Here is a 57,671-nt window from a genome sequence, read left to right as displayed (position 1 = left end):
CACTTCGGGGTGCTCGGGCACGGCACCGACCTGGCCCAGGAGGCCCGTCAGGAAGGCAGCACCACTTTGCTGGGACTGCTTGATCGAGTCCTCGACGGTACGGCCGGCGATCAGGTCCTGAGTGAGGCGGTTCTCCTCCTCCTGGGCCCGGTACAGGCCAGTGACTGCCTCGGCTGATCCTTCGATCTTGTGTGCTTGCTCCTCGCGCTTCAGGAGCTTCTCGCCGACCAGACGGTCATCCAGCGTGCGCGGCTGGCCGGTGACTTCGTCGGTGCGCCACGGGACGTCGTTGGTGAGGATCAGCGCCCGGAACTGGGGCTGGTGTTCCTGTCCGTAGCGGTCGATACGGCCGTTGCGCTGCTCGATGCGGATCAGGGACCACGGAAGGTCGTAATGGATCAGCAGGTGGCACTGCTGGTGCAGGTTGACGCCTTCCGAGGCGACGTCACCGGTGAACAGGATGCGCACCGGGTCATCGCGCAGCCCGAACTTCTCGACGATGTCGGTCTGTTCCTCGTCGGTGGTGGCATCGCCGTGCATGACCTGCACTGCTCCCCCGAAGTCCAGCCAGGGCTTGCTCGGGTCCGCAGTGGTGCCGCGGGGAAAGCCCAGAGCCGCCGGCACCGTCTCTGCCAGCCACTTAAGGGTCGGGATGCGTTCGGAGAACACCACGACCCGGGTGTCCGAGCCGGGTCCGACACCCAGCGCGCGCAGTTCCTTCAGCAGCGCGGCGAGTTTCGCCGAGTCGTCGTCCCGGATCTGCTCGGCGAGGGCCTGCAGCTCGACCAGAGCGGCTCGCTCCGCCTTGCGGGCTGCTTCGCGGGCTGCGGGGTCGACCGGGCGCGTCTTGCGCTTGGTGTTGGTGGTCGGCTTCTCGGCCGGCGGCTTGTCCAGGTTCGTCAGGCGGGTCTTGATCGTTTCCAGCAGGGCCCGGTGCGAGGACAGGAACGATTTCAGCAGTTGGTAGGGGACGAGTGGATACGTACTCGCGGACGGCACCGAAGGGTCGGCGGGGATCCAGCGTGAAGCCAGCTCCTTGAAGACCGCGAGCTCCTTCTCCCCGGCCGGCACGTGCAGGGGCTGCGAGGGGCCACGGTCCGCCCACGCGCCCTTAAGCCCGTCGCGTACCTCAGCAGTCGTCTTCGTACGCCGGATGTAAAGGTGCTCGAGATCCTTCACCTCGTACTTGGACGGATCGGCGATCGCGGCCTCGTCCAGCATCTTGATCAGCTCGGCGAACGAGGCAGCGTCACCGTTGTGCGGCGTGGCTGAGGCGAGGACGAGGGCGTCGGTCTTCTGCGCCAGCAGCCGGGCCAGCGCATTGTTCTTTGTGCCTCGATTGACCAGGTTGTGTGATTCGTCGATGACGACCGCATCCCAGTCGGTGTGTTCTAGATGATGGGCGTAGACATCACTTTTCAGCGTGTCCACGGAGATGATCGCGCGCTTGAAATAGGCGAACGGATTGCGCCCGGCCGGGATCTCCTGCTGCACCCGCTGGATGCCGGTCGAATCCAGTCGCACGAGGGGGATCGCGAACCGGGTCCACAGCTCACGCTGGAACTGTTCCAGCACATGTTGCGGGGTGACCACCAGGATCCGCTCACCGCGCCCGCGCCGGATGAGCTCGGCCAGCAGCACCCCGATCTCCAGGGTCTTACCGAGACCCACCACGTCCGCGATCAGGATGCGGGGCTGCGGGTTCTTCATGGACAGCGCCAACTCCGCCGGCCGCAGCTGATGGACCTGCTGGTCCATCAGAAAGCCGTCGGACAGGGCCAGGCCGTGTTCGGTCTGCGGCAGATACGTCTTGCGCATCACCGCTTCGAGGAACAAGCGGGCGCGTCGATGGTTGGACGAGTCGTCGGCCACCAGCTGCGTCTCGCGGGGATCGAGTACCTGGATGTCGTCCAGCCGGTCATAGAACACGGCGTCGGTGCCGCGGACGAATGAAGAGACGCCGGTGACTTCGACCATCCACCCGTCATGCCGGGTGTTGGTGACCTTGCGTACCAGCCACAGTTCGTCGCGGATCAGTACCTGAGCCCCTGGTGCGTAGCCGGCCGACAACCGGCCTTGCCCGCCCACTGGCGGCTCGTCGGGCTCCCAGGCGTCCCACGCTGCATCGCCTTGGCCGCCCGTGGCCCCAGTCTCGACGCTCAACGTCCGCTCCGTTCCCTCACCAGCAGCACCGGATGCCGCTCATCGTCCACCAGATACATACGCCGCCGATCCTGGCGGGGTACACACCCGTCGCATCAGCTTCCCACCGGGCACCGACAGCGCCCGTGGTCAGAGGGCTGCGGCCGCTGCGTACGCCGCTCGAAGCTCCCCGGCCACCCGCTCAGACGCCGGTGGCCGGCTGGGGCGCGACGGACTCGCAGCCTTCTTGTGTGGACTCGCGGGCGGTTCGGACGGCGTACCCTGCTGGTCCTCCTGTTCTTCCGCCACGGCGGCTGCATCTGCTCCCGGTGGTACATCGAGCGGACTGGCCGGGGTCTCGAAGAGCGCAGCCTGTTCTGCGAGGACCTTCTCGACCGCAGGGGACAAGGGCTCGACGGACGGCCCCGATGCCTGCTCCGCTGTGGAGCGCGCGATCAGGGCGAGCCGCGCGTCCGCCGGCGCCATCCCCGAAGCCGCCATGAGGTCGCCGCACGCATCAGCGACGCTATCGAGCGTCGGCCGGTCCTCCGGAGCGTAGGCGAGCATCGACGTCAGCAACGGCACCAGTCCAGAGGGCGCACCGCTGAGATCTGGGGCGATCCCGGCGTTGGCAATCTGAGCCACGATGGCCTCCCACCGCGACCCGTCGTACGGGTAGTGGCGGGCCGCCGCGTACAGCAGAACCGTCCCAAGCGCGTACACGTCAGCGGCCGGCGTCACCTGCGGATGGCCGCTCGCCTGCTCGGGAGGCATGCAACGCACAGTGCCGACGATCATGCCGCTGTGTGACAAGGACTCCTGAGTAGCATCCATGAACGCACTCAGTCCGAAGTCGATGATCATCGGGCCGTCGCCCCCCATGATGACGTTCTTCGGCGTCAGGTCCCGGTGCAGCAGTTCGGCGCGGTGTACGGCATCCAGGCCCTCTGCCAGCAGCGCGCCAAGGCTGGCCACCAGAGGGAGCGGAAGGACGCCGTCGCTGTCCACACAGGCCAGCAGCGTGTGTCCGGCCACGTACTCCATGGCCAGCCAGGGCCGGTCCGCGTATGGGTCGGCGTCCAGGAACCGCGCCACCCGGTTGGTGCCCACCACCGTCCGGGCGATCAATGCTTCCTTCTCGAAGCGCGCCCGTGTCATGGGGTCGAGCTTGTCGCTCCGGATCACCTTCACCGCTACCGGAGACCCTGCGGGGGAGTACGCAAGGTAGACCTCACCCATGCCGCCCGAGCCGAGCTCCCTCGCCACCGTGTAGCGGCCGATCAGAGTGGGGCTCTTGGTCATGAGCTCAGTCCACGCCCTTCCACGTACGCACTCCCAGATTCACGTCGTCCATCAGTTTGCCTGTTATCCGAACACTCCTGAAAACCAGCCCCGCTCCCGAAAGCCACGCAGGATATGACCATGATCCGCCGCTCCACGCGGCTGGGCGGACCGCGGACCGACATTGGCTTGAAAAAGGTGATTGAGTGATGCGCGTCACTGGGCACGCGCCGCCATCTCTTGCGGGAGGCAGTGCCGTGGCCCATGCGCTTGCCCATCGCCCTCTTTCCTTGCCGGTCCCTTCCAATCCGCCAGGAGGACGTCAGCGACGGCCTCTTCGTAGACCGCGCGGTTCTCCCGCTTCATGGCCTCAGCGAGCCCCGGCTCCCAGGCGGTGTCCTGTGCCTTGCCGCTCAGGGGGACGTGATCGCTGTCGGCGCGAACAGCGCTGAGATAGTCCGCGGCGCTCATCCGCCAGGGTTCGGCCTGGTAGCGGGCGCGGAGCTGGTTGGTCATGTCGATGCCGGGCCAGTCGAAGTCCCCGTGATAGCGCAAGGTGCCGCCAGTTTCGATGATCAGTCGCGCCAGCCGGTGAAAGGCGGTCGAGGGACGACCCTCGGCGCAGATCAGCGGCGGACTGCCGGCACCGAGCTCACCGGCGGCGCGGCGGAGCACAGCCGGGTTTTCGCAGACGTACACCGTTGGCAGGTCCACGGCGATCGGGAGGGTGACGAGCTGGTGGAGGGTGACGTGGAAGGGAGTGCCGTAGCGGGCGGCGTCGGTGAGCCACTGGCCCAGCCCCTGGCCGGTCGCGGGGAGGTTGAGGACGAGGACACGGCTGGCGAGGTCGTCGACGATGACGTCGAAGGCGTCCCACAGCTCGCGCCGAGCCTCGGCTCCTGATTCGAGCGGCTTTCCACGTGCCATGGCCAGGGCCCGCAGGACCAGAGTCGGCAGCGAGCCGCGGCCGGGGTTGAGGGCTTTGGTGTCTCCAGTGGTGGCGTCGGCCAAGGCAGGGAGCATGATCGGTGGAGCGTCACTGGGCCGGTTGTAGAGGTGTTCCAGGACGCGGACGGCCTGGCTGAAGAGGTGGGTGTCCTCTTTATTGATCAGTGCTGTGATCGTGCCGTCGGATGATGCGAGGCTGGCCAGCCACTGCCGGTACCAGGAGTGCGCGGCGTGCAGCGGGCTGGCTTCGCCTTCAGCGAGGATCGCCTGCCGTGCCTGATCGACCGCTGTCCGCTCATCGGCGCGAAAGCGAAGCTCGGGGCCGATCTCTTCCAGGACATCGAGGAGCGACATGCCCGTGACGTTGCGGACGCTCTGCTCCAGCACTGAAAGAGGGATGGTGATGCGGCGGACGTCGGCTGGCCGGTATGTGCCGGTGATGCCGATGATGGCGTTGCGTTCTGCAGTGGTCGGGTTGGCCAGGCCGATGGAGCCTTTGACCTCGCCACCGTGACGCTCGAGCGAGCGCCGGGCAGCGGCCAGGAGCCGGCGAAACTCGGGGGCCCGGTAGCGCTCGTATGCCGCTGCTGATCCGGTCATTCTGCTTCCTCGGTATCGTCGTTCGTCGGCTCGTCATCGGGGATGTCTGCGAGCAGTCCTGCTTGGGCGGGAACGTGCCGACGGGGCGTGAAGCCGAGGAGTTCGGCGGCCAGATCGTCGGATCCGGGGTATTCGAGGTCATCGAGGATCTGTTCGCCGTCCCAGACGAGCAGCATGGCGGAGACGGTGTGAGACGCCTCGTCGTGCTTCATGTCGTAGTGCGAGATCTGAGGCACGTCGGGGTAGGTGATCCACAGGTCGTAGCCCGTCATGAACAGGTCGAGGTCGAACTTGGCCGTGAGGGCAAGCAGATCGGGACGGTACTTCTCGTCGATGCCAGCGAAAGCCTCGTCAAGGGCGATCAGCCGCGGGCAGGTCGGGTACGCGGAGGTGTACTGGGCGTGGGCGGCTGCGAAGAGCGGCAGGTGGATGGAGGCGGACTTCTCGCCGCCGGACATCACGCTGTGCTTGGCCTTGGTGAGCAGTTCTCCCTTCTTCCGCTCCTCCTCGCTCATGCCCGGCCGGAACAGACGGAGCTCGAACTTGCGCCAGGTGCGGTAGTCCAGGACTTCCGCGATCACTTGCTGGTAGCTCCTCTTCTTGTCGGCAGCGGCCTTGGTGCGGATCTGGCTGCGCAGGTGGGAGCGGAGATCGGCCAGTCCGGCTGGGCCGAGACCGGAGGCGTTCTTGTCGAGCAGTTTGTTGACAGCCTGCTGGGAGTCGGTGAGCGCGTCGGAGATCACCCAGTTGATGCCCACCGTCTGACCGGAGGACATCGGCTTGGAGCGGGTGTCGGCGTCCATGCTCCTGACCAGGTCGCGGGCGGCGACGGTGCGATCGTGGATCTGCTCGGCCAGCCCGGTCAGGAGGCCGTCCTCCAGAACGGTCCGTTCCTTGTCTTCCAGCAGCACGCTCTGATCAGCCAGCTGTTCGGCCAGGCGGCGGGCGAAGTCCGCTACGGGAGCTGGCCCTTCGCTGTCGGTGACCCGGGCCAGGATGATGTCTCCGGCCGGCTCCCACTCGAAGAGGTAACCCTGATCGGACTCCAGCAGGGCTGCCTCCAGCGCGGTGATAGCGGTAGAGATCTTGGTTGTCACGGTCTTCAGGAGGCTCGCGGTGATCGGCCGGCCCCGGGTCGCCTCGTCGAGCGCGTTGATCAAGGAGGCGACGGATGCGGGGACGACGTTCTGGGCGGCCTGGATGCCCGTGAGGGAGGTGCCGGGCGAGGTCAGGCTGTCCATGAGGGTCTGGACTGCCTGCTCGGGGCTCGGCCACACGTCCTGCGGCAACCAGACGGTCTCGGCGTTCGCTTCGAGGAGGCCGAGGAGGTCGGGCCGGGCATACGGCTCCAGCGTGAGCGTGGTGCGCACCTGCTCAGCCACGGCCGTGGCCAGTGCTGTACTGCCGAACTCCAGGGCATGGTCAGCCTTCAGAAGCCGGTCTCGCTGATCTTCCGCTTCCTTCCTCGCACGGCCGTACGTCTTCCGCGCTGCGGTGAGCTGCACTTCCGCGTCCGCGATCTGTTGCAGAATCTCCTGCAGAGGGGCTTCGAGCGTTGCTTCCTGGGTGCGCAGACGTTCCTCCTGAACGGCGAACGCGTCCTTACGCGCCTGCAGCGCCTCAGCCTGTTCTGTGCACGACTCGGTCTGCGTTGCGATGATGTCCCGGCGGCCGGCGATGTCGCGCTCGGCGGCATCGGCCTGCTCACGGCAGGTGGAGAGCGCCTTGCCGGCGCCGGCGAAGTCGTCGAGCGCCTGGGCTACCTTGTCCAGTTCCTCACGGACGGTGGGCAGTCGTGCAGCCGTGGCCGCATGCCGAAGCTGCCGGTTCTTCTCATGGGCGCGCGCGATCGTCCCGTCGAGCCGCTTGCGGGCTTCGGCGAGGCGGCGGCGGGCACCGGTGACCTTCTCCGCCACCACGGCCACCTCGCCTACCGCCTCGGTGATCGGCCGGGTGCGGGGGAGCTCGCGCCTGGCGCGGTCGAAGTCGTCGAATGCCTCTTGCGCGTACCGCTGCTGCTCTTCGATGCCGGCGAGCTGAGCTTCCAGGGCGGCGATGGATTCGTCGAGCACGCGCAGCCGTTCGCGCCGACGGGCGGCTCGCGCGGTGGCTCCGATGTACTCCGGCTGCTCCTTGGGATGCGCACCGACCTGGACGCCGAGGCTGAAATGCGAGCCGGTCGTGACCGCAGGAGCGGGCAGTGCGTCGTCCGTTGCGGGGATGTCGTCCGTTACGGCGATGGATGCCAGGACAGCCTGTACGGTCGCGGCGGCGACGAGCTGCTGATCTTCGACGACCAGCAGGTCGGCCAGGGTGGGTCCGGTGGGCCGCTGTGCGGGAGGCAGCGGGCGCAGATAGGCGTCGGCGACCTTGTCGTGCAGTGCCTGGTCGGTGAGCACGGGGTCGGGGTGCAGCCAGGCGGTGAGCAGGCCGGCCCCGTACAGGGCGCCCTCCACAGCGGCTGCATGGTCCTCCGGGACGTGATCGGCGAACTGTACGAGCTGCCACAGCGGCGCGCCGAGCCGCTCGTCGCGGCTGGCAGGACGCAGGTCACTGGGCGGGGGCGCGTCATCAGCCTCGGCGGCCACGGTGTCGCGTTCACCCTGTCTGCTGCGCAGAGCATCCGCAGCGCCGCTGTGCTCCCGCTCCAAGGTATCGACGCGGGCCGCGGCCCTGGTACGGCGCTGGTCGGTGAGGGAACGAAACACCTCCAAGAGCGGGGCCGCTTCGGGTTCCCCCACTGCGTCGACGGCCGCGCGTAGCGCGTCACCGTCGCTGGCGGCCAAGACCGTGATGTCGTTGCCGCTGCTCCAGCGGCTGATGAATTCGTCCAGCTCCTGGCTGGCCGTGGTGCGGGCGATCTCGAGCCGCTCAGCTGCTGCGGTGGACTGTCGTTCGGCCTCGGTCAGCTCACCGCTGGCCGTGTCGCAGTGATCCTGCTCGCGTTCCTGGGCTTTCCTGGCGTCCTCAAATGCGCCGAGGTGGGCGTGTACGTCCTTCAGTTCGCTGCGCCGCGCGGCTACGCGACCTGCCACGTCTGTGTCGAGCTCGGCACCAAGATCTAGCGTGGCGTCGTCGTGCAGGATGCCGCAGCTGCGCGCGGCGTCCATCAGGTTGTCGGTGTGCCGGGAGGCCGCTTTGCGCAGCTCACCGTGCCGCTGGACAGCGCGCTCTGCCTCCCCTTTGAGGGTAGCCAAGCTCTTCTGGGCCTGGCTGAGGTGGCGTTCGCTCTCGGCGAGGCCCTGGCGTTCCGCGTGTACGCGATCGCGTAGTTCCTTGAGGCCGTCCCGCTGCTTGATGGCGTCGTGGTCCTTGTACTCGGCCAGGCGGGCGCCGAGCTCATTGCACTGGCGCTCAGCGGCATCCCGCTCCTGCTGTGCGGAAGCCAGCTGCCGCTCCGAGGCACGGCGGTCCTCCGCCGCTTCCATGATCTTCTCGCACTGGGCGGCCGTGTCCTGGATGCGACCGGTGACGTGGTCGATGCGGTCACGGGCATGGGCGCGCAGGTAAGTGGTGTAGTCACGTAGGAAGTTACGGACTGCGGTATCCGCCCCCGTCAGGGCGTTGAGGAGCGCTTGGATCTCGGCGAGGTTCTCGAAGTCGCGGGCGGCCTGCAGGATGAGGTCATCGTCGACGGGGCGCAGGCCGGCGGTAAGGGTCTCGGACAGCTTGACCGGGTCAAGATCCTTGGCCAACAGCGGGCGCCGCAGCTGGAGCAGAAGGCTGACCAGCTGGCTGTAGCGCTCACGGCCCAGCCCGAACAGCCGGTCATCGATCTTCTCCCGATACGCCTCCGCCGTATCGAAGATGGCTTTCTTGCCCAGCAGCGCCTCCAGGGCCTTCTCCCGCAGCGGGCGCGAGGCCCCGTCCAGCAGGCCGAAGTCGATGCCGACTCGGCCGTCGGTAACGAAGAAGAATCGGGCGGGAGTGGACATCGCCTTGGTCACCCGCATGCCGATCCCCACGGTGACGGCTTCGAGGACCTCCCCGTCCGGGTCGGTGCGGGCAAATTCCATCCACACATAACCGTAGGCGGACTCCTGCCCTTTGTAGAGCAGGTTCGACTTCATGGTCCGTTCCTCGCCGCTGAACGGATCGAGACGCCTTGCGTCGAGGACACCGTCCAGCACGAGGGGGAACAGCACTTCGAGGGCCTTGGTCTTGCCGGAGCCGTTGTGTCCGCGCAGGACCAGTCGGCCATCGGCGAAGACAAATTCTTCGTCGGTGTAGTCCCACAGGCCGATCACTCCGGCGCGGGTGGGCTTGAAGCGAACCTCCGACTCGTCAGCGGTGCGAGAGTGGGGGATGAGCGTCATCGAGAGGTGTCCTCAGTGGGGAAGTCGAAAGCGAACTGGCCGTGCGCTGGGCGCGGCAGGACGGCGGTGATGTTGCGGTAGCGGCCGGCCGCGGGCCGGATCAGAATGCCGCCGGGGACGACATGGACCAGGCGTAGATCCGCTAGGAGAGCGACGGCCTCTGCCAGAAGCCCGCTGGGGTCGGCCTGCCACTTGTTGGTGAAGGAGGAGGGCCCGAACTCTTCGTAGAGCTCGGTGATCATCTGCTCCAACGTGCCGTGTTCCACGAAAGGCAGGCCCGTCTGCCCTTCATGCTCTGGGACGTCCGGATCGGCCTCGTTCGCGTGCCAACCAGCGTCCGCATGCGGGTCGTGCGCCAAGGCTTCGAGCGTGCCGGCCTGCGGCAGGGCCATGTCGATGCGGCTGAGCAGGTCCGCGTGGTCCTCCCCTGGTCCGGCGGGCAGGAGGTACTGAAGACTGCTGGCCCGGTCCGGGTCTTCCCGCAAGTCCGCGATCTTTGCGAGCAGCAGTCCGGCAGTGCGGTTGACCGCTCCACCGCGGCCGGGGAATCGCTTGTCAGTGAAGTGCCCAGTGATGTCGACGAGCATGATCCCCTCGGCGCGGCGCTCGACCGGCAACCCGGTCAGCCGTGCGATGTCCTCCGCCAGGGTGGGCTGGCGCAGCGCTATCGCCGTCTCCGCGTCGGTGTCGCTGAAGTAGACCACCGGGTGCTCGATCAGCAGTCGGCGAGCTCGCTGGGCAGCAAATCGCCGACGGGGGTCTCGTCCGGTGCCGGCGGTCGGGGTGTCCAGCAGACCGGCAGCGCTGACCAGATGCTGCAGCGGCTTGTTCGGCCTGAAAAGCGCCGCGCAAGTGTCGTGGTCGATGTCGAACAGCGCGTCGCCGCGGTCGTGGTCACGGGCCCAGTCCTCCATCGAACCATCGGAGATCCGCAGTGCACCCCGGTCGACAAGCCAGTCCATCACATCCACGACTGCGTCCTTGTGGCCCGGCGCCGTCGCATCGAAGCCCAGGTGCTCGATCGCGTTGGCGGACGGTGTGAGCAGCTTGACGAGATCGGCGAGGTTGATCTCGATGCGTGACCGGTGCAAGCAGGCCAGGATCAGGCACAGGTAGGCCAGACGCCGCCGGTCGAACGGCCTCTTGCTCTTCACCGTGAGGAACGCCTGGCTGGCATCGAACGCGTCCAGCCGCCGCAGCAGCCGTGCGTGACGGGCGCTTGTCTGCAAGGAGTAGCCGAACAAGTCACGGAAGTCCTTGGCCAGTTCGTCTGACCACTGCAGCACCAGCGCAAGCGCCTTGGCTCGGGGATAGCTCTCGGTGACAACGCCGTGCAGCAGCATGAGCCGGGCAGCTTGCTGGTACGAGCCGAGGTCCGCCGGCTCCACCGAGGCGGCGACGCGATAGGCAGCCATCAGGGCTTCTCCGTTCGGCGCCGGCGCATCGCACCGTGAGGCTTGATCTCCAGGGCGAAGCCGGGCAGGCGCAGTGTGCCGGTCTCCGTCCGCAGCCGGCTGCCGCGCTCGTTCGGGACCAGACGTAGCGTCAGCACGTCGCTGCTGCCAATCCCTGAACGCAGCCGGCCCGCGACGACCGTTCGTGCCTGGAGTGCTCGGGTCAGCAGCTTGAGCACGGCTCGGGTCTCCGCCTCGTTCAGTACCCGGTCGTGGGGACCGTGGTCCAGGAGATCCGTGGCGGCCTCCCGTTCCGCGGCCCGATCCGCCAGCTGCTGCTCTCGCAGCCGGGCGTGCGCGCCACGACGCGTCCGGACTGGCTGCGGCCCGCCCGGCGCAGGCCGCTTGCCATGCCGGAACAGGCTGACGCTGATCTCCACACCGGGTGCATCCCACCACGTCGCCCGCGGTGAAATCTGGTCATCGTCGTCGTGGGCACCCGACAGATGCCGCACCGAACGCAGGTCGAAAGCGGCGGACACCAGCGCGTTCGCCGCCTGCTCATCCGGCGCAGCAGCCGCCCAGGCGGCAAGATGCCTTAGCTGGGTGGTCCGGCTCACCCCGCCTCGACGCGACTCCGTCACCTGCCGCAGCAGTCCAATGACTCCCGAGATAGCCGTGCGGGTAGCGCCTTGCAGCTGAGCGGCCTTGGTCTCCCCAGGGCTGTCAGCCAAGAACCACTGGCGCAGGCCCATCCACCGCCGCCGCCAGTCCTCAAGCCGCGCGGCCGGCCGCATCATCGGCCGTTCATCCACCGCCGCAGCCCGTTCCAGCAGCGTCTCCACCCCGCTGTCTTCCACCTCGTTCACGGCCTCGGCGAGCCGGGGAGCGTAGCGCTCCAGCTCTGCCGTGAACTCACTCATATGCGCCAGCAGCGCGTGCTTGTACCGCAGGAACGTCTCCGGGGAGACGTCCGTCGTACGCGCAACGTCGTTCAAGGTCAGATAGAACCGTGCCGCCCGCTGCGTCATGTCCTCCAGCACGTTGTCCAGCCGGGCGAGCTTGCGATACACCTCGTCCTGGTCGCCCTCCCGGTTCGCAGTCGCCAGCGCCTTGAAGTCCGCCAGGATGTCGGCAAACACCAGCCGCGACAGGTTCGCGTCCTGTACCCGGGACCCGATGACCTCTTCCACCGCGCAGTAGACGCGGTAGCCGATCTCCGTGAACTGGTAGACCGACTGCCGGTTCCGGTACGCGGCCAGATTGCCGCAACGCAACGGGTCCTCCACCCGGTAGAGGACCTGCTCGTTGTCCGAGGAGAGGTTGTCGAGCATCCCGCGCAGGTTCAAGTCGGCGGCGGCTGGTACCTCGTCGTGCGCTGCCGCGAGCTCGTTCAGCGTATTCGCCACATCGTCGGGGTGGACCTGCAACTGGTGTACCGCGCGCAGCACGTTCATCGCCCGCAGCACCCACAGGTATGCCAAGGGATCATCGCGCTGCGTGAAATTGAACAGCCGCAGACGGTCGCCCACCGTCAACGAATCAAGATCGAATGACTCGGACACTCCCGCGTCATCACGCTCGAACACCTATGCCGCCCCTCGTCTCGCCACACATCGCGCATACCCTGACAGACACCACTGACAATCGCTCCCCAGCGGGGAGAGAAGCAGCTTCTCCTCGCATCCGGTCACTTGGTTTCCGTGGCCGTTAGCACGGCTGAGCCTCTGCGAAGGTCAGAGGCTGCTCGGCGATGACCAGGCCGTGATCGACGAGGTCCCCCACCGAGTGACCTCAGCCCAGCCGTGCGCAGGGCCCCCGGGGCGGATTCGCCCACGGCAGACGAGAAAGAGCCCTCAAGGACTGGAACCTCTCCCCGGGGCCATGTCAACGTACAACGTCCCGTAAAAAAAGCTGGTCAGCGCAGGGGTGTGGGGTGCCGATACGACCGGCAGCAGGCTGGCCGCTCCCGCACCCTGTTCGTCCTACCCGGTCCTGTCAGCCGAGGCCCGCCCCAGGGAGGCCCCCTGTTGAATCCCGCTCTCAGATCCGTTCGCTTCACTGATCCCATCCGCCTGGCACCTTTGAACGTCCTTGACCGGCTCACTGACGGTGGGCTCTTGGCTCTCGTGATGGATGGCGCCCCAGGGTCTCTGGCCCTACCGGCTGGCCTTCCGAGCGTCGTCCGCCGATAAGAACGTCGGCGGACCTCCCCGTGCGGGGCGCAACATAGACGACGATCGCCGGTTAGCCAAACCGGCGATCGTGAGGACCATTGAGGGTGTTCGCAGCGGCTGTGCTTGGCGGTGGAGACGTTGCGGACGTAGTCGGTAGCGCCGCAAGACGCAAGGAGGTAATGAGCGGCCCCCGCTGCGGCTTCCCTGAAATCCACAACGCTGTTCGCCGAATGACAGCTATGCCGACGCCGAGTCGGCTTGGGCTCCGGCGTTGTTGACCTCTGTCGCCCCGCGCGCTCCTTCGCAAGGAACACCATCTCATGTGCCGATCCGCGATACCCTCTGCCCTTTTTCGCCCCAGGCTGGCGGGCCCGTCTGCCTTGCCTGCCAACTCCCCGTCCATCCGCAACCGCGAGGGGGCGTCATGGCGGTAGCGGTTCGACCGGGGCAAAAGCTCACGGTCGACGAGGTCTGCGCCGAGCTGCAGATCTCCCGGTCGACCTTCTACGACTGGCGCCAGAAGGGGCGCGGACCGCGCTGCATCCGACTGCCCAACGGCTCCCTCCGAATACGGCGCGGTGACTTCGAAAACTGGCTTATGGATTGTGAGGACCACTCTTGACGGACACGAGCTCGTTGGATGTTCGCTTCTACCCCATTGAGACGAACAAGCGGGCCAAGGGCAACACCTACACCGTCCGTTGGAAGGTCGCCCACAAGAAGCACAGCAAGACGTACAAGAAGAGCGCGGTCGCTGATGACGAGCGCTCGAAGCTGATGGCCGCGCACAGGAAGCGTGAGCCGTTCGACATCGAAACGGGTCGGCCTATCTCCTGGATGTCCAAGGCCGCCGAGGTCAATTGGTACGACTTCGCTGTCGAGTACGTCGACTGGAAATGGCCCCGTGCTTCCGGAAACACCCGGAAGAACATGGCCAAGGCGCTCACGCACGCGACCATCGCCCTGCTGCGCACGCCTCCGCCGAAGCACTTCGAGCCTGTGATGGTTCGCCGGGCGCTGCGGGAGTACGCATTCAATGTCAATCGGCGCACCGACCCCGAGAACCCGGTGCCGGCCGAAGTGCAGACGATCCTCGACTGGGTCAAGCGCAATGCCCTCCCGATGAGTGCCTGGGAGAAGACCGAGACGGTCGACAAGGTCCTCACGGCTCTCGGTACCCTCTTGGACGGGACCGCGGCAGCGGCAAGCTCCGTCACGCGCAACGACCGGATCATGAACCTGGTCATGGGCTACGCGATCAGGCATAACTACCTGAAGGCCAACCCTCTCCCGAAGGGCAAGGGGGAACGCACCGCGCCGAAGGTGGCGCAGGCCATCGACAAGCGATGCCTGCTGAACCGCGACCTGGTTGCCCAGATGCTGGACTGGATAGGCGGGCGTCCGCGCCGCGGGCTCCTCTACCGTGCCTTCTTTGCGACTCTGTACTACGCGGGTCTTCGTCCCGAGGAGGCCGTCGCCCTCCGTGTGGGTGACGCCACCTTGCCGGAGACGGGATGGGGCGAGTTCCTCGTCCATGAAGCACAGCCCGAAGTCGGCAGCCAGTGGACTGACACCGGCGACGTCCACGAGGAGAGGGATCTCAAGGGCCGAGGCGAGGGCGACACGCGGATGGTCCCCATCCACCCCTCCCTGGTCGCGCTCCTTCGCGAGATCATCAAGGAATACGACCTCAAGCCTGCCGACCTCCTCTTCCCGGGAGAGAAGGGGGGCATGCTGGCGGGCTCGGTCTTCCGGCGTGTCTGGGCGAAGGCACGCGACGAGATACTGGACGAGCACGAGTTCAAGTCACCGACCGGCAAGCGCGTGTACGACTTGCGTCACACCTGCTTGACGACATGGCTCAACAACGGCATCCCGCCCGCCCAGGTTGCCGAGTGGGCCGGGAACAGCGTGCCGGTGCTGCTGGCCATCTACGCACGCTGCATCGTCGGCCAGCTGGATGACTACCTGAGACGGATCGAAAGCGTTCAAGACCTCCCGAAAGCGGCCGCTCTCTTGTGCGCTCGGAGGGGCTCAGAGAACGGCCTCGCGACCCCAGATTTTGTGGGACGTATGTGGGACGGACACCCGTAGAAGCCCGGTTTTGGTCGGTGCCAGCCGGGCTCGCCTCCCGGCGGAGGCGAAGAATCCGATTAACGTGGAAGGCCAGGAAAACGCAGTCTGACCTGCGAAAACGTCGCCAGCCTGACCGGCGGTCAGTGGCGCCCCCGGCAGGACTCGAACCTGCGGCCAAGCGCTTAGAAGGCGCCTGCTCTGTTGTATCAGTCGACCACCCAGCGAGAGCCGAGCTGTTGGGTGCGCCTCCGGCTTCGGGGTGCTGCGCTGATTCGCCAACGGCAGACAGCTTGGGGCCCCAACGGACTGGAATAGCAGGGCGAAGCAAGTAAACCTAGGACAGTCCAGGGGAGGCACGGTGGCGTGTTTCCGGTTCTCAGGCGCCGCCTGCAAGGCGAAACATAGCCGACGATCGCCGGTTGGCCAAACCGGCGAATCCGAAGACCATTGAATCTGCCGCGCGAACCCCGCATGGCGCATTGAGTCGTTTCTTCCAAGGAGTTCAGAGATATGTCCGATGAAGTCATGGACGAAGAATGGCTGCTGTCCGCGGAGCAGGTCCGATCGCTGCTTGAGTGGATGCAAGAGCACGTGGGTGCCGATCACTCGGTGTACCCCTTCATGGCCACCGTGGCTGAACAGGCGCTGCGTCCGGGCGAGGCTCGTGCTCTGCGAGTCCGAGACGTGGCGTTCCCGGAGGGTGGAGGGGGTAAGTTGACGGCTCGTCACCGCGGGGTCGTGAGGGAAATTCCCCTCCAGCCCCATTACGTCGAGTTTCTGCGTGCGTGGATCGAAGGGGCTGGTCTGGGGGAGAATGACTTGCTGTTTCCCGGGAGGCGTGGTGGGCGGCTTTCGGCTTCCGCCTGGCAGCGGCTGTGGGAGCAGGCCCAAGCAGCTGTCCTGCCCCGGGACGAGCTGTACTCGTGGCGCCTGGGGGAGCCGATATCCATCCTCCGCGAGTCCCGCATGGCCGAGTGGCTGAGGATGGGCCTCTCGTCCTTCGAGGTTGCCGAGATGGCTGGCGTGACCCCGTATTGGTTGGCGCTTCGCTACCCGTACTGCTTCCGTGGGGATGGCGTCGAGGTCGACTGGGACCGCCTGGCCGAGGCCACGGCCCTTCCGGAGATCAAGCAATAGAGCCGACCCGCGCTCTGGCCGATCCGCGGAGCGTGGCCAGCTACGGGCTTTCTCCCTCTCCTGCACCGAGTATCGCGACGATGCCGTCACACGGCGAGCTGTCTCTGCGTAGTTCCAGTGCGAGGAGAGGTGCCCATCCTGAGAGAGCATGCTGCCCCTGGAGGACCGTCTCTCCGCCTGCGCAGACACACCCCCTTCCCGCGCCTCACAGAAACCTCCTATGCCCGCGCACCCGTTGCTTGCCGCATCCTCGAAGCCTGCCTCCCCGGTCACCGCACATACGGCGTTCCTGACCGTGAAGGACGCCGCCGAGTATCTCGGCCTTTCTCCCCACACCCTCTACGTCTGGCGCCACCGGCGGCAGGGGCCGCCGAGCTTCCGCATGGGGCCCCGTGGCCGCGTCATGTACCGGCTCGAAGTACTCGACGCCTGGGTCCGCGAACAGGAGCAGGCCGACTCCCGCTCCAACCCTGCCCTCAACCCGCTCAACCCGCCTCCGCAGGAGCGCTCCAGTCGCTTCCTCAGCACCTGAAGCGCCACCAGTCGTAGAACGCGGCCCCGTGCCCCACCAACAAGGAGTTCCACCTGGCCGGCTACATAGAAGACCGATGGTTGAAGAAGCGCCCGAATCCGAAAACCGGCAAGCGCGACCGCACCGCGATGTACGGCAAGTGCACCCGCTACCGAGTCAAGGGCATCCCCGGCGTCAAGGACCGTTCCTTCGACGCCCTCCAGGACGCCAAGACCTGGCTCGCTCAGGCCCAGACCGACGCACGCCGAGGCGAGTTCGTCGATCCACGCGATGGAGCCATCTCCCTCAAGGACTACATCGCCACCCACTGGTGGCCCACCCAGAGCGGTGACCCGTCCACGATCGAACGGATCGAGCAGAGGGTACGCCGGCACATCGTTCCCCACCTGGGGGCTCAGCCGCTCAACGCCATCGGCGCGGAAGTCCTGCGTCACTGGAAGAAGCGGATGGAGAAAGACCTCGGTCCGACCTCCATCCGTCTGGTCTGGGCGACGCTCTCCAGCATCCTCCAGGCTGCCGTCGAGGATCGCCGCCTCGGACGTAACCCATGCCGGTCCAGCACGGTCGGCCCTCCGGCCGCCGCACCCGGCAGGGTCGAAGCATGGCCGCCCGAACGGGTCCTGGCGGTACGGGAGGCCCTGCCGGATCGCTACCGACTCCTCCTCGTGATCGGAGCAGGTCTCGGGCTCCGCCAAGGGGAGGCGCTCGGTCTCTCGACGGACGACATCGACTTCGAGAAGGAAGTCGTGCACGTCCGGCGGCAGGTCAAGATGGTGCGGGCGAAACTGTGCTTCGCGCTTCCCAAGGGCCGCAAGGTCCGCGACGTGCCGCTGCCGGCCAGCGTCGCCCGGGCCATCCGGCAGCACGTGGTGCAGTTCGCGCCGGTACCGGTCACGCTGCCATGGGACGACCCGACTCCGGCCAAGACGCCGGTGGAAGCCAAACACCGGCGGCCGAGGACCTACAACCTCCTGGTGACGGGACGCGAGCGGAAGGCCATCAACCGGAACTACCTCAACTCCTACGTGTGGAAGCCCGCTCTGGCCACGGCGGGCGTGATCGCACCGCTGGACGAGGGCAGCACCGACGGTACTCGCGTGTGGGAGCCGTCCCGGGAGCACGGCTTCCACGCCCTGCGCCACTTCTACGCCTCCGAGGAACTGGAGGCTGGCGAATCGGTCGTCTCCCTGGCACGCTGGCTGGGGCACTCCGACCCCGGGTTCACGCTGCGGAAGTACTCCCACTTCCTGCCCCGCGCTGGTGCACGGGGCACCGCGGCCATCGACGCGATCTTCGCGTAGCCGCAGCCGGACGGCAGCCCGACTGGAACGCGGCCCGTAGGAGCCCGCCCCAGGCGCAAAGTCCCAGAGAAGTCCCACAGATGCCGCCGCACCCCTTCCTGACCCGCTTCACCGCAGGTCAGACGGGGTGCGGCGGCATCGTCGTATCAAATGTCCCGGAAGATCTCGATCTGCGCCCCCACCGTGTTCAGGCGTTCCGCCAGGTCCTCGTAACCCCGGTTGATGACATAGACGTTGCGGAGCACCGACGTGCCCTCGGCGGCCATCATCGCCAGGAGGACGACCACGGCCGGACGGAGGGCCGGCGGGCACATCATCTCGGCGGCGCGCCAGCGGGTGGGGCCCTCGACCAGCACCCGGTGCGGGTCGAGGAGTTGGAGCCGGCCGCCCAGGCGGTTGAGGTCGGTCAGGTAGATCGCGCGGTTGTCGTAGACCCAGTCGTGGATGAGGGTCTGGCCCTGCGCGGAGGCGGCGATGGCCGCGAAGAACGGGACGTTGTCGATGTTCAGGCCGGGGAACGGCATGGGGTGGATCTTGTCGATCGGCGCCTGGAGTTTCGAGGGGCGGACGGTGAGGTCCACCAGGCGGGTACGGCCGTTGTCGGCGACGTACTCCGGTGAGCGGTCGTGGTCGAGGCCCATCTCCTCCAGGACCGCCAGTTCGATCTCCAGGAACTCGATCGGCACCCGGCGCACGGTCAGTTCGGACTCCGTGACGACGGCGGCGGCCACCAGGCTCATCGCCTCCACCGGGTCCTCGGAGGGCGAGTAGTCGACGTCCACGTCGAGGTGCGGCACTCCGTGCACGGTGAGGGTGGTGGTGCCGATGCCCTCCACCCGAACGCCGAGCGCCTCCAGGAAGAAGCAGAGGTCCTGGACCATGTAGTTGGAGGAGGCGTTGCGGATGACCGTCACACCGTCGTGGCGGGCGGCGGCCAGCAGCGCGTTCTCCGTCACCGTGTCCCCGCGCTCGGTCAGCACGATCGGCCGGCCGGGGGTGACCGACCGGTCCACCTCGGCGTGGTACAGCCCCTCGGTGGCCGTGATGTCGAGGCCGAACCGGCGCAGCGCGATCATGTGCGGCTCGATCGTCCGCGTCCCCAGGTCGCAACCGCCCGCGTAGGGCAGTGTGAAGTGGTCCATACGGTGCAGCAGGGGGCCGAGGAACATGATGATCGAGCGGGTGCGGCGGGCGGCGTCCGCGTCGATCGCGGCGAGGTCCAGCGCGGCCGGCGGCGCGATCTCCAGGTCGACACCGCCGTTGATCCACCGGGTGCGTACGCCGATGGAGCCGAGCACCTCCAGGAGGCGGTACACCTCCTCGATGCGGGCCACCCTGCGCAGCACTGTGCGCCCCTTGTTCAACAAGGAGGCGCACAGCAGCGCGACACACGCGTTCTTGCTGGTCTTCACGTCGATCGAACCCGACAGCCGACGCCCGCCGACCACCCGCAGATGCATCGGACCCGCGTATCCCAGCGAGACGATCTCGCTGTCTAGCGCTTCACCGATTCGGGCGATCATCTCAAGGCTGATGTTTTGATTACCGCGCTCGATACGATTCACCGCGCTCTGACTCGTACCGAGAGCCTCCGCCAACTGCGACTGCGTCCAGCCGCGGTGCTGCCTTGCGTCACGGATGAGCTTGCCGATGCGTTCGAGGTAGTCGTCTGCCATGAGGCGAGGTTATCTCAGATATGAGATTGCACCTCTTGGGGGGCCTGTGGGGGTGTGGCGAGGGGCCGTTCAGGTGATGTGGTGTCAGTCGCGTGATGCGGCTCAGTGGCGCCGGGCGTTGCGCGTACGGCGCCAGCCGAAGGGGCCGGGCAGGTCCATCGAGGTCGTACGGCGCCCCGTGCTGCTGTGGGTGTGGCGGGGGCCGTTGCGGCCTCCGGTGGTGATGGACCAGGAGCGCTTGTTGATGTTCAGTCGCACACCCGGCAGGATGCGGAAGCTCTTGCGGAACGTGAGCGGCATGTGTGCCTCCCTCCCGACTACATGACACGGACCGGGTACCCCGCCCGGCGGCGCGCATCCCTGTCGTGCGACGGCAACTGCGCGCTCCGTGCGGGGTGTTGGCTCGGGAGTGCGCGTCAGCGGGGCGGCAGTACGCAGAACTCGTGGCCGTCGGGGTCGGCCAGCACCACCCAGTCGACGTCGCCCTGGCCGATGTCGATCCGCGTGGCGCCGAGCGAGACGAGGCGGTCGACCTCCGCCCCGTGGTCGCCGTCGGCGGGGAGGGCGAGATCGAAGTGGAGGCGGTACTTCCCGGTCTTCGGGGCCAGCGGCGGACCGCCCCAGGTGATCTTCGTGCCGCCGTGCGGTGCCTGGATCGCGGTCTCCTCGTCCTGGTCCCAGACCAGGGGCCAGCCGAGGGCCCGGCTCCAGAAGTGCCCGACCTCCTGCGAGCCGTCGCTCGCCAGGGCGCCGACGAAGCCGCAGCCGGCGAGGAACGCGTTGCCCGGCGGGATGACACAGAACTCGTTGCCCTCGGGATCGGCGAGGACCACGTGTCCCTCTTCCGGGAGCTGGCCGATGTCGATGTGCCGGCCGCCGAGGGCGAGCGCCCTGGCCACGACCTGCCGCTGGTCCTCCGGGGACCGGCTGGTGAGGTCGAAGTGCATCTGGTTGGGGACGGTCTTCTCCTCCCGGCTCGGCAGGAAGCGGAGCCGGAACCCCTTCTCGTCGGCCGGGGCGAGCGCGACGGCGCCGTAGGGGTCGTCGGTGGTCTCCCAGCCCAGCACGCCGGCCCAGAACCGCGCCAGACCGGCGGGGTCGTGCGCGTCGAAACAGAGTGCGTGCAGGTGGGAGGTCATGTCGGGGGATCTCCGATCCGCTGACTCACGGCCGCGCACCGGGCTCGTCCCCGTGCCCATGAGGCCCCCCATGCTAGGAACCCGGGAAACCGCCGTGCAACGCAAATAGCGACGCCCCCGGCGGTGCCCCCGGCGGTGTCTCAGGCCACCCGGCGGTCGCCCGTTCGCGGCTTCGAGGTGCCCGGTGGGCGGTGTTATGGCGCCCGATGGACGCTGGGATGACGCCCGGTGGACGCTGGGAGTGCGCCCGGAGATTGGCGCACGCCACATCGGGCCGGGCATGACCAGCCCGCGCCCATGTACTACTGTTATCTCGACATCGAGATATCTGCCGAGGCGCACCTCGGCCGCCACCCCGGTAAGGGGTACCTAACTTAGCCTTACCTTAGCGGATCGGCCAAGAGGGCCTGGCGGCAGGATGCGGTGGTACGCGCACATGGAATGAAGGAGACTGTCGTGTCGGCGAACAGCTTCGACGCCCGCAGCACGCTGCAGGTGGGCGACGAGTCGTACGAGATCTTCCGGCTGGACAAGGTGGAGGGCTCGGCTCGCCTGCCCTACAGCCTCAAGGTCCTGCTGGAGAACCTGCTCCGCACGGAGGACGGCGCGAACATCACCGCCGACCACATCCGTGCCCTCGGCGGCTGGGACTCGCAGGCGCAGCCCAGCCAGGAGATCCAGTTCACCCCGGCCCGCGTGATCATGCAGGACTTCACGGGCGTGCCCTGTGTCGTGGACCTCGCGACCATGCGTGAGGCCGTCAAGGAGCTCGGCGGCGACCCGGCCAAGGTCAACCCGCTCTCCCCGGCCGAGCTGGTCATCGACCACTCCGTCATCGCCGACAAGTTCGGCACCCACGACGCCTTCGCCCAGAACGTCGAGCTGGAGTACGGCCGCAACAAGGAGCGCTACCAGTTCCTGCGCTGGGGCCAGACCGCCTTCGACGACTTCAAGGTCGTACCCCCCGGCACCGGCATCGTCCACCAGGTGAACATCGAGCACCTGGCCCGCACGGTCATGGTCCGGGGCGGCCAGGCGTACCCCGACACCCTCGTCGGCACCGACTCGCACACCACCATGGTCAACGGCCTCGGCGTCCTCGGCTGGGGCGTCGGCGGCATCGAGGCCGAGGCCGCGATGCTCGGCCAGCCGGTCTCCATGCTCATCCCGCGCGTCGTCGGCTTCAAGCTCACCGGTGAGCTGACCCCCGGCACCACCGCCACCGACCTCGTGCTCACGATCACCGAGATGCTCCGCAAGCACGGTGTCGTCGGCAAGTTCGTCGAGTTCTACGGCGAGGGCGTGGCCGCCACCTCGCTCGCCAACCGCGCCACCATCGGCAACATGTCGCCGGAGTTCGGCTCCACCGCCGCGGTCTTCCCGATCGACGGCGAGACCATCAAGTACCTCAAGCTCACCGGCCGCTCAGAGCAGCAGCTCGCGCTCGTCGAGGCGTACGCCAAGGAGCAGGGCCTCTGGCTGGACCCGGCCGCCGAGCCCGACTTCTCCGAGAAGCTGGAGCTGGACCTCTCCACGGTCGTCCCGTCCATCGCCGGCCCGAAGCGCCCGCAGGACCGTATCGTCCTCGCGAACGCCGCCGAGCAGTTCAAGAGCGACGTCCTCAACTACGTCGACTCCGTGGACGAGTCCGGCAAGGAGTCCTTCCCGGCCTCCGACGCCCCGGCCGTCGCCCCGAACGGCGCCCCGTCCAACCCGGTCACCGTGACCGCCCCCGACGGGTCGACGTACGAGATCGACCACGGCGCGGTGACGGTCGCGGCCATCACCTCCTGCACCAACACCTCCAACCCGTACGTCATGGTCGCCGCCGCGCTCGTCGCGAAGAAGGCCGTGGAGAAGGGCCTGACCCGCAAGCCGTGGGTCAAGACCACCCTCGCCCCGGGCTCCAAGGTCGTCACCGACTACTTCGACAAGGCGGGCCTGACCCCGTACCTCGACAAGGTCGGCTTCAACCTCGTCGGCTACGGCTGCACCACCTGCATCGGCAACTCCGGCCCGCTGCCGGAGGAGGTCTCCAAGGCCGTCAACGACCACGACCTCGCGGTTACCTCGGTCCTCTCCGGCAACCGGAACTTCGAGGGCCGGATCAACCCCGACGTCAAGATGAACTACCTGGCCTCCCCGCCGCTGGTCGTCGCGTACGCCCTCGCGGGCTCCATGAAGGTGGACATCACCCGCGACGCCCTCGGTACGGACCAGGAGGGCAAGCCGGTCTACCTGTCCGACATCTGGCCCTCCGAGGCCGAGGTCAACGACGTCGTGGCGAACGCCATCGGCGAGGACATGTTCAACAAGTCCTACCAGGACGTCTTCGCGGGCGACGCCCAGTGGCAGGCGCTGCCGATCCCCGAGGGCAACACCTTCGAGTGGGACGCGGAGTCGACGTACGTCCGCAAGCCCCCCTACTTCGAGGGCATGACGATGGAGACCACCCCGGTCTCCGACATCGCCGGCGCCCGCGTCCTCGCCAAGCTGGGCGACTCGGTCACCACCGACCACATCTCCCCGGCCGGTGCGATCAAGGCCGACACCCCCGGAGGCAAGTACCTCACGGAGCACGGTGTCGAGCGTCGTGACTTCAACAGCTACGGCTCGCGCCGCGGCAACCACGAGGTCATGATCCGCGGCACGTTCGCCAACATCCGCCTGCGCAACCAGATCGCGCCGGGCACCGAGGGCGGCTACACCCGCGACTTCACCCAGCCCGACGCGCCGGTGTCGTTCATCTACGATGCCTCGCGCAACTACATCGAGCAGGGCATCCCGCTGGTCATCCTGGCCGGCAAGGAGTACGGCTCCGGCTCCTCCCGCGACTGGGCGGCCAAGGGCACGGCCCTCCTCGGCGTCAAGGCCGTGATCGCCGAGTCCTACGAGCGCATCCACCGCTCGAACCTCATCGGCATGGGCGTGCTCCCGCTGCAGTTCCCGGAGGGTGCCTCGGCCGCCTCCCTCGGCCTCACCGGCGAGGAGACCTTCTCCTTCACCGGCGTCGAGGAGCTGAACAACGGCACCACCCCGCGCACGGTGAAGGTCACCACCGACAGCGGCGTCGAGTTCGACGCGGTCGTCCGCATCGACACCCCCGGTGAGGCCGACTACTACCGCAACGGCGGCATCATGCAGTACGTGCTGCGCAGCCTGATCCGCAAGTAGGCGGACCGGCAGGGCGGTCGAGGGCCGCATCCCCGCACGGCGGGGGTGCGGCCCTTCGCCGTGCCCGACACCGGCCCGGTTCCGTCGGCCCGCAGACCCGCCGGGCGGAAACCTGGCGGTGCCGGGACCGGAGGGCCAAGACTTGGGCCCATGAATGCACCGATGCGGCGCAGTGCCCCCCTCCCGTTCGTCGACGAGCACACCGTCCTCATCGAGGCGACGGCTGACGACGCCTGGTGGGGCCTCGCAGAGACGCTCGACTGGGCCTTCTCCCGTCCCGCCGCGGTCCGTTACGCCAAGCTGGTGGGCTGCGCCGACCACACGGCCTCCGGCCCGCGACCGCCCGTGGCGGGCTCGACGACGTTCCCCGGCTTCCGCACGGCGGCCGCCGTCCCGTCCCGGCAGCTGACCCTCCTGGGCCGTCACCGCTTCTCCTCCTACACCTGGACCTTCCATCTCGACGCGGAGGGCCCGGACCACGTCCGCCTGCGCGCGGAGACCCACGCCGTCTTCCCGGGCCCCGCCGGCGGTCTCTACCGCCTCCTCGCCCTGGGCAGCGGAACGCACGCGAAGCTCACCCGCCGACTGCTGGCCGACGTGCGCCGGCGCACTGAACGCCGCTGGACGCGGGGTCCGGTGACCTGAGGCGGCCTCGCGGGCGACAGAGGGCGCCCGCAGCCGTTTACAAGCGCGGCGCTCCGCGCTAGCTTCCGGAGTAGGTGGGGGTGGGAGCGCTCCCATGTGCGCGGCGGACCGGAACCCGTCGTGCCCGGACCGGTGCTCCCACCCCGCACCACGCTCCGCGCACGGGCACCGCGCACCCGCACACCGGCACATCCGCACCTTTGCACCGGCACGCGCACGTCCCCCACCTCCCGGCCGTACATGCAAGGAGCATCTGTCATGCGCATGACTAATTTTCGATTAAGGCTGCCCCGACGCCACCACGCACTCCTGCTCGTGCTGCTCGCCCTCGTCACCACGATCCCGGCCCTCGGCCTGGTCGTCACGGCCGGCAGCGGCAAGGCGGAGGCGCACGGCACGCCCATGAAACCCGGCAGCCGCACGTTCCTGTGCTGGCAGGACGCGCTGACCGACACCGGTGAGATCAAGCCGATCAACCCGGCGTGCCGTTCCGCCCAGCAGGTGAGCGGGACGACACCCTTCTACAACTGGTTCTCGGTGCTCCGCTCGGACGGCGCCGGCCGCACCCGCGGCTTCGTCCCGGACGGCCAGCTGTGCAGCGGTGGCAACACCAACTTCACCGGTTTCAACACCCCCAGCGCCGACTGGCCGTTGACCCATCTGACCTCCGGCGCGACCATCGACTTCTCCTACAACGCATGGGCGGCGCACCCGGGCTGGTTCTACGCCTACATCACCAAGCCCGGCTTCGACCCGACGAAGACGCTCACCTGGAACGACCTGGAGGCGCAGCCCTTCCTGAGCGTCGACCACCCGCCGCTGAACGGCAGTCCGGGCACGGTCGAGGCCAACTACTCCTGGCGGGGCCAGCTGCCGGCGAACAAGTCGGGCCGCCACCTCATCTACATGGTGTGGCAGCGCTCCGACAGCCAGGAGACCTTCTACTCCTGCTCCGACATCGTCTTCGACGGCGGCAACGGCGAGGTGACCGGCATCAAGCAGCCCGGCAATCCCAGCGAGCCGGTGCCGGGTACGTGCTCCGCCACCCGTCGTACGACGGGCAGCTGGTCCGGCGGCTACCAGTCCGAGGTCGTCGTCACCAACACCGGCGATGTGCCGATGCTCGGCTGGATGGTCGACTGGACGTTGCCCGCCGGGCAGAAGGTCGACAGCCTCTGGAGCGGCAGCGCGACCTACAACGGACAGAACGTGATGGTGCACAACGCCAACTGGAACGGGGCGCTGGATCCGGGCAAGACCGCGACCTTCGGCTATGTGGTGCAGGGGCCGGGAGGTGATCCCGCGACGACCTTGCCCTGCCGGGTGGGCTGAGGGCCCGGCCGGCCCCGGCCTGCCGGCGGCCGGGGCCGGGTGCGTCGCCGCTCCCGGCCCCGGCCGAGGTCAGGCCAGCAGCTCCACCTCCGCCAGCGTCGCCGTGCCGTCGAGGACGAGGCGGTAGTGGTCGTACGCCTTCGGGGCCGTGATCGAGAAGACCCGGGTCTGGCGGTCCCAGGCGAAGGATTCACCGGAGCGCCTGTCGAGGGTCCTCCAGGTGCCGCCGTCGGCCGACGCCTGGAGGGTCCACCCCGTCGGGGCCTCGTCCCGGCCTGCCGAGGTCAGCGTGTACCGGACCGCCTTCGTGCGGGCCGGTACCGCGAGCGGCACCGTCCCGGCCGACGCCTTGGTCGCGGAGGTGTCGTCGAACAGCGCGCCCTCGCCCCGGGCGGCGTCCGAGCGGGGCGCCGGGACCCTGTCGTCCTTCGTGATCGACACCGGGGCCGCCTTCTCGCCGGTGCCCCAGCGGGACGGCTCCGGGCCCATGGCGAACCTCAGCGTGCCGCCCCGGGAGAGGAGCGAGTGCGGCAGCGAGGTCGAGGTCCAGGGCCTGCCGTCGACCTTCAGCCCCTGGACGTACACGTTCCGCGCGCTGTTCTCAGGAGCCTCGACCACCAGGTCCCTGCCGTTCTCCAGATGGACGGTCGCCCTGGTGAACAGCGGGGAGCCGACGGCGTACTCGCCGCTGCCCATCACCAGCGGATAGAAGCCGAGCGCGGAGAACAGGAACCAGGCGGACTGCTCGCCGTTGTCCTCGTCGCCGTGGTAGCCCTGGCCGATGGAGCTGCCGACATAGAGCCGGGAGAGCACCTCGCGCACCTTCTCCTGGGCCTTCCAGGGCTGCCCGGCGGCGTCGTACATGTAGATCGCGTGGTGGGCGACCTGGTTGGAGTGCCCGTACATGCCCATGCGCACGTCACGGGCCTCGGTCATCTCGTGGATGACGCCGCCGTAGGAGCCCACGAGGTCGGGGGAGGCCGTCTCCGGGGTGGCGAAGTACGTGTCCAGCTTCCTCGCCAGCCCGCCGCGGCCGCCGTACAGGTTGGCCAGGCCCCTGCTGTCCTGCGGCGCGGTGAAGGCGTAGCCCCAGCCGTTGGTCTCGGTGTAGTCGTAGCCCCAGACGCGGGGGTCGTACGCCGAGGAGTCGACCCGCCAGGCCCCCTCGGCGTCCCTGCCCTGGAAGAAGCCGGCCTTCTCGTCGAACAGCCGCACATAGTTCCGGGCCCGGTCGAGGAAGTAGGCGGACTCCTCCGCGTAGCGCCTCTCACCCGTCTTCCGGTACAGGGCCCGGCCCATCCGGGCGATGCCGTAGTCGTTGAGGTAGCCCTCCAGCGCCCAGGACAGGCCCTCGTGGGTGTCCGTGGAGGTGTAGCCGAGGAAGGGGGAGGCGGCCATCCCCTTGCGGCCCACGCCCGGCGAGGGCGGCACGACCGTGGCGTTCTTCAGGGCCGCCTCGTACGCGGTCTCCGCGTCGAAGTCCACTCCCTTGACGTACGCGTCCGCGAACGCCACGTCCGAGGAGGTGCCGGTCATCAGGTCCGCGTAGCCGGGGGAGGACCAGCGGGAGGTCCAGCCGCCGTCCTTGTACTGCTGAACGAACCCGTCGGCCATCCGCCCCGCCTGACCGGGCGTCAGCAGCGCGTACGCGGGCCAGGTCGTCCGGTAGGTGTCCCAGAAGCCGTTGTTGACGTACACCTTGCCGTCGACGATCTTCGCCCCGGTGCGGGTCGGGGTGTCCGGACCCGTCATGGGGGAGAACGGCGAGGCGTACCGGTGCTTCGAACCCACCTTCTCGAAGCCCGAGTTGGGGTACAGGTAGAGGCGGTAGAGGCTGGAGTACAGCGTGGTGAGCTGCTCCGGGGTCGCGCCCTCGACCTCGACCTTGCCGAGGATCCGGTCCCACTGCGCCCGTGCCCGGTTCTTCACCGTCCCGAAGGCCGTGCCGTCCGGGATCTCCCGGCGCAGGTTGTCCTTCGCCTGGTCCAGGCCGATGAGGGAGGTGGCCAGGCGGAGCGTCACCGTGTGGTCCTCGCCGGCGTCGAAGCGGAGGTGGCCCTTCACCCCGGCCGAGCCGCCGTCCGTGACGGGGGCGTCGAAGACCCCGTACACGAAGAGGCGGGTCGCGCCCGTGGAGAGCCCGGACTTCACGTCCGAGAATCCCGTGACGATGCCCGCGTCCTTGTCCAGGGTCAGGCCCGCCTGGTCGGTCACGTTGTCGAAGAGGACGCTCGCGTCGTCGCCGGGATAGGTGAAGCGCAGCGCCGCCGCGTGGTCCGTCGGTGCCATCTCGGCCCTGACGCCGTTCTCGAAGCGGACCCCGTAGTAGTACGGCCGGGCGGTCTCGTTCTCGTGCCGGAACGCCAACGCCCTTGCGGAACGGCTCAGTTCGGGAGTGCCTGCGGCGGCCGAGGGCATCACCTGGAAGGTCTGCCGGTCGCCCATCCACGGGCTCGGCTCATGACTGGCGCTGAACGCCTGGAGGGTGGGGAGGTTGTCCGCGTCGTTGGCCCGCGCGTAGTCGTAGAGCCAGCTCAGTGAGCCCGCGTTGGTGACCGGCGTCCAGAAGTTGAAGCCATGGGGCACGGCGGTCGCCGGAATGTTGTTGCCGCGGGAGAACCCGGCGCCGGAGTTCGTTCCCCTGGTCGTCACCGCGTAGTCGGAGAGATGCGCCTTCGGCGGTTCGGGCGCCCGCACCCGCAGCGTGACGTCGTCGAGCCAGCCGCGGAACCTCGCCGGGCCCTCCGGGGAGTCGTACGCCACCACGATCCGGTCCACGGTCCGCCCGGCCGCGACCGAGCCGATCCGGGAGACGACGTCGTTCCACTGGTTGACGTACAGCACCTTCGCCGTGCCCTGGCCGCGCGGCGACAGCGGGAACCCGTGTCCGTCCACCGCCCCCAGCTCGCTGAGCGAGGTGCCGTCGGTGAAGACCAGGTCGACCGAGACGTTCGTGGCGTCGTGGTCCAGGTCCCCGGCGGCCATCGACGGGAAGATCCGGTACGCCAGCTCGGTGTTCCGCTCGACGGTCACGTCGACGTCGAAGATCTTGTTGTACGCGTACGCCCGGCCCTGTGCCGTGTGCCGGCCCGCGTATCCGAGGGCCCGCGCGCCGGTGAAGCCCACGCCTGCCTTCGCGGTCGCCGAGCCGCTCGGACCCCGGTCGACCAGCGACAGCATCTCCTTCGGCGCGGGTGCCTGCCCGCCGCCCGTGGAGAAGCGCACATCGGCGAGCTGGGTGATCATCGAGGCGCCGTTGTTCCCGGTGATGTCGAGCCGGAAGTGCCGATAGGCGGCCACCGCGCCCGCGGGGACGTCGTACGACTTCGTGAGGAACCGCTGCCCGAAGCTCTCACCGGACCGGGTGTCGAGGGTCTTCCACTCCTTGCCGTCGGTCGAACCCCTGAGGGTCCAGTCCTTCGGGTCGCGCGTCTCGGCGTCGTTCGCCGAGGTCAGCGCGTAGGTGACGACCTCGGCGGGCCGGTCGAGGTCGAACTCCGCCCAGCCCGTGGGCTGGAACGTGAGCCACTTGGTGCCGGGCTCGCCGTCGACGAGGTTCTCCTTCACCTCACCGCCGCTCGTGTTCTCGCCGCTGGCCCGTACGTCGGTGACGCGGTCGGTGATGTCCCCCGGGATGCCGGTGGTGTAGCCGCCGTCGACGCCGGACGCGCGCGGGGACCCGTCCGGTGCCGTGTCGGTCGTGCTGAGCCAGTCCGGAGCCGGGTCGTCCGGTTCGAACGAGGAGCCGAACTCCCGCTCACCGGCCGCGGGCCGGTCCGGTAACGCGACCGCCGCGCCCTGCGAGGCCACCACCAGGGCGAAGGCGGCGGCGCCGAGCGCCAGTGTGAAACCCCGTCCGTGCCGCATCCGCGAGCACCCTCCTTAGGGCCTGTCGTTTGGATCAAGCCTGGGCCGCGGGGCTCGGCACGCACTCCCCCACTGCCTCAAGGGCGTGGGGGGACCCCCAGCGGCGTTGTCGTCAGTTGCCGACTCCCCCACTCTCGGCTTCGCTCGAGCGGGAGGTACCCCCATCGCGTCGACGCCTTCCTCCGCCTTGCAGCTGCACGCACCGAGCCCCGCTCACCGACGGTCATCAGACACCGTGGCCCGAAACCGGCATGATCCAAACGACAGACCCTGGGTCCGGAAGACAGTTCTCGATCAGAACGACCGAATGGGGACAACGTTGTCGACCGCGTGAACGCAGGGACCAGTAGGGGTGGAAGTGAGGAGTGATGTCAAGGGGGTTGAGTGCGCCATCCCGGGCGAATGGCGGGAATTTTCCGGTCGGGCGACGCGAGGCCGCTCAGATTTCCGGGAGGTCTCAACTCGGAAAAGACCGAAGGCGAACCTTGCATTCGATCTTGCCCCTCTGGCGGGAAGTGGACTATACCTGTCGGCGTCCGCATCATGGTCACCCAGGCGCGGACGGGCCCTACCTGGGGGGAATTACCGGCGGTCGCGGACGTGTCCGCGCGCGGACCGCCGTCTTGCCCCTGTTGAATCCTCACGCACGACCCCAGCTTGAACCGACCGCGGTGCCGGGAGGATCCGGTTCACCGCCTGAGTCCTGGAGAAGGCGAGGACTTGAGCATGGGATCCACGACCGCCGAGAACGACCACGGCCCCGACGGGGGCGTCGGCACCGGCCCCGAAGGCGTAGGCCGCCGCGATCTGATCAAGCGTTCCGCCGCGCTGGGCCTGATCACCGTCCCGACGATGAGCGTCCTGTCCGCGTGCGCCAGCGGCGGCGGCGGGGACGACACCTCCGAGGACAGCCAGGGCAAGACCTCCGCGTCGAACCCGTTCGGCGTCAAGAAGGGCAGCAAGCTCGACGTCGTCATCTTCAAGGGCGGCTACGGCGACGCCTACGCCAGGACATGGGAGGCCGCCTTCCAGAAGAAGTGGGGGGTCACCTCCACCCACACCGGCACCCAGGAGATCACCGGCAAGCTCCAGCCGCGGTTCAACGCGGGCAACCCGCCGGACATCGTCGACGACTCCGGCGCCCAGCAGATCCCGATCGACGTCCTCTACAAGAACGGCCAGCTCCTCGACCTCGCCGAGGTGCTGGACGCCCCCTCGATCGACGACCCGGGCAAGAAGGTCCGCGACACCCTGATCCCCGGCACGCTCGACGCCGGCATGCAGGAGAACAAGGTCGTCGCCCTGAACTACATCTACACGGTGTGGGGCCTGTGGTACTCCGGCAAGCTCTTCAAGGAGAACGGCTGGGAGGAGCCCAAGACCTGGGCCGACTTCCTCGCCATCTGCAAGGAGGCCAAGGCCAAGGACATCGGCGGCCTCGCCCACCAGGGCAAGTACCCATACTACATCAACGTCGCCATCATGGACCTGATCGCCAAGACGGGCGGTCTGGACGCCATGAAGGCGATCGACAACCTCGACCCGAAGGCGTTCGTCGGCTCCGACGCCGCGAAGGCCGGCGTCGAGGCGATCTACGAGGTCGTCGAGAAGGGCTATCTGATGCCCGGCACCAACGGCCTCACCCATACGGAGTCCCAGGCCCGCTGGAACCAGTACAAGGCCGTGTTCATCACCTCCGGGTCCTGGCTGGAGAACGAGCAGCTGAAGCAGACCCCGGACGACTTCGAGATGACGTTCATGCCGATGCCCCTGCTGCCGGACAGCGTGATGCCGTTCGAGGCGATCCGGGCCGGCTCGGGCGAGCCGTTCATCATCCCGGCCAAGGCGAAGAACCTCCCCGCGGCCAAGGAATTCATGCGGATGATGCTCTCCAAGGAGTGGTCGACGCTGTTCGCCAAGGAGGCGAACTCCCTGACGATCGTGAAGGACGGGGTCGACCCCGGTGTCTCCCTGCGGCCCGGTACGCAGTCGACGGTGGAGGTGTCCAAGGCCGCCGGTGACAACACGTTCCGTTACCTGTACACCGAGTGGTACAGCGAGATGGACACGGCGATCCAGAACGCGTCGAACGAACTGATGGCCAAGCGGATCCAGCCGGCCGAATGGCTCAAGCGGGCCCAGGCCGCCGTGGACAAGCAGGCCAAGGATCCCGAATCCAAGAAGAACCATCGGGACTAGTTCGGGCGTCGGAGCGCCGGGAGAGCTGCGCACTGTGGTGAGCTGCGGGTTCGTGGTGGCTCACCGCGCAGTTCCCCGTGTCCCCCGAAAAACTTCCCCGTGTCCCCGAAAAACAGGGGCGCGCCTTTCGTCTCATGGAAGCCGAGGCAGGGAAACGCCAATGCGTAAAGGACAGAACCGGTTCGTCGCGGGGTTTCTCCTCGTCCCCGTGGCGCTATATCTGATCTTCGTGATCTGGCCGTACATCCAGACGTTCGGCTATTCGCTGACCGACTGGAAGGGCCAGTCGCAGACGTTCTCCTTCATCGGCCTGGACAACTACACGGCGTTGTTCCGGGACGACATCTTCCTCCAGGCGATCTGGCACAACATCCTGTTCCTGGTGTTCATCCCGGTGATCACCATCCTGCTGGCGCTGTTCTTCGCGTTCATGCTGAACGCGGGCGGCCGCGGCCGGGCCGGCGGGGTCTCGGGGGTCGCCGGGTCCGGGTTCTACAAGATCGTGTACTTCTTCCCGCAGGTCCTGTCGCTGGCGATCCTCGCGGTGCTCTTCGGGGCCGTGTACCGCAGTGACAGCGGAGGCATGCTCAACGGTCTCCTGCTGAAGCTGGGGCTGGTCGACAAGAGCAGCCCCGTCGAGTGGCTGAACGAGCCGGACATCGTGCTGTGGGCCCTGATCCTCGTCGTGGTCTGGCACGGCGTCGGCTTCTACCTGGTGCTGTTCTCCGCCGCGATGCAGGCCATCCCGAGGGACATCTACGAGGCCACCCTGATCGACGGCGCCGGCCGCGCCCACACCTTCTTCCGCATCACCCTGCCGCTGCTGTGGGACTCCGTGCAGACCGCCTGGGTCTACCTCGGGATCGCGGCGATGGACATGTTCATCCTGGTGTCGACCATGACCGCCGGCGAGTACGGGGGCGGCCCCGACCACCACAGCGAGGTCATGGCGACCGTGATGATGCGGAACTTCCTGTTGTACGGCCGGAGCGGCTACGCCTGTGCCATGGGCGTCGTGATGCTGCTCCTCACCCTGATCGTGTCGGTGGTCATGCTGCGTGCCACCCGTCGCGAGCGCGTCGAGTTCTGAGCGGGAGAGACGACTGAGTGATGAGTGCACCCCTCAAGACCGCCTCGCGCGGCGACTCGGTCCCCACCGGCCCGACGGTGGACAAGGGCGGGTCCGGCCCGGGCGACGAGCGCGGCGAAGGCGTCGTGCTGAACGTGTTCTCGCACGGCTTCCTCGCCCTGTGGGCCCTGCTGATCGTGCTGCCGCTGCTGTGGCTGGTGCTCAGCGCCTTCAAGACCGACGCGCAGATCGGCGGCTCGGCCTTCGGCTGGCCCGAGCACTGGTCCCTGGACGTCTTCTCCCGCGCCTGGGACAAGGGCATCGGGGACTACTTCGTCAACACGGTCATCGTGCTGGTCTTCTCCGTGCCGCTGACCATGCTGTTCGGCTCCATGGCCGCGTACGTCCTGGCCCGCTACCCCTTCACGGGCAACCGGCTGCTGTACTACTTCTTCGTCGCCGGCGCGATGTTCCCGGTGTTCCTCGCCCTGGTGCCGCTGTTCTTCATGGTCAAACGGCTGGACATGCTGAACACCTACCAGGGGCTGATCCTGGTGTACGTCGCCTACTCGCTGCCGTTCACGGTGTTCTTCATGCACGCGTTCTTCCGGACGCTGCCCAACGCGGTCTTCGAGGCGGCCATCCTCGACGGCGCCTCGCACACCCGGACGTTCTTCCAGGTCATGCTGCCGATGGCCAAGCCGGGACTGATCAGTGTGGGGATCTTCAACACGCTGGGGCAGTGGAACCAGTTCATCCTGCCCACGGTCCTCATGCAGCCGCAGAGCGGCGACGATCCCGAGCGGTACGTCCTCACCCAGGGCCTCATCCAGCTCCAGCAGCAGCAGGGCTACGCGTCCGACCTGCCCGTCCTCTTCGCCGGTGTCACCATCGCCATGATCCCGATGCTGGTGGTCTACCTCTCCTTCCAGCGCCAGGTGCAGGCGGGCCTCACCTCCGCCACCCTCAAGTAGCCCGGCCCGGGACCTCAAGTAGCCGCAGAGTGACATTTAGTGGTCATTCGGTGGCCCCAGTTTCCCTCAAGGACTTGACTGCGGTAACCCGTTCAGCGGAGCTTGGAGTTCACAACTTGTAAGTGACCCGGGTTCAGCGGCTGTGGCCTGGGTCACGGGCGGCGTGCGGGCCGCCCGTCCTGGGACGGGAGTGGATGAGTCGATGGAGACTCCGGGGTCGCAGTCGTCGCTGCACCGAGCAAATCTCGAACGCGTCGTCCGGGCGGTACGCCTCGCCGGGTCGCTGACGCAGGCGGAGATCGCCAGGACCACCGGTCTGTCCGCGGCCACGGTCTCCAACATCGTGCGCGAACTGAAGGACGGCGGAACCGTCGAGGTCACGCCCACGTCGGCCGGCGGCCGACGGGCGCGCGCGGTCTCGCTCAGCGGGGACGCGGGGATCGTGATCGGTGTGGACTTCGGGCACACCCATTTGCGCGTCGCGATCGGGAACCTCGCCCACCAGGTGCTCGCCGAGGAGGCCGAGCCGCTGGACGTGGACTCCTCCTCGACCCAGGGATTCGACCGGGCGGAGCAGCTGGTCACCCGTTTGATAGAGGCCACCGGGGTGGATCGCACGAAGATCGCCGGCGTGGGTCTGGGCGTCCCCGGCCCGATCGACGTGGAGTCCGGTTCGCTCGGCTCCACCGCCATCCTGCCGGGCTGGACCGGCAGCAAGCCCGCCGCCGAGATGCGCGACCGCCTGGGCGTGACCGTGCACGTGGACAACGACGCCAACCTCGGTGCCCTCGGCGAGCTGGTCTGGGGCAGCGGCCGGGGGGTGCGGGACCTCGCGTACATCAAGGTCTCCAGCGGCGTCGGGGCCGGACTGGTGATCGATGGCAAGATCTACAGAGGTCCGGGTGGCACAGCGGGAGAAATCGGGCATATTACTCTTGATGAATCCGGCCCTGTCTGCCGCTGCGGCAACCGGGGCTGCCTGGAGACCTTCGCGGCCGCGCGCTATGTGCTGCCGCTCCTCCAGTCCAGCCACGGCACCGACCTGACCATGGAAGGGGTCGTACGGTTGGCGAGGGACGGGGATCCGGGCTGCCGTCGGGTGATCGCCGACGTCGGCCGACACATCGGAAGTGGAGTCGCCAATCTCTGCAATCTGTTGAACCCGAGCCGCGTGGTCCTCGGTGGCGATCTCGCCGAGGCCGGAGAGCTGGTTCTCGGACCCATAAGGGAGTCGGTCGGCCGGTACGCGATCCCGAGTGCCGCACGTCAACTCTCAGTGCTGCCAGGGGCACTTGGCGGCCGAGCCGAGGTCCTCGGGGCCCTGGCGCTGGCCCTCAGTGAGATGGGTGATTCGACCCTTTTGGACGGGACCCTCTCCGCGGCGACCCCTGTCTTCACTTAGAGAACGAAACACGCCGTTGCCAACCCGTTAAGGATTTACTTCTTGACGTCGCACGTGTGGCCGAGTTGACTTCCAGCCACCTCGGCCGCAGTGCTGCGGCCCGTGTCAGGGAGGCACAACCCAAATGAACGCAACGATGCGTAGAGTCGCGATCGGCGCCACCGCGGTTTCGCTGGCGCTGTCCGTAGCCGCTTGTGGCAAGGCCGGCGACGACAAGGACTCGGACGGCGGCAGCGACAGCGGCTCCGGCAGCAAGACCATCGGTCTCCTCCTGCCCGACAACGTCACCGCGCGCTACGAGAAGTTCGACCGGCCGTACTTCCAGGACAAGGTCAAGGAGCTCTGCTCCGACTGCACGGTCGACTACGCGAACGCCGCCGCCGACCCCACCAAGCAGGCTCAGCAGATGAGCACCATGGTGACCAAGGGCGTCAAGGTCATCGTCATCTCCGCGCAGGACTCCGCCGCCATCAAGTCCTCCATCGAGTCCGCGGTGAAGAAGGGTGTCAAGGTCGTCGCCTACGACCGCCTCGCGCAGGGCCCGGTCTCGGCCTACGTCTCCTTCGACAACGTCAAGGTCGGTGAGCTGCAGGGCGAGGCCCTCCTCACCGCGCTCGGTGACAAGGCCACCCCCAAGGCCAAGGTCGTCATGATCAACGGTGACGACGCCGACCCGAACGCCGGTCAGTTCAAGGAGGGCGCGCACAAGGCCCTCGACGGCAAGGTCGACATCGCCTACGAGCAGTCCGGCCTGTGGAAGGACACCGTCGCCGCGCAGAAGATGTCCGCGGCCATCACCCAGCTGGGCGCCAAGAACATCGCCGGCGTCTACGCCGCCAACGACGGCATGGCCGGTGGCATCGCCAACACCCTCAAGGGTGCGAAGATCAGCGGCATCCCGCTGACCGGTCAGGACGCCGAGCTGGCCGCCATCCAGCGGATCGTCGCCGGCACGCAGTCCTCCACGGTCTACAAGGCATACAAGCCGGAGGCCGACACGGCCGCCGAGCTGGCGGTCAACCTGCTGGAGAAGAAGGACATCAAGTCCCTCGCCGACACCGAGGTGACCAGCGGGTCCGGTGACAAGGTCCCGGCGAAGCTGCTGGTCCCGGTCTCCGTCACCAAGGAGAACATCAAGGACACGGTGGTGAAGGACGGCCTCTACACGGTCGCCGACATCTGCACCGCCGAGTACGCCAAGGCGTGCAAGTCCGCCGGCCTGGAGTAGTCGCTCCGGTCCACTGAGCCTGTCCGGCGCCCGCCCCACCCATACCCCGCTTCCGGGGCGGGCGCCGGACGGAACCGCCGCCGAGAGAGCGGCGGACACTCGCATGTTCACCTTGTAAGCCTTGTGCGGCGGCCCCTCAGGTCGGAGGGGCCCGCACATCCTCCGCGCCCGGTTCCCGGCGCGGCATCCCCGCCGGTCAGGCGGCGAAGGAGATGGTTCACGTGTCCGCTACGCCCGTGTTGGCGTTGCGCGGAGTCTCCAAGCGATTCGGTGCGGTGCAGGCACTCACCGACGTCGAGCTGGAGGTCCACGCCGGAGAAGTGGTCGCCCTGGTGGGCGACAACGGCGCAGGAAAGTCCACCCTGGTCAAGACGATCGCGGGTGTCCACCCCATCGATGACGGCGTCATCGAGTGGCAGGGCGATCCGGTCAGGATCAACAAGCCGCACGACGCGCAGGGACTCGGCGTCGCGACGGTCTACCAGGACCTCGCGCTGTGCGACAACCTCGACGTCGTCGGCAACCTCTACCTCGGGCGCGAGCTGCTGCACCGCGGCGTCATCGACGAGGTGACGATGGAGAAGAACTCCCGGGAGCTGCTGTCCACGCTCTCCATCCGTATCCCGAGCGTCCGCATCCCGATCGCCAGCCTCTCCGGCGGTCAGCGGCAGGTCGTCGCCATCGCCCGCGCCCTCATCGGCGACCCCAAGCTCGTGATCCTGGACGAGCCCACCGCCGCCCTCGGTGTCGAGCAGACCGCGCAGGTCCTCGACCTGGTCGAGCGGCTGCGCGAGCGCAACCTCGCCGTCATCCTCATCAGCCACAACATGGCCGATGTCAAGGCGGTCGCGGACACGGTCGCCGTACTGCGCCTGGGCAAGAACAACGGCTCCTTCTCCGTGAAGGACACCAGCCACGAAGAGATCATCGCCGCGATCACGGGGGCCACGGACAACGCCGTGACCCGTCGCGCCGAGCGGCGCACCACGGAGGCGGCAAAGTGAGCGACATGTCCAAGACCGTGAAGAGTGATTCCCCCGGGACCGCCGCGGAGGGCCAGACCACGGTCGCGCCCGCCGACGACCCCACGGCCGCGCCGGTCACCGTCGTCGACCCCCGTCTGCTGATCCGCGAAGAGGGTCTCAAGGGCTACGTCACCGAGTTCAAGCGCAAGGTGAAGGGCGGCGAGCTGGGCTCGCTGCCGGTGGTCATCGGACTGATCGTCATCTGGACGATCTTCCAGCTTCAGAACGATCGTTTCCTCAGCGCCGACAACCTCTCGAACATCAGCTACTTCCTCTCGGCCACCGGCATGCTCGCCATCGGCCTGGTGTTCGTGCTGCTGCTCGGCGAGATCGACCTGTCGGTGGGCTCGGTCAGCGGTCTGGCCTCCACCGTGTTCGCCGTGCTCGCGGTCAACCAGGGCCTGAGTTCCTGGCTGGCGGTGGTCCTCGCGATCCTCACCGGCATCGCCATCGGCGCGCTGCACGGCTGGTTCTTCGCCCGGGTCGGCGTACCCGCGTTCGTCGTCACCCTGGCCGGCTTCCTCGGCTGGAACGGTCTGATGCTGTGGCTGCTGGGTGACAGCGGCACGATCAACATCCCGTCCGACACGGGTCCGATCCGGCTGCTCGGCCAGAGCTCCTTCTTCATGGACCAGGCCATCATCGGCGCCTGGCTCCTGGCCGGTCTCGCCGTCGTCCTCTCCCTGGTCGGCAACCTGAACGAGCAGCGCCGTCGCCGGGCCGCGGGCGTCCCGTTCCGGGCGACCAGCGAGATCCTGCTGCGCGTCGGCGCGCTCGCCGTCGCCTCCTTCGCATCCGCCGCCGTGCTCAACAACGCGTCCGGTGTCTCCAACGCGCTGGTGATCTTCCTCGCGGCGCTGGTGATCGTGGACTTCGTCCTGCGCCGCACGACGTACGGCCGCAAGGTGTTCGCGGTCGGCGGCGGCATCGAGGCCGCCCGCCGTGCCGGTATCAACGTGCCGATGATCCGGATCACCGTGTTCGCCATCTCCGGCGGCTTCGCGGCGATCGGCGGTATGTTCTTCGCCGGCCAGACCGCGAGCGCGACGCTGTCCGCGGGCAGCGGCAACATCCTGATGCTCGCGATCGCCGCGGCGGTCATCGGCGGCACCAGCCTCTTCGGCGGACGCGGTTCCGTCTGGTCGGCACTGCTCGGCATGCTGGTGATCCAGTCGATCCAGACCGGTCTCGACCTGCTGAACATGAACACGTCGATCCAGTACATGATCACGGGTGCGGTGCTGCTGGGCGCGGTCGTCATCGACTCCGTCAGCCGTCGGAGCCAGAAGGCCGCGGGTCGCGCGTAGCGGCCCTGCGGAGGGGCGCCGTCGGGCGTGCCCTCCGTCGCCGGCCGCGGGCTGTTCGCGGCCGGTCGCGCCCACGCGGCGGAGCCGCACGTTGAAACGGCCCCGGGCCCCTTCCGGGGCTCGGTGGCCCGCCCCGGGTGTACAAGTGCCCGGCACCGATCCTGGTGCCGGGCACTTCTGCTTGTTGTCGGACGTTTCGTACGGGTACGTCTGCGCAGGATGGTTTACGCCGTTCGCGTGATGTGACAGTCGACCGCCCGGCGGTCGGCCGTCCGCGCGGAAGATTAGACTTCGACGAGCCCGGTAACGCTCGAACAGCACTATCGCAAGGAGGCACGGGTGCCGCTGCTGACCCGCATCAGGGGACCGCGCGATCTGGACCGGCTCAGCCTGGAGGAGTTGGACCAGCTGGCGGAGGAGATCCGGACCTTCCTCGTGGAGGCGGTGTCGAAGACCGGCGGTCACCTCGGCCCGAACCTCGGCGTGGTCGAGCTCACCATCGCGATGCACCGTGTCTTCGACTCGCCGAGGGACAAGGTGCTGTGGGACACGGGCCACCAGTCCTACGTCCACAAGCTCCTCACCGGCCGTCAGGACTTCTCCCGGCTGAAGATGAAGGGCGGCCTGTCCGGCTACCCCTCGCAGGCCGAGTCCGAGCACGACGTCATCGAGAACAGTCACGCCTCCACGGTGCTCGGCTGGGCCGACGGCCTCGCCAAGGCCAACCAGGTGCTGAAACGCGACGACCACGTGGTCGCCGTCATCGGTGACGGCGCGCTCACGGGCGGCATGGCCTGGGAGGCGCTCAACAACATCGCCGACGCCAAGGACCGCCCGCTGGTCATCGTCGTCAACGACAACGAGCGCTCCTACGCGCCGACCATCGGCGGCCTCGCCAACCACCTGGCCACCCTGCGGACCACCGACGGCTACGAGCGGTTCCTGGCCCGCGGCAAGGACCTGCTGGAGCGCACGCCCGTCGTCGGCCGCCCCCTCTACGAGACGCTGCACGGCGCCAAGAAGGGGCTGAAGGACTTCATCGCCCCGCAGGGCATGTTCGAGGACCTCGGCCTCAAGTACGTCGGCCCGATCGACGGCCACGACATCGAGGCGCTGGAGTCCGCGCTCGCCCGCGCCAAGCGCTTCGGCGGCCCGGTCATCGTGCACTGCCTCACCGAGAAGGGACGCGGCTACCAGCCCGCCCTCCAGGACGAGGCCGACCGCTTCCACGCCGTCGGCAAGATCCACCCGGACACGGGCCTGCCGATCGCCTCCTCCGGCGCCGACTGGACCTCCGTCTTCGGCGAGGAGATGGTCAAGCTCGGCAAGGAGCGCGAGGACATCGTCGCCATCACGGCGGCCATGCTCCAGCCGGTCGGCCTCGACAAGTTCGCCAAGGCCTTCCCCGAGCGCGTGTACGACGTCGGCATCGCCGAGCAGCACGCCGCGGTGTCCGCCGCGGGCCTCGCCACGGGCGGTCTGCACCCCGTCTTCGCCGTCTACGCGACCTTCCTCAACCGCGCCTTCGACCAGGTGCTGATGGACGTCGCCCTGCACAGGTGCGGGGTGACCTTCGTCCTGGACCGGGCCGGCGTCACCGGCACCGACGGGGCCTCGCACAACGGCATGTGGGACATGTCGATCCTCCAGGTCGTCCCGGGGCTCCGGCTCGCCGCGCCCCGCGACGCCGACCAGGTCCGCGCCCAGCTGCGCGAGGCCGTCGAGGTCACCGACGCGCCGACCGTGGTGCGCTTCTCCAAGGGCGCCGTCGGCCCCGCCGTGCCCGCCCTGCGCCGCGTCGGCGGCATGGACGTCCTGCGCGAGCCGGGCACCGACACCCCGGACGTGCTGCTCGTCTCGGTCGGCGCCCTCGCGCCGATGTGCCTGGAGATCGCCGACCTGCTCGACAAGCAGGGCATCACCACCACCGTCGTCGACCCGCGCTGGGTCAAGCCGGTCGACGAGCACATGGCGCCCCTCGCGGACAAGCACCGCGTGGTCGTCACCGTCGAGGACAACTCCCGGGTCGGCGGTGTCGGCTCGGCCGTCGCCCAGGCGCTGCGCGACGCGGGCGTGGACATCCCGCTGCGCGACTTCGGCATCCCGCCGCGCTTCCTCGACCACGCGTCCCGCGCCGAGGTCCTGGCCGAGATCGGGCTCACCGCGCCCGACATCGCCCGCCAGGTCACCGGACTGGTCTCCAAGATCGACGGCCGGTTCGGCGACACCGCGGCGCCGGTGGAGTCCGCCCGCGACTGATCGCCCGGTTGGTCCGTTCGGGCCGGTCCCGCCATCCTTTACGGTGGTGAGACCGGCCCATTCGCGTGAAACCCCTCGTGCCGGGGCATACGCTCCACGCCCCCTCTCGATCATGTCGAGGACGACAAGCGTGGGAGGTACGCCTGTGAGCAGCACACTCTTCCGGACGAAGAAGGTCGAGCAGTCCATCCTCGATACCGAGGAGCCAGAACACGCGCTCAGGAAATCCTTGTCCGCGCTGGATCTGACGGTCTTCGGCGTCGGTGTCATCATCGGCACCGGCATCTTCGTCCTCACCGGCACGGTGGCCAAGAACAACGCCGGTCCCGCCGTGGCCCTCGCCTTCGTCGTGGCCGGCGTCGTCTGCGCGCTCGCCGCCCTGTGCTACGCGGAGTTCGCCTCCACGGTCCCGGTCGCGGGATCTGCGTACACCTTCAGTTACGCCTCACTCGGGGAACTCCCCGCCTGGATCATCGGCTGGGACCTGGTCCTGGAGTTCGCGCTGGGGACGGCGGTGGTGGCGGTCGGCTGGTCCGGCTACATCCATTCGCTGCTGGCCAACGCCGGCTGGGAACTCCCGGCGGCGCTCGGCACCAGGGACGGGGCCGACGGCTTCGGCTTCGACATCCTCGCCGCCGCGCTCGTCCTGATCCTCACGGCCATCCTCGTGATCGGCACCAAGCTCTCCGCGCGCGTCACCTCCCTCGTCGTCGCCATCAAGGTGACGGTCGTCCTCACCGTGATCGTCGCGGGCGCCTTCTTCGTGAAGGGCGACAACTACGACCCGTTCGTCCCGAAGGCGCAGGCGGTCGAGGCGGGGGACAGCCTCCAGGCGCCCCTCATCCAGCTGCTGTTCGGCTGGGCGCCCTCCAACTTCGGGGTGATGGGCATCTTCACGGCCGCCTCCGTGGTCTTCTTCGCGTTCATCGGCTTCGACGTCGTCGCCACGGCCGCCGAGGAGACGAAGAACCCGCAGCGCGACATGCCCCGGGGCATCATCGGCTCCCTCGTCATCTGCACCACGCTGTACGTGGCGGTCTCCATCGTCGTCACCGGCATGCAGCACTACACGAAGCTGTCGGTGACCGCGCCGCTCGCCGACGCCTTCAAGGCGACCGGGCATCCGTGGTTCGCGGGCTTCATCAGCTTCGGCGCCGCCGTCGGTCTGACGACCGTGTGCATGATCCTGCTGCTCGGCCAGACCCGGGTGTTCTTCGCGATGAGCCGGGACGGGCTGCTGCCGCGCTTCTTCTCCCGCGTCCACCCCCGGTTCAGGACCCCGCACCGGCCCACCATCCTGCTCGGTGTGGCCATCGCGATCCTCGCCGGCTTCACCCCGCTGAGCGAGCTGGCCGAACTGGTCAACATCGGCACGCTGTTCGCCTTCGTGGTCGTCGCCATCGGCGTGGTCATCCTCCGCCGGACCCGCCCCGACCTGCCCCGGTCGTTCCGTACCCCCTGGGTGCCGGTCATCCCGATCCTGTCGGTCTGCGCCTCGCTGTGGCTGATGCTCAACCTGCCCACGGAGACCTGGCTGCGCTTCGCCGGCTGGATGGTCCTCGGCTTCCTGGTCTACTTCGTCTACGGCCGCTCGCACAGCCGTCTGGCACGCCAGGAAGGGGCCGCCACGGGTGACGCCGGCGTCCCGCCCGGTCGCGACGCCCCGTAGCGGGGCCGAGCCCGGTCCCTCGTCCTCCGGCCCCGTACGCCCCGCCACGGGTGGGACGTACGGGGCCGGAGGGCGTTCAGGACGTGCCGCGCACCGCTCTCGGCCCCGTCACCTCGGCGCCCAGCTCGCCCACCCGGCGCCGCAGTTCGCGGTCGGCGGTGACGACCAGGCAGGGGCGGTCGTGGGCCTCCTCGGCGACCAGCTCCACGATGCGGTCGTCGCCGCTGTGAGGAGCCGCCTCGACCCGTACGCCGGGGACCGGCTCCACACCCCGGGCCGCGCCCTCGACGACCAGCACCAGCTCGACGGGCTCCTCCCGGCCGGGCACCCCGTCCCGGGCGAGCCGGTCGCGCAGACGTTCCGCCGCGCCGCGCCGGTCACGCCACCAGCCGTCGGGCACGGAGCCGACGACATTGGCGGCGTCGACGATCACGAGCAGGGGGGCGTCCATGGGGACAGGGTCGCACGCGGTCCCACCGGCCCGGTGAAGGCCGGGTCGAACGTGAGAGGAGGGCCCCCGCCCGAAAGCGGAGACCCTCCTCAGCGGTGCACGAGCGTCACGCGGGGACCGAAGCCACCCCGGTCTCCAGGAACTTCTTGCCGTTGACGCGCTCGCTGACGCCCTCGCGGTCCAGGTACGGCGTGATGCCGCCCAGGTGGAAGGGCCAGCCGGCGCCGGTGATCAGGCAGAGGTCGATGTCCTGCGCCTCGGCGACGACACCCTCGTCGAGCATGAGCCCGATCTCCTGGGCGACGGCGTCGAGGACACGGGCGCGCACCTGCTCCTCGTCCAGGACGGAGTCGCCCTGCTTGAGGAGGGCGGCGACCTCGGGGTCCAGCTCCGGCTTGAAATTGTTCTCTGCGGAGTACACATAGAACCCGCGCTTGCCCGCCTTGACGACGGCCGCCAGGTTGGGGGAGACCGTGAAGCGGTCCGGGAAGGCCCGGTTGAGGGTCTCCGAGACGTGCAGGCCGATGGCCGGGCCGACCAGCTCCAGGAGCACCAGCGGCGACATCGGCAGACCCAGCGGCTCGACCGCCTTCTCGGCGACCTCGACCGGCGTGCCCTCGTCGATGACGTTCTGGATCTCGCCCATGAAGCGGGTCAGGATGCGGTTCACGACGAACGCCGGGGCGTCCTTCACCAGGACCGCGGTCTTCTTCAGCTTCTTGGCGACGGCGAACGCCGTGGCCAGGGAGGCGTCGTCGGTCTGCTCGCCGCGGACGATCTCCAGGAGCGGGAGGATCGCGACCGGGTTGAAGAAGTGGAAGCCCACGACCCGCTCGGGGTTCTTCAGCTTCGACGCCATCTCCGACACCGACAGGGACGAGGTGTTGGTGGCGAAGATCGCGTGCGCCGGGGCGACCGCCTCGACCTCCGCGAACACCTGCTGCTTGACGCCGATCTCCTCGAAGACGGCCTCGATGACGAAGTCCGCGTCCGCGAAGCCCTCGGCCTTGTCCAGCACACCGGTGACCAGCGCCTTGAGGCGGTTGGCCTTGTCCTGGTTGACGCGGCCCTTCAGCAGCAGCTTGTCGATCTCGGCGTGGACGTAGCCCACACCCTTGTCGACGCGCTCCTGGTCGATGTCGGTCAGCACGACCGGCACCTCCAGGCGGCGCAGGAACAGCAGCGCGAGCTGGGAGGCCATCAGACCGGCGCCGACGACACCGACCTTGGTGACCGGGCGGGCCAGGTTCTTGTCCGGGGCGCCTGCGGGGCGCTTGCCGCGCTTCTGCACCAGGTTGAAGGCGTAGATGCCGGCGCGCAGCTCGCCGCCCATGATCAGGTCGGCGAGGGCCACGTCCTCGGCGTCGAAGCCCGCCTGGAGGTCGCCGTCCTTGGCCGCGGCGATGATGTCCAGCGCGCGGTACGCGGCCGGGGCGGCCCCGTGCACCTTGGAGTCCGCGATGAAGCGGCCCTTGGCGACGGCCTGGTCCCAGCCCTCGCCGCGGTCGATCACGGGACGCTCGACCGTGACCTCGCCCTTGAGGACGTTCGCCGTCCAGATCAGCGACTGCTCCAGGAAGTCGGCGCCCTCGAAGATCGCGTCCGCGATGCCGAGGTCGAAGACCTGCTGGCCCTTGAGCTGCTTGTTCTGGTTGAGGCTGTTCTCGATGATCACCGAGACGGCCTTGTCGGCGCCGATCAGGTTCGGCAGCAGCGCGCAGCCGCCCCAGCCCGGGACCAGCCCGAGGAAGACCTCGGGGAGGGAGAAGGCCGGGATCGCCTTGGACACGGTCCGGTAGGCGCAGTGCAGACCGACCTCGACGCCACCGCCCATCGCGGCGCCGTTGTAGTAGGCGAAGGTCGGGACGGCGAGCGCGGACAGCCGCTTGAAGACCTCGTGGCCGCCCTTGCCGATGGCGAGCGCGTCGTCGTGGTTCTTCAGCAGCTCGACGCCCTTGAGGTCGGCGCCGACCGCGAAGATGAACGGCTTGCCGGTGACACCGGCACCGACGATCTCGCCGGCCGCGGCCTCCTTCTCGACCTGGTCGATGGCGGTGTTCAGGTTCGCCAGCGACGCCGGGCCGAAGGTGGTCGGCTTGGTGTGGTCGAAGCCGTTGTCCAGCGTGATGAGCGCGAAGCGCCCGGCGCCGAACGGCAGGTCGAGGTGGCGTACGTGCGCGGACGTCACGACTTCGTCGGGGAACAGCTCGGCCGCGCCCTTGAGGAGTTCGGTGGTGCTCACTTGTCGCCTCCGGCGTCCTTGTGGTGCGGGTTCTCCCAGATGACCGTGGCGCCCATGCCGAAGCCGACGCACATGGTGGTGAGGCCGTAGCGGACCTCCGGCTGCTCCTCGAACTGGCGGGCCAGCTGCGTCATCAGACGCACACCCGAGGAGGCCAGCGGGTGACCGAAGGCGATGGCGCCGCCGTACTGGTTGACGCGCGCGTCGTCGTCGGCGATGCCGTAGTGCTCCAGGAAGGCGAGCACCTGGACGGCGAAGGCCTCGTTGATCTCGAACAGGCCGATGTCGGAGATCGACAGGCCCGCCTGGGCGAGCGCCTTCTCGGTGGCCGGGATCGGGCCGTAGCCCATGACCTCCGGCTCGACACCCGCGAAGGAGTACGAGACCAGACGCATCTTGACCGGGAGGTTGTTCTCGCGCGCGAAGTCCTCGGAGGCGATCAGCGAGGCGGTCGCGCCGTCGTTCAGACCGGCCGCGTTACCGGCGGTGACCCGGCCGTGGACCCGGAACGGGGTCTTGAGACCCGTCAGGTTCTCGATGGTCGTGCCCGGACGCATGGGCTCGTCGGCGGTGACCAGGCCCCAGCCCGTCTCGCCCGCCTCGGCGTTGGTGCGGCGCACGGAGATCGGGACCAGGTCGGCCTGGATCTGGCCGTTGGCGTACGCCTTGGCGGCCTTCTCCTGCGAGCGCACGGCGTACTCGTCGGCGCGCTGCTTGGTGATCGTCGGGTACCGGTCGTGCAGGTTCTCGGCGGTCATGCCCATGAACAGGGCGGACTCGTCGACCAGCTTCTCGGAGACGAAGCGCGGGTTGGGGTCCACGCCCTCGCCCATCGGGTGGCGGCCCATGTGCTCGACACCGCCGGCGATGGCGACGTCGTACGCGCCGAAGGCCACGGAGCCGGCGACCGAGGTGACGGCGGTCAGGGCGCCGGCGCACATGCGGTCGATGGAGTAACCGGGCACCGACTGCGGCAGGCCGGCGAGGATGCCCGCCGTACGGCCGATGGTGAGCCCCTGGTCACCGATCTGCGTGGTCGCGGCGATGGCGACCTCGTCGATCTTCGAGGGCTCCAGACCGGGGTTGCGGCGCAGCAGCTCCCGGATCGCCTTCACGACGAGGTCGTCGGCGCGGGTCTCGTGGTAGATGCCCTTCGGGCCCGCCTTGCCGAACGGGGTGCGGACGCCGTCGACGAAGACGACTTCCTTGACGGTACGAGGCACGATGGCTCTCCTCCAGAGGTGCGGGACGGCACTGCTGCGACGCGCAACCGCTGAGCGCGCGCTCAGGCCCATGCTACTTGCGAGTAACAGTGCTGCCCACCCCTGGGCGGGGGAGCGGCGAAGGTCACATCGGGTTCAGATGTTACCGCCGGTTACCCGAAGCCGCCCCGGAGACGTGACGAAGGGCGCGACCAGCCGAGACGAACCGCGCGACCAGCCGGAACGAGCCCGCCCTCCGGCAGGGCGCTCAGGGGGCGGTCGCGGTGGACCCGCGCGGAACCAGCACCGGCGTGGCCACCGGACGGGACTCCCCGCCCCCACCGATCACCTCGAACAAGGTCCGCGCCACCTCCGCCCCGAACCCGTACACGTCATGACTCATCGCGGACAGCGTCGGCCGCGTCAGCCGGCACAACTGCGAGTCGTCCCAGGCCAGCAACGACACCTCCTCCGGCACCCGCACCCCCATCTCGGCCGCCACCGACAGCCCGGCCACCGCCATGATGTCGTTGTCGTAGACGATCGCCGTGGGCCGGTCGTCCCCCGCCCCGGCCAGCAGCGACCGCGTCGCCCGGGCCCCCGCGTCCCCCGAGAAGTCGGTGGCCACCTGCCGGGCACCCGCCAGCCGCAACTCCTGGGCCACCTGGTCGAACGCGGCCGTGCGGATCGCCGTGTGCCCCAGCGCGGCAGCGCCCCCCACCCGCGCGATCCGCCGGTGCCCGAGAGCCGCCAGATACCGCAGCGCCTCCGCCACGGCGGTCGCGTCGTCCGTCCACACCGAGGTCAGGCCGCCGGTCAGCGACGGATGCCCGACGGCCACCACCGGCATCCCCAGCCGACCCGCCGCGGCCACTCTCGGATCGTCCGCGCGGAAGTCCACGAGAATCGACCCGCTGACCTGCCGCCCGCGCCACCACGCGTCCTGGACCCCCACCTCCTCGTCCACGGTGCGCACCAGCCGCAGCAGCAGCGCGCAGGACCGCTCGGTCAGCACGCTCTCCACCCCGGAGACGAACTCCATGTAGAACGGCTCCAGCCCGAGCAGCTTCGCGGGCCGGCAGACCGCGAGCCCCACCACGTCCACCCGCCGGCTCGACAGCGACCGGGCCGCCAGGTTCGGCGCCCACCCCAGCTCCCGGGCGGCCGCGAAGATGCGGTCCCGGGTGGCGTCCGCCAGCCCCGGCTTCCGGTTGAACGCCAGCGACACCGCCCCCTTGGACACCCCGGCGCGGGCGGCGACGTCCTTGATGGTCACGCGGGGGGTGGTCATCGGTGGGGCTCCAGGCAGTACAGGGCCGCCCGGGCGGCGTCCGGATCGGGAGTCTCCCAGCCGTCGACCCCGATGGTCACCCGTTCCCCGGGAAGCAGGGTGACGAGCCCCCGGTCCGCCCGCGCCCGCGGGTCCAGCCGGTCGGCCTGCAGCAGCAGGTCCCGTACGAGGGTGCGGGCCGTCACCGTGACCGAGCCCGGCGCGGCGGTCACCTCGAACTCCGGCCGGGGGTAGGGGATGTCGCGGTCGGGGCAGGGGAAGCGAAGGGCCCGTAGTCCGTCCGCGTCCGCGACGAGGAACTCCTTCGGCCCGGCGGGCTCCAGCTCCTCCGGCACGTCGACCCGGGCCACCGTCCGTCCGGCGGCCGCGAACCCGGCGTCCGCCTCCCCGAGCACCGCCCCGTCGACCGACATCCGCCGCAGCCGCACGGAGCCCGTCCACCCTTCGGCCGTCTGGTTGACCACGGCCAGCGTTCCGGCCGAGAGCGTCAGCAGCCGGTCCGCGTACAGCCGTCGCAGCTCGTGGTAGAGCGGCTTCTCCCGGCCGTCCCCGTCGATCGCCGCCCAGGAGGTCACCGGCCAGCAGTCGTTGAGCTGCCACACGATCGTGCCCGCGCACACCGGCCAGTGCGACCGCCAGTGCTCGATCCCGGCGGCGACCGCCCGCGCCTGGTTGACCTGCGTCAGATAGTGCCAGCGGTCGAAGTCCCCCTCGGGCAGGGCGAAGTGACGCGCGAGGCCGCGCTCCAGCTTCCCGTTGCCGTCCTCGGCCTTCTGGTGGTGCAGCATGCCGGGGGAGTCGGGCGCCGGCTCCTCACCCGGCAGCGCCCGCCGCAGCGTCGCGTACGCGGGCGGTGCCTGCCAGCCGAACTCGGCCACGAAGCGCGGCACGTTCGCCCGGTACTCCGCGTAGTCCTCCCGGTTCCACACCTCCCAGGAGTGGTGCGTGCCGTGCGCGGGGTCGTTCGGATGCCGGTCCCAGGACCCCGACCACGGGCTGCCCGCCGTGTACGGCCGCGTCGGGTCGCACTCCGCGACGACCCGCGGCAGCAGCCCCAGGTAGTACCCCTCACCCCACGACTCCCCGGCCAGCCGTTCCTCCCAGCCCCAGTCCCGGAAGCCCCACAGGTTCTCGTTGTTGCCGTTCCACAGCACCAGCGACGGATGCGGCATCAGCCGGACGACGTTCTCCCGCGCCTCGGCCTCCACCTCGCCCCGCAGCGGCTGCTCCTCCGGGTAGGCCGCGCACGCGAACGGGAAGTCCTGCCACACCAGCAGGCCCAGCTCGTCGCAGACGTCGTAGAAGTCCTCGCTCTCGTAGATCCCGCCGCCCCAGATCCGTACGAGGTCGACCCCGGCCCCGGCCGCCCGGGTGAGCCGCGCGCGGTACCGCTCCGGCGTGATCCGGGACGGGAACACGTCGTCCGGGATCCAGTTGACCCCGCGCGCGAACAGCCGCTCCCCGTTGACGACGAGGGTGAACCCGGTGCCGTGCTCATCGGTGCTCCGGTCCAGCTCCACGCTCCGGAACCCGACCCGCCGCCGCCACAGGTCGAGTGCGGCGCTCTCGCTGTGCAGCGTCACCTCCACGTCGTACAGCGGCTGTTCGCCGTACCCGCGGGGCCACCACCGCTCGACGCCCGGGACCTCCAGCCGTACGGCCCCGCTCGTCCCCTCGACCTCCGCGACCGCGCTGACCCCGCCCACCCGGGCCTCGATCCGCAGCCCTGCCTCCACGGCCGTCCGCTCCACGTCGACGAGGAGTTCCACGTGCCCGGTCGTGCCGTCGACGGTCACCAGCGGCCGTACGCGCGCGATCCGGGCCGTCGACCATCTCTCCAGCCGGACGGGCCGCCAGATCCCGGCCGTCACCAGCGTCGGCCCCCAGTCCCAGCCGAAGGAGCAGGCCATCTTCCGGATGTACTGGAAGGGTTCGGGATAGGCGTTCGGCCGCTCGCCGAGCCGCTCGCGCACCGCCTCCGCCTCGGTGTACGCGGAGGCGAAGCGCACGGAGAGCCGGCCGCTCAGACCGGTGACGTCGAAGCGGTACGAGCGGTGCATGTTCCGCACGGACCCGAGGACCCGGCCGTCGAGCAGGATCTCGGCGGCGGTGTCGAGCCCGTCGAAGACCAGGTCGGTCCGGTCGTGCCCGCCGGGCGCGCCGACGCCGGGCAGCTCCACCTCGTACGTCCACTCCCGGCGGCCCACCCAGGCCACCTCGGTCTCGTTCCGCCCGAGGAAGGGGTCCGGGATCAGCCCCGCCGCCAGCAGATCGGTGTGCACGCACCCGGGCACCCCGGCCGGAAGGGACTCCCCCTCGTGGCGCAGGATCCAGCCCTCGGTGAGCGGTGTGGCGTCCAGCATGCGCACTCCTAAACCGGTCCAGTCGGCTGCCCGGCACCGTCGCGAAACTATTTCGACAGCCTTGGCGGAATAGGGACTTTACCGGTTCAGTAACGGGCTGCCAGAGTGCCGAACCAGCCAACCCACCCGTGCTCGTCCGTCCCGAACGGAGCTGGTGCACATGAACCACCGAAGGACTCTCACCGGAACACTGGTCGCCGCCGCCCTCCTGGCCTCGGGCTGCACCGGCGGCGGAGGCAGCTCCAAGGGCGCCGACGCCGAGGCCGCCGAGGACCCGGCTCAGGTCTCCGGAACCATCACGGTGCTCACCCACCGGACCGACATCGTGCAGGACGGCACGATGCAGAAGTACGCCGACGCCTTCAACAAGACCTATCCCAAGGTGAAGGTGAAGTTCGACGCGATCACCGACTACGAGTCCGAAGTCAAGATCCGCATGAACACGGAGAACTACGGCGACGTCCTCATGATCCCGGCCGTCGTCAAGAAGAACGACTACCCCAAGTTCTTCGCCTCGCTCGGCACCCGCGACAAGCTCGCCCAGAAGTACCGCTTCACCGGCTTCACCACCGTGGACGGCAAGGTCTACGGGCAGAGCCCGATGGGCGCGGCACCCGGATTCCTCTACAACAAACGGATCTGGGCCGAGGCCGGCGTCACCGACTGGCCCACCACCCCCGCGGAGTTCCTCTCCGCGCTCAAGGCCATCAAGTCCAAGACGGACGCCATCCCGTACTACACCAACTTCGCCGCCCAGTGGCCGCTGAGCCAGTGGACCGGCGTGAACGGCTCGGTCAGCTGCGACACCGGCGCCACCACCCGGCTCGCCGAGGGCGACCCCTGGGGCGAGAAGGGTGAACTGCGTGTCGCCGACCGGCTGTTGTACGACATCGTGCACCAGGGCCTGATCGAGAAGGACCCGACCACCACCAACTGGGAGAACTCCAAGCCCCGGCTGGCCAAGGGCGAGATCGCCACGGCCTGGCTCGGCAGCTGGGCGATCAGCCAGTTCCAGCAGGCCGCGGAGAAGGCCGGGGCCGACCCCGACGACATCGGGTTCATGCCGTTCCCCTACCGCGTCGACGGCAAGGCCTGCGCGACCGTGAACCCCGACTACAACCAGGCCGTCAACATCCACTCCGACCACAAGGAGGCGGCCCGCGCCTGGATCGACTGGTTCACCGACAAGTCGGGCTACGCGGACGACAACCTCTCCATCTCCACGCTCAAGAAGGCCCCCCTGCCGGAGGTGCTGAAGCCCTACGAGGAGCAGGGCGTCGAACTCCTCGAACTCGACGACGCCGACGGCGGAAAGGTCAAGGAGATCGACAGCGCCTCGGAGGTCGGCATCAACGCGCCCGCCTACCGCCAGGACCTGGTCGACCTCGCCCGCGGCGCCAAGAAGGGCAGTCTGGACGACTTCCTCGCTGACCTCAGCGACCGCTGGACCGAGGCGCAGAAGACCGTGGGGTCCTGATGCCCCCCGCGCCCACGACGGACCCCTCACGCGCGGTGCGGAAGGCGGCGCGGCCCTCCACGGCCGCGCCCCGGCCCCCCGTGCCCAGGCGCGCCCCTCGCGGGGTGCGCCTGTGGCGCGGGCTCACCCCCTGGCTCTTCCTGGCCGCCCCGCTGGCCCTGCTGATCACCTTCACCTATGCGCCCGTCGCCAACATGCTGGCGTACAGCTTCACCGACTGGGACGGCGTCAGCCCCGAACTGAACTACACAGGCGCCGACAACTACGTCGAGATCTTCACCCGCCCCGAGCTGTTCCAGGTCTTCTTCGTCAGCGGCTACTACCTCGTCGCGTCGGCGGTACAGATCGTGCTCGCCCTCTACTTCGCCACGGTCCTCAGCTTCAACCTCCGCTTCCGGAACCTCTTCAAGGGCGTCCTGTTCTTCCCGTACCTGATCAACGGGGTCGCGATCGGGTTCGTCTTCCTCTACTTCTTCCAGGACGGCGGCACCCTCGACTCGGTCCTGGCGCTCTTCGGCCACACGTCCGACCGCGCCTGGCTCGGCACGGAGACGTCCGCGAACGTCTCCCTCGCGAGCGTCTCCGTCTGGCGCTACATGGGCCTGAACTTCGTGCTCTTCCTCGGCGCGATCCAGTCGATCCCGGGGGAGCTGTACGAGGCCGCCGAACTCGACGGCGCGAACCGCTGGCACCGGTTCCGGTACATCATCGCGCCCGGCATCCGCCCGGTGCTGAGCCTGAGCGTCATCCTCTCGGTCTCCGGCTCCCTGTCGGTCTTCGAGATCCCGTACATCATGACCGGCGGCGCCACCGGCACCGAGACGTTCGTGATCCAGACGGTGAAGCTCGCGTTCCAGTTCAACAGGACGGGCCTCGCGTCCGCCGCCGCGGTCGTCCTGCTGCTGATCATCCTGGCGGTGACGTGGCTGCAGCGCCGGCTGGTCCCCGACGACAGGGTGGACCTCGTATGACGGCTCAGTCGACACCGGCCCCGGTGAGCCGCGGGCGCGCTGCCCGCACCCTCACCTACCTGTCCCTGGCCGGCGCGTCGGTCGTGGTCCTGCTGCCGCTCGTGGCGGTCCTGCTGACCTCGCTCAAGACCGAGCGGCAGATGGCCGAGGACAGCGGCGCGCTCACGCTGCCCGACAGCTTCCTCAACCTCGACAACTACGCGACGGCCTTCCGCGACGGCGAGATGCTCGCCGCCTTCGGCAACACGGCCCTGATCCTGCTCGTCGCCGTCACCGGCACGGTCGTCATCGGCTCGATGGCGGCCTACGCGATCGACCGCTTCACCTTCCGCTTCCGCAAGCTGGTGGTCGCCCTGTTCCTGGTCGCCACCCTGGTCCCCGGCGTCACCACCCAGGTCGCGACCTTCCAGATCGTCGACAGCTTCGGCATGTTCGACACCCTCTGGGCCCCGATCGCCCTGTACATGGGCACCGACATCGTCTCGATCTACATCTTCCTGCAGTTCGTACGGTCGATCCCGGTCTCCCTGGACGAGGCCGCCCGCCTGGACGGCGCCAACCACTTCACGATCTACCGGAAGATCATCTTTCCGCTCCTGAAACCCGCGATCGCCACGGTCGTCATCGTCAAGGGGATCACCGTCTACAACGACTTCTACATCCCCTTCCTCTACATGCCCTCCGACGACCTGGGGGTGATCTCCACGTCCCTCTTCCGCTTCAAGGGTCCCTTCGGCGCCCACTGGGAGACGATCTCGGCCGGAGCGGTCCTGGTGATCCTGCCGACCCTGCTCGCCTTCCTGCTGCTGCAGAGGTTCATCTACAACGGCTTCATGCGGGGCGCCACGAAGTAGGCCCCTGGGCGGGGGAGCGAGGCTCCCCCGCCGCAGCGGCAGGCCCTATGCGTCCTTCGCCACCGCGGACATCGCGCCCACCAGCACCGGCGTCACCAGTTCCACCTGCCAGGCCCGCGCCCCGTGGCCCGCGAGCACCGCGCTCACCGCCTCCGCGTCCAGCGACCTCGGCGGTTCCCAGCACAGCCGCCGGACCGTGTCCGGGGTGATCAGGTTCTCCTGCGGCATGTTGAGCTGCTCGGCCAGCGCGGACACCCCGGCCCGCGCGGCGGACAGTCGGGCCGCCGCCGCGGGATCCTTGTCGGCCCACGCCTTCGGCGGGGGCGGCCCGGTCACGGGCTGCCCGTGCGCCGGCAGCGCCGAGTCCGGCAGCGCCCTGGCCCGGTCGACCGCCGCCTGCCACTGCTCCAGCTGACGCCGGCCCATCCGGTGCCCGAAGCCGTTCAGCGCGGCCAGTGCGGTGGCGTTCACCGGCAGGGCCAGGGACGCCTCGACGATCGCCGCGTCGCTCAGCACCTTGCCGGGGGAGACGTCCCGGCGCTGCGCGATCCGGTCCCGCGCCTCCCACATCTCCCGCACGACCGCCATCTGCCGCCGCCGGCGCACCTTGTGCATCCCGGACGTACGCCGCCACGGGTCCTTGCGGGGTTCCGCGGGCGGCGCGGAGGCGATCGCGTCGAACTCCTGGCGGGCCCACTCCAGCTTCCCCTGCCGGTCCAGCTCCTTCTCCAGGGCGTCCCGCAGGTCCACGAGGAGTTCCACGTCGAGCGCGGCGTAGCGCAGCCACGGCTCGGGCAGCGGACGGGTCGACCAGTCGACGGCGGAGTGGCCCTTCTCCAGGACGTAGCCGAGGACGCCCTCGACCATCGCGCCGAGGCCGACCCGGGGGAAGCCGGCGAGCCGCCCGGCCAGCTCGGTGTCGAAGATCCGCGTCGGGACCATGTCTATCTCGCGCAGACACGGCAGGTCCTGGGTGGCCGCGTGGAGCACCCACTCCACGCCGGAGAGCGCCTCGCCGAGGCCGGAGAGGTCGGGGCAGGCCACGGGGTCGATGAGCGCGGTGCCCGCGCCCTCGCGGCGCAACTGCACCAGATAGGCGCGCTGACCGTAGCGGTAACCGGACGCGCGTTCGGCGTCCACGGCGACGGGGCCGGTGCCGGCGGCGAAGGCGGCGATCACCGCGGCGAGCGAGTCCTCGTCCGCGATGACGGCCGGAATGCCCTCCCGGGGCTCCAGCAAAGGGATCGGCGCCCCCGCTTCAGAAGATCCGCCGTCGTCCGGAGGGGCGCCTCCGGTGGTTCGCAGGGTCCTGTCTGCTGCGGTCTCTTGGGCGTCGGTCACCTGTCAAGGGTATCCGTGTATGGACAAGGCCCGCCGACGGAACGTTCCGCCGACGGGCCATCCAGGGGCGTAAACCAGTCACGTATCACACGTGTCAGTGAATATGTCCGGCGAACCCGGAGGAGTCGGACATCGATCGCGGATTTCGGCCCTTTCCTGGCGCCGTGTCCTCGGTGTCCGGCCGCCGTGCCCCCGGTGTCAGTGGATGATCCCGGTGCGCAGGGCCACCGCCACCATCCCGGCGCGGTCGCCGGTGCCCAGCTTGCGCGCGATTCGGGCCAAGTGGCTCTTGACCGTGAGTGCGGACAGGCCCATGGAGACGCCGATCGCCTTGTTCGACTGCCCCTCCGCGACCAGGCGCAGCACCTCGACCTCGCGGCCCGACAGCTCCCGGTAGCCGCCCGGGTGGCTCGGGGCTCCCGGGGGGCGGCGGTGCATACGGGCGGCGGAGCCGAGGGGGGCGGCCCCCGGGCGGGTGGGCAGTCCGATGTTGGTGCGGGTGCCGGTGACGACGTATCCCTTCACACCGCCCGCGAGGGCGTTGCGTACGGCGCCGATGTCGTCGGCGGCGGAGAGGGCGAGGCCGTTGGGCCACCCCGCCGCGCGGGTCTCGGAGAGGAGGGTGAGGCCGGAACCGTCCGGCAGGTGAACGTCCGCGACGCAGATGTCGCGGGGGTTGCCGACGCGGGGACGGGCCTCGGCGATGGACGAGGCCTCGATGACATCGCGGACCCCGAGGGCCCACAGGTGCCGGGTGACGGTGGACCGGACGCGCGGATCGGCCACCACCACCATCGCGGTCGGCTTGTTCGGACGGTAGGCGACCAGGCTTGCGGGCTGCTCAAGGAGAACGGACACCAGGCCTCCTGGGGGTGCGGGGCGGGGGGCTGATTCGCCGGGCTCGTGGGGTCGAAGCCGGGACGAACCGTGCTTTCAAGGTCACAGAGGTCTTCGGCACCAAACCTCTGCTCCTTTAGAGAATGATCACGATTTAGTGAGTAACAATCCGTGCAATTCGGACACGTCTTCGATCATTCGAAGACCGAACGGTGTCGCTTCACGTCGATACGAGGCCGAAAGTGGCCGTATCGACAAAGTGATGAGGGTGGCCGGTGTGATGGTCGGGATGGTTGCTCGCACACAAAAAGGGACCGTGCTCCGTGGAGCACGGTCCTGAGGGCCGGAGGGGCCGGTGGGAAGGCCGGCGGGGAGGTCAGCGGGTCTGCGGGCCCCGCCGTTGCGGCAGCGTCACCACCGCCGCGTCCCCGGGGTCGACCGCCGGGGGCAGCCCCGCGATCTGGCCCAGCAGATCGCACCACGAGGCGAGATGCGCGGCGGTGTCGGGCACGCCGCCCAGCACCTCGCGCGGGGTCCACGAGGCGCGGATCTCGATCTGCGAGGCGGCCGGCCGCGCCGCCAGCCCGCCGAAGTAGTGCGAACTCGCCCGCGTCACCGTCCCGCTCGGCTCCCCGTACGACAGGCCCCGGGCCTGCAGCGCCCCGGTCAGCCACGACCAGCAGACCTCCGGCAGCAGCGGGTCCGCCGCCATCTCGGGCTCCAGCTCCGCCCGGACGAGTGTCACCAGCCGGAAGGTGCCCTGCCAGGCGTCGTGCCCGTCGGGGTCGTGCAGCAGCACGAGACGGCCGTCGGCGAGGTCCTCGTCCCCCTCGACCACCGCGGCCTCCAGGGCGTACGCGTACGGGGCGAGCCGCTGCGGCGGTTTGGTCGACTCGATCTCGATCTCCGGCCGCAGCCGTGTGGCCCCCAGCGCTTCGACGGCCGAGCGGAACGGAGCCGGTGCCGTCCTGCCTGCATCGCGCTCCCCCTCCTTCGCGTCGTCCATCCCGCCAGCGCCGTCCGACAGTCGTCCCTGAGCCGCAGCCATGCCGGAACAGTAAGGGGAACCGGGCCCCGGCGCAGGGCAAGACACCCGTGCGCTGGGTCACTGTCGCATCGCGCTCAGCGAACGCGGGCCGCGCCACGGGCGGTGAGCCGCGGCCGGAGGAGCGGGCCTCCCGCCCCTCTCCGGCCCCGGCCGTCGGCGTCGGTGAGCCGTGGGAGACTTTGCCTCGTGAGTGCCAACGCCAGCCCCTCGGGCCACCAGCCGACCGCCACCCGCGCCGCCGTCCAGAACTCGGCCTTCCTGAAGGCGTGCAGGCGTGAGCCCGTGCCGCACACGCCGGTGTGGTTCATGCGGCAGGCCGGGCGTTCGCTCCCCGAGTACCTGAAGGTGCGCCAGGGCATCGGGATGCTGGACTCGTGCATGCGGCCGGAGCTGGTCACCGAGATCACCCTCCAGCCGGTGCGCCGGCACCACGTGGACGCGGCGATCTACTTCAGCGACATCGTCGTCCCCCTCAAGGCCATCGGTGTCGACCTCGACATCAAGCCCGGGGTCGGCCCGGTCGTCGAGAAGCCGATCCGCAGCCGCGCCGACCTCGCGCAGCTCCGCGACCTGACCCCCGAGGACGTCTCCTACGTCACCGAGGCGATCGGGATGCTCACCGCCGAGCTGGGGGAGATCCCCCTCATCGGTTTCGCCGGCGCCCCCTTCACCCTCGCCAGCTACCTCGTGGAGGGCGGCCCGTCCCGCACCTACGAGAACGCCAA

39 protein-coding genes (2 of these 39 cut by a window edge) are annotated in these 57,671 nt (G+C 68.8%); 21 read left to right on the top strand and 18 right to left on the bottom strand.

Going from position 1 to position 57,671, the window contains the following annotated elements:
- From SCAB_RS10050 to SCAB_RS10025, 6 genes are all read right to left on the bottom strand, one after another.
- Positions 1 to 2,163: the 5' portion of a DEAD/DEAH box helicase gene (locus SCAB_RS10050; RefSeq protein WP_231884930.1), read on the bottom strand. The gene continues 894 nt to the left of window position 1, outside the view; only the first 2,163 of its 3,057 coding nucleotides appear in the window; the start codon lies at positions 2,161 to 2,163; its stop codon lies off the left edge, out of view.
- A gap of 129 nt (positions 2,164 to 2,292) precedes the next feature.
- A complete protein-coding gene (locus tag SCAB_RS10045; protein ID WP_012999956.1) occupies positions 2,293 to 3,444 on the bottom strand; it encodes a serine/threonine protein kinase in 1,152 nt (383 codons plus the stop codon).
- 195 nt (positions 3,445 to 3,639) lie between these two features.
- Positions 3,640 to 4,971, bottom strand: a complete 1,332-nt coding sequence (locus SCAB_RS10040; RefSeq protein WP_012999955.1) for a TIGR02679 family protein — start codon at positions 4,969 to 4,971, stop codon at positions 3,640 to 3,642.
- A complete protein-coding gene (locus SCAB_RS10035; protein ID WP_012999954.1) occupies positions 4,968 to 9,287 on the bottom strand; it encodes a TIGR02680 family protein in 4,320 nt (1,439 codons plus the stop codon). The genes SCAB_RS10040 and SCAB_RS10035 overlap by 4 nt, the downstream gene beginning before the upstream one ends.
- Positions 9,284 to 10,702, bottom strand: a complete 1,419-nt coding sequence (locus SCAB_RS10030) for a DUF2398 family protein (RefSeq protein WP_012999953.1) — start codon at positions 10,700 to 10,702, stop codon at positions 9,284 to 9,286. The genes SCAB_RS10035 and SCAB_RS10030 overlap by 4 nt, the downstream gene beginning before the upstream one ends.
- A complete protein-coding gene (locus SCAB_RS10025; RefSeq protein ID WP_012999952.1) occupies positions 10,702 to 12,270 on the bottom strand; it encodes a TIGR02677 family protein in 1,569 nt (522 codons plus the stop codon). Before SCAB_RS10025 ends, SCAB_RS10030 begins: the two co-directional genes overlap by 1 nt.
- Before the next feature lie 1,012 nt (positions 12,271 to 13,282).
- On the opposite strand from SCAB_RS10025, the gene SCAB_RS44620 reads away from it, so the two are divergent.
- From SCAB_RS44620 to SCAB_RS10000, 5 genes are all read left to right on the top strand, one after another.
- Positions 13,283 to 13,480, top strand: a complete 198-nt coding sequence (locus SCAB_RS44620; RefSeq protein WP_037724418.1) for a helix-turn-helix transcriptional regulator — start codon at positions 13,283 to 13,285, stop codon at positions 13,478 to 13,480.
- Positions 13,477 to 14,952: a tyrosine-type recombinase/integrase gene (locus SCAB_RS10020; protein ID WP_012999951.1), complete on the top strand. Its 1,476-nt coding sequence runs from the start codon at positions 13,477 to 13,479 to the stop codon at positions 14,950 to 14,952. Before SCAB_RS44620 ends, SCAB_RS10020 begins: the two co-directional genes overlap by 4 nt.
- A 492-nt stretch (positions 14,953 to 15,444) precedes the next feature.
- Positions 15,445 to 16,071 (top strand): tyrosine-type recombinase/integrase, encoded by a 627-nt coding sequence (locus SCAB_RS10010; RefSeq protein ID WP_010353098.1) that lies wholly within the window; start codon positions 15,445 to 15,447, stop codon positions 16,069 to 16,071.
- A 220-nt stretch (positions 16,072 to 16,291) separates the two neighbouring features.
- Entirely contained in the window at positions 16,292 to 16,603 is a 312-nt protein-coding gene (locus SCAB_RS10005; protein ID WP_010353097.1) for a helix-turn-helix transcriptional regulator, read from the top strand.
- 80 nt (positions 16,604 to 16,683) lie between these two features.
- Entirely contained in the window at positions 16,684 to 17,904 is a 1,221-nt protein-coding gene (locus SCAB_RS10000) for a tyrosine-type recombinase/integrase (protein ID WP_010353096.1), read from the top strand.
- A 146-nt stretch (positions 17,905 to 18,050) separates the two neighbouring features.
- Here the strand turns inward: SCAB_RS10000 and SCAB_RS09995 are convergent, their stop codons facing one another.
- From SCAB_RS09995 to SCAB_RS09985, 3 genes are all read right to left on the bottom strand, one after another.
- Entirely contained in the window at positions 18,051 to 19,580 is a 1,530-nt protein-coding gene (locus SCAB_RS09995; RefSeq protein ID WP_012999949.1) for a helix-turn-helix domain-containing protein, read from the bottom strand.
- Positions 19,581 to 19,682: 102 nt separating this feature from the next.
- A complete protein-coding gene (locus SCAB_RS09990) occupies positions 19,683 to 19,880 on the bottom strand; it encodes a DUF4236 domain-containing protein (RefSeq protein ID WP_012999948.1) in 198 nt (65 codons plus the stop codon).
- A gap of 116 nt (positions 19,881 to 19,996) precedes the next feature.
- Positions 19,997 to 20,719, bottom strand: a complete 723-nt coding sequence (locus tag SCAB_RS09985; protein WP_041669009.1) for a VOC family protein — start codon at positions 20,717 to 20,719, stop codon at positions 19,997 to 19,999.
- 456 nt (positions 20,720 to 21,175) lie between these two features.
- Between SCAB_RS09985 and acnA the strand changes: the two genes are divergently transcribed.
- The 3 genes from acnA (at position 21,176) to SCAB_RS09970 (ending at position 25,870) form a co-directional block, all read left to right on the top strand.
- Positions 21,176 to 23,893, top strand: a complete 2,718-nt coding sequence (gene acnA / locus SCAB_RS09980) for an aconitate hydratase AcnA (RefSeq protein ID WP_012999947.1) — start codon at positions 21,176 to 21,178, stop codon at positions 23,891 to 23,893.
- Positions 23,894 to 24,043: 150 nt separating this feature from the next.
- Positions 24,044 to 24,538, top strand: a complete 495-nt coding sequence (locus SCAB_RS09975; RefSeq protein WP_374194887.1) for a hypothetical protein — start codon at positions 24,044 to 24,046, stop codon at positions 24,536 to 24,538.
- A 258-nt stretch (positions 24,539 to 24,796) separates the two neighbouring features.
- A complete protein-coding gene (locus SCAB_RS09970; protein ID WP_012999945.1) occupies positions 24,797 to 25,870 on the top strand; it encodes a lytic polysaccharide monooxygenase auxiliary activity family 9 protein in 1,074 nt (357 codons plus the stop codon).
- Between the two features lie 69 nt (positions 25,871 to 25,939).
- Here the strand turns inward: SCAB_RS09970 and SCAB_RS09965 are convergent, their stop codons facing one another.
- On the bottom strand, positions 25,940 to 29,737 hold the full coding sequence (locus tag SCAB_RS09965; RefSeq protein ID WP_037724423.1) for a GH92 family glycosyl hydrolase: 3,798 nt from the start codon (positions 29,735 to 29,737) through the stop codon (positions 25,940 to 25,942).
- Between the two features lie 726 nt (positions 29,738 to 30,463).
- Between SCAB_RS09965 and ngcE the strand changes: the two genes are divergently transcribed.
- The 9 genes from ngcE to SCAB_RS09920 all read left to right on the top strand — a co-directional run bounded on the left by ngcE (position 30,464) and on the right by SCAB_RS09920 (position 42,869).
- On the top strand, positions 30,464 to 31,936 hold the full coding sequence (gene ngcE / locus SCAB_RS09960; RefSeq protein WP_012999943.1) for an N-acetylglucosamine/diacetylchitobiose ABC transporter substrate-binding protein: 1,473 nt from the start codon (positions 30,464 to 30,466) through the stop codon (positions 31,934 to 31,936).
- Positions 31,937 to 32,096: 160 nt separating this feature from the next.
- Entirely contained in the window at positions 32,097 to 33,026 is a 930-nt protein-coding gene (locus tag SCAB_RS09955; protein WP_012999942.1) for a carbohydrate ABC transporter permease, read from the top strand.
- Positions 33,027 to 33,046: 20 nt separating this feature from the next.
- Positions 33,047 to 33,979: a carbohydrate ABC transporter permease gene (locus tag SCAB_RS09950; RefSeq protein ID WP_037724425.1), complete on the top strand. Its 933-nt coding sequence runs from the start codon at positions 33,047 to 33,049 to the stop codon at positions 33,977 to 33,979.
- Positions 33,980 to 34,181: 202 nt separating this feature from the next.
- Positions 34,182 to 35,381: an ROK family transcriptional regulator gene (locus tag SCAB_RS09945; protein WP_037724426.1), complete on the top strand. Its 1,200-nt coding sequence runs from the start codon at positions 34,182 to 34,184 to the stop codon at positions 35,379 to 35,381.
- A gap of 124 nt (positions 35,382 to 35,505) precedes the next feature.
- A complete protein-coding gene (locus SCAB_RS09940) occupies positions 35,506 to 36,609 on the top strand; it encodes a sugar ABC transporter substrate-binding protein (protein WP_374195345.1) in 1,104 nt (367 codons plus the stop codon).
- Between the two features lie 212 nt (positions 36,610 to 36,821).
- Positions 36,822 to 37,613, top strand: a complete 792-nt coding sequence (locus SCAB_RS09935; protein WP_012999938.1) for an ATP-binding cassette domain-containing protein — start codon at positions 36,822 to 36,824, stop codon at positions 37,611 to 37,613.
- Entirely contained in the window at positions 37,610 to 38,941 is a 1,332-nt protein-coding gene (locus SCAB_RS09930; protein ID WP_041669007.1) for a sugar ABC transporter permease, read from the top strand. Before SCAB_RS09935 ends, SCAB_RS09930 begins: the two co-directional genes overlap by 4 nt.
- Positions 38,942 to 39,280: 339 nt before the next feature.
- A complete protein-coding gene (dxs, locus tag SCAB_RS09925) occupies positions 39,281 to 41,200 on the top strand; it encodes a 1-deoxy-D-xylulose-5-phosphate synthase (RefSeq protein WP_012999936.1) in 1,920 nt (639 codons plus the stop codon).
- Between the two features lie 145 nt (positions 41,201 to 41,345).
- A complete protein-coding gene (locus SCAB_RS09920; protein WP_012999935.1) occupies positions 41,346 to 42,869 on the top strand; it encodes an amino acid permease in 1,524 nt (507 codons plus the stop codon).
- A 76-nt stretch (positions 42,870 to 42,945) separates the two neighbouring features.
- Here the strand turns inward: SCAB_RS09920 and SCAB_RS09915 are convergent, their stop codons facing one another.
- The 5 genes from SCAB_RS09915 to SCAB_RS09895 form a co-directional block, all read right to left on the bottom strand.
- Positions 42,946 to 43,320 (bottom strand): PIN domain-containing protein, encoded by a 375-nt coding sequence (locus tag SCAB_RS09915; protein ID WP_012999934.1) that lies wholly within the window; start codon positions 43,318 to 43,320, stop codon positions 42,946 to 42,948.
- A gap of 106 nt (positions 43,321 to 43,426) precedes the next feature.
- On the bottom strand, positions 43,427 to 45,562 hold the full coding sequence (locus SCAB_RS09910) for a 3-hydroxyacyl-CoA dehydrogenase NAD-binding domain-containing protein (RefSeq protein WP_012999933.1): 2,136 nt from the start codon (positions 45,560 to 45,562) through the stop codon (positions 43,427 to 43,429).
- Complete coding sequence (locus SCAB_RS09905; RefSeq protein ID WP_012999932.1) at positions 45,559 to 46,785, bottom strand: thiolase family protein; 1,227 nt, start codon at positions 46,783 to 46,785, stop codon at positions 45,559 to 45,561. The genes SCAB_RS09910 and SCAB_RS09905 overlap by 4 nt, the downstream gene beginning before the upstream one ends.
- 247 nt (positions 46,786 to 47,032) lie before the next feature.
- Positions 47,033 to 48,055: a LacI family DNA-binding transcriptional regulator gene (locus SCAB_RS09900; protein ID WP_012999931.1), complete on the bottom strand. Its 1,023-nt coding sequence runs from the start codon at positions 48,053 to 48,055 to the stop codon at positions 47,033 to 47,035.
- Positions 48,052 to 50,418, bottom strand: coding sequence for a glycoside hydrolase family 2 protein (locus SCAB_RS09895; protein WP_012999930.1), 2,367 nt, complete (start codon positions 50,416 to 50,418; stop codon positions 48,052 to 48,054). Before SCAB_RS09895 ends, SCAB_RS09900 begins: the two co-directional genes overlap by 4 nt.
- A gap of 160 nt (positions 50,419 to 50,578) precedes the next feature.
- Between SCAB_RS09895 and SCAB_RS09890 the strand changes: the two genes are divergently transcribed.
- From SCAB_RS09890 to SCAB_RS09880, 3 genes are read left to right on the top strand one after another with little or no spacing between them, the layout of a single operon-like run.
- Positions 50,579 to 51,895: an ABC transporter substrate-binding protein gene (locus SCAB_RS09890; RefSeq protein ID WP_037724429.1), complete on the top strand. Its 1,317-nt coding sequence runs from the start codon at positions 50,579 to 50,581 to the stop codon at positions 51,893 to 51,895.
- On the top strand, positions 51,895 to 52,866 hold the full coding sequence (locus tag SCAB_RS09885) for a carbohydrate ABC transporter permease (protein WP_012999928.1): 972 nt from the start codon (positions 51,895 to 51,897) through the stop codon (positions 52,864 to 52,866). The genes SCAB_RS09890 and SCAB_RS09885 overlap by 1 nt, the downstream gene beginning before the upstream one ends.
- Positions 52,863 to 53,720, top strand: coding sequence for a carbohydrate ABC transporter permease (locus SCAB_RS09880; RefSeq protein WP_012999927.1), 858 nt, complete (start codon positions 52,863 to 52,865; stop codon positions 53,718 to 53,720). The genes SCAB_RS09885 and SCAB_RS09880 overlap by 4 nt, the downstream gene beginning before the upstream one ends.
- A gap of 45 nt (positions 53,721 to 53,765) precedes the next feature.
- Here the strand turns inward: SCAB_RS09880 and SCAB_RS09875 are convergent, their stop codons facing one another.
- The 3 genes from SCAB_RS09875 to SCAB_RS09865 all read right to left on the bottom strand — a co-directional run bounded on the left by SCAB_RS09875 (position 53,766) and on the right by SCAB_RS09865 (position 56,946).
- Positions 53,766 to 55,061, bottom strand: coding sequence for an HRDC domain-containing protein (locus tag SCAB_RS09875; RefSeq protein WP_173402854.1), 1,296 nt, complete (start codon positions 55,059 to 55,061; stop codon positions 53,766 to 53,768).
- A 198-nt stretch (positions 55,062 to 55,259) separates the two neighbouring features.
- Positions 55,260 to 55,919: a helix-turn-helix transcriptional regulator gene (locus SCAB_RS09870; RefSeq protein WP_037724432.1), complete on the bottom strand. Its 660-nt coding sequence runs from the start codon at positions 55,917 to 55,919 to the stop codon at positions 55,260 to 55,262.
- Positions 55,920 to 56,274: 355 nt separating this feature from the next.
- Positions 56,275 to 56,946, bottom strand: coding sequence for a DUF3000 domain-containing protein (locus SCAB_RS09865; RefSeq protein ID WP_078580085.1), 672 nt, complete (start codon positions 56,944 to 56,946; stop codon positions 56,275 to 56,277).
- A 186-nt stretch (positions 56,947 to 57,132) separates the two neighbouring features.
- On the opposite strand from SCAB_RS09865, the gene hemE reads away from it, so the two are divergent.
- Positions 57,133 to 57,671, top strand: the 5' portion of a protein-coding gene (gene hemE / locus SCAB_RS09860; protein WP_012999923.1) for a uroporphyrinogen decarboxylase. 541 nt of this gene lie beyond the right edge of the window; the window shows 539 of its 1,080 coding nt (coding positions 1–539); it begins with the start codon at positions 57,133 to 57,135; its stop codon lies off the right edge, out of view.

Source organism: Streptomyces scabiei 87.22 (genome assembly GCF_000091305.1).
Taxonomy (GTDB): Bacteria; Actinomycetota; Actinomycetes; order Streptomycetales; family Streptomycetaceae; genus Streptomyces; species Streptomyces scabiei.
This window is presented reverse-complemented; position numbering and strand designations above follow the sequence as displayed.

Excerpts from the sequence above, each read along its gene's own strand:
- SCAB_RS09900 (WP_012999931.1), bottom strand. The coding sequence starts at position 48,055 with ATGACCACCCCCCGCGTGACCATCAAGGACGTCGCCGCCCGCGCCGGG.
- SCAB_RS09970 (WP_012999945.1), top strand. The coding sequence starts at position 24,797 with ATGCGCATGACTAATTTTCGATTAAGGCTGCCCCGACGCCACCACGCA.
- SCAB_RS09895 (WP_012999930.1), bottom strand. The coding sequence starts at position 50,418 with ATGCTGGACGCCACACCGCTCACCGAGGGCTGGATCCTGCGCCACGAG.
- SCAB_RS10030 (WP_012999953.1), bottom strand. The coding sequence starts at position 10,702 with ATGGCTGCCTATCGCGTCGCCGCCTCGGTGGAGCCGGCGGACCTCGGC.
- SCAB_RS10040 (WP_012999955.1), bottom strand. The coding sequence starts at position 4,971 with ATGACCGGATCAGCAGCGGCATACGAGCGCTACCGGGCCCCCGAGTTT.
- SCAB_RS10035 (WP_012999954.1), bottom strand. The coding sequence starts at position 9,287 with ATGACGCTCATCCCCCACTCTCGCACCGCTGACGAGTCGGAGGTTCGC.
- SCAB_RS09975 (WP_374194887.1), top strand. The coding sequence starts at position 24,044 with ATGAATGCACCGATGCGGCGCAGTGCCCCCCTCCCGTTCGTCGACGAG.
- SCAB_RS09940 (WP_374195345.1), top strand. The coding sequence starts at position 35,506 with ATGAACGCAACGATGCGTAGAGTCGCGATCGGCGCCACCGCGGTTTCG.
- SCAB_RS09950 (WP_037724425.1), top strand. The coding sequence starts at position 33,047 with ATGAGTGCACCCCTCAAGACCGCCTCGCGCGGCGACTCGGTCCCCACC.
- SCAB_RS10010 (WP_010353098.1), top strand. The coding sequence starts at position 15,445 with ATGTCCGATGAAGTCATGGACGAAGAATGGCTGCTGTCCGCGGAGCAG.
- SCAB_RS09945 (WP_037724426.1), top strand. The coding sequence starts at position 34,182 with ATGGAGACTCCGGGGTCGCAGTCGTCGCTGCACCGAGCAAATCTCGAA.
- SCAB_RS09935 (WP_012999938.1), top strand. The coding sequence starts at position 36,822 with ATGGTTCACGTGTCCGCTACGCCCGTGTTGGCGTTGCGCGGAGTCTCC.
- SCAB_RS09995 (WP_012999949.1), bottom strand. The coding sequence starts at position 19,580 with ATGGCAGACGACTACCTCGAACGCATCGGCAAGCTCATCCGTGACGCA.
- SCAB_RS09990 (WP_012999948.1), bottom strand. The coding sequence starts at position 19,880 with ATGCCGCTCACGTTCCGCAAGAGCTTCCGCATCCTGCCGGGTGTGCGA.
- SCAB_RS09955 (WP_012999942.1), top strand. The coding sequence starts at position 32,097 with ATGCGTAAAGGACAGAACCGGTTCGTCGCGGGGTTTCTCCTCGTCCCC.
- SCAB_RS10045 (WP_012999956.1), bottom strand. The coding sequence starts at position 3,444 with ATGACCAAGAGCCCCACTCTGATCGGCCGCTACACGGTGGCGAGGGAG.
- SCAB_RS09865 (WP_078580085.1), bottom strand. The coding sequence starts at position 56,946 with ATGGCTGCGGCTCAGGGACGACTGTCGGACGGCGCTGGCGGGATGGAC.
- SCAB_RS09965 (WP_037724423.1), bottom strand. The coding sequence starts at position 29,737 with ATGCGGCACGGACGGGGTTTCACACTGGCGCTCGGCGCCGCCGCCTTC.
- SCAB_RS09985 (WP_041669009.1), bottom strand. The coding sequence starts at position 20,719 with ATGACCTCCCACCTGCACGCACTCTGTTTCGACGCGCACGACCCCGCC.
- SCAB_RS09915 (WP_012999934.1), bottom strand. The coding sequence starts at position 43,320 with ATGGACGCCCCCCTGCTCGTGATCGTCGACGCCGCCAATGTCGTCGGC.
- SCAB_RS09890 (WP_037724429.1), top strand. The coding sequence starts at position 50,579 with ATGAACCACCGAAGGACTCTCACCGGAACACTGGTCGCCGCCGCCCTC.
- SCAB_RS44620 (WP_037724418.1), top strand. The coding sequence starts at position 13,283 with ATGGCGGTAGCGGTTCGACCGGGGCAAAAGCTCACGGTCGACGAGGTC.
- SCAB_RS09880 (WP_012999927.1), top strand. The coding sequence starts at position 52,863 with ATGACGGCTCAGTCGACACCGGCCCCGGTGAGCCGCGGGCGCGCTGCC.
- ngcE (WP_012999943.1), top strand. The coding sequence starts at position 30,464 with ATGGGATCCACGACCGCCGAGAACGACCACGGCCCCGACGGGGGCGTC.
- SCAB_RS09885 (WP_012999928.1), top strand. The coding sequence starts at position 51,895 with ATGCCCCCCGCGCCCACGACGGACCCCTCACGCGCGGTGCGGAAGGCG.
- SCAB_RS10005 (WP_010353097.1), top strand. The coding sequence starts at position 16,292 with ATGCCCGCGCACCCGTTGCTTGCCGCATCCTCGAAGCCTGCCTCCCCG.